The 57123-nt window shown below is 67.2% G+C and carries 56 protein-coding genes (2 of these 56 cut by a window edge); 14 read left to right on the top strand and 42 right to left on the bottom strand.

Annotated features, from left to right (window positions below):
• The 3 genes from RS85_RS06445 to rpsA form a co-directional block, all read right to left on the bottom strand.
• Positions 1-975, bottom strand: the 5' portion of a protein-coding gene (locus RS85_RS06445) for an aliphatic sulfonate ABC transporter substrate-binding protein (protein ID WP_046012612.1). It extends 78 nt beyond the left edge of the window; the window shows 975 of its 1053 coding nt (coding positions 1-975); the start codon lies at positions 973-975; its stop codon lies off the left edge, out of view.
• Positions 972-1823 carry an ABC transporter ATP-binding protein gene (locus RS85_RS06440; RefSeq protein ID WP_046012611.1) on the bottom strand — a complete coding sequence of 284 codons (852 nt, stop codon included), beginning with the start codon at positions 1821-1823 and terminating at the stop codon, positions 972-974. Before RS85_RS06440 ends, RS85_RS06445 begins: the two co-directional genes overlap by 4 nt.
• A gap of 147 nt (positions 1824-1970) precedes the next feature.
• Positions 1971-3425, bottom strand: a complete 1455-nt coding sequence (gene rpsA, locus RS85_RS06435) for a 30S ribosomal protein S1 (protein ID WP_046012610.1) — start codon at positions 3423-3425, stop codon at positions 1971-1973.
• A gap of 239 nt (positions 3426-3664) precedes the next feature.
• Here rpsA and RS85_RS06430 point away from each other — a divergent pair, with 239 nt between their 5' ends.
• The 3 genes from RS85_RS06430 (at position 3665) to RS85_RS06420 (ending at position 5957) form a co-directional block, all read left to right on the top strand.
• Entirely contained in the window at positions 3665-4204 is a 540-nt protein-coding gene (locus tag RS85_RS06430) for a hypothetical protein (protein WP_046012609.1), read from the top strand.
• A gap of 269 nt (positions 4205-4473) precedes the next feature.
• Entirely contained in the window at positions 4474-4983 is a 510-nt protein-coding gene (locus tag RS85_RS06425) for a hypothetical protein (protein WP_152642347.1), read from the top strand.
• Positions 4984-5012: 29 nt separating this feature from the next.
• Positions 5013-5957, top strand: coding sequence for a 5'-3' exonuclease (locus tag RS85_RS06420; protein WP_046012667.1), 945 nt, complete (start codon positions 5013-5015; stop codon positions 5955-5957).
• 18 nt (positions 5958-5975) lie between these two features.
• Here RS85_RS06420 and RS85_RS06415 read toward each other — a convergent pair whose 3' ends face one another.
• Positions 5976-6962 (bottom strand): PHP domain-containing protein, encoded by a 987-nt coding sequence (locus tag RS85_RS06415; protein WP_200894796.1) that lies wholly within the window; start codon positions 6960-6962, stop codon positions 5976-5978.
• A 2-nt stretch (positions 6963-6964) separates the two neighbouring features.
• Positions 6965-8035, bottom strand: a complete 1071-nt coding sequence (trpD, locus tag RS85_RS06410) for an anthranilate phosphoribosyltransferase (RefSeq protein WP_046012607.1) — start codon at positions 8033-8035, stop codon at positions 6965-6967.
• 192 nt (positions 8036-8227) lie between these two features.
• Here trpD and ctaE point away from each other — a divergent pair, with 192 nt between their 5' ends.
• The 6 genes from ctaE (at position 8228) to RS85_RS06380 (ending at position 13670) form a co-directional block, all read left to right on the top strand.
• Complete coding sequence (ctaE, locus tag RS85_RS06405; protein WP_152642346.1) at positions 8228-8881, top strand: aa3-type cytochrome oxidase subunit III; 654 nt, start codon at positions 8228-8230, stop codon at positions 8879-8881.
• A 20-nt stretch (positions 8882-8901) separates the two neighbouring features.
• Entirely contained in the window at positions 8902-9702 is an 801-nt protein-coding gene (gene qcrC, locus RS85_RS06400; RefSeq protein ID WP_046012606.1) for a cytochrome bc1 complex diheme cytochrome c subunit, read from the top strand.
• A gap of 36 nt (positions 9703-9738) precedes the next feature.
• On the top strand, positions 9739-10815 hold the full coding sequence (gene qcrA / locus RS85_RS06395) for a cytochrome bc1 complex Rieske iron-sulfur subunit (protein ID WP_046012605.1): 1077 nt from the start codon (positions 9739-9741) through the stop codon (positions 10813-10815).
• Positions 10812-12626, top strand: coding sequence for a cytochrome bc1 complex cytochrome b subunit (gene qcrB, locus RS85_RS06390; RefSeq protein ID WP_046012604.1), 1815 nt, complete (start codon positions 10812-10814; stop codon positions 12624-12626). The genes qcrA and qcrB overlap by 4 nt, the downstream gene beginning before the upstream one ends.
• An 81-nt stretch (positions 12627-12707) precedes the next feature.
• Positions 12708-13115, top strand: coding sequence for a RidA family protein (locus tag RS85_RS06385; RefSeq protein WP_046012603.1), 408 nt, complete (start codon positions 12708-12710; stop codon positions 13113-13115).
• A gap of 135 nt (positions 13116-13250) precedes the next feature.
• Positions 13251-13670, top strand: a complete 420-nt coding sequence (locus tag RS85_RS06380; RefSeq protein ID WP_046012602.1) for a rhodanese-like domain-containing protein — start codon at positions 13251-13253, stop codon at positions 13668-13670.
• 68 nt (positions 13671-13738) lie between these two features.
• On the opposite strand, the gene RS85_RS06375 is transcribed toward RS85_RS06380, so the two are convergent.
• The 5 genes from RS85_RS06375 to RS85_RS06355 form a co-directional block, all read right to left on the bottom strand.
• On the bottom strand, positions 13739-14173 hold the full coding sequence (locus RS85_RS06375) for a cytochrome c oxidase subunit 4 (RefSeq protein WP_046012601.1): 435 nt from the start codon (positions 14171-14173) through the stop codon (positions 13739-13741).
• 3 nt (positions 14174-14176) lie between these two features.
• Complete coding sequence (ctaD, locus tag RS85_RS06370; RefSeq protein WP_046012600.1) at positions 14177-15910, bottom strand: aa3-type cytochrome oxidase subunit I; 1734 nt, start codon at positions 15908-15910, stop codon at positions 14177-14179.
• Between the two features lie 3 nt (positions 15911-15913).
• Positions 15914-16810, bottom strand: coding sequence for an aa3-type cytochrome oxidase subunit II (ctaC, locus tag RS85_RS06365; RefSeq protein ID WP_046012599.1), 897 nt, complete (start codon positions 16808-16810; stop codon positions 15914-15916).
• A gap of 97 nt (positions 16811-16907) precedes the next feature.
• On the bottom strand, positions 16908-17276 hold the full coding sequence (gene erpA, locus RS85_RS06360) for an iron-sulfur cluster insertion protein ErpA (RefSeq protein ID WP_046012598.1): 369 nt from the start codon (positions 17274-17276) through the stop codon (positions 16908-16910).
• Positions 17277-17347: 71 nt separating this feature from the next.
• Entirely contained in the window at positions 17348-18769 is a 1422-nt protein-coding gene (locus RS85_RS06355) for a dipeptidase (RefSeq protein ID WP_046012597.1), read from the bottom strand.
• 46 nt (positions 18770-18815) lie between these two features.
• On the opposite strand from RS85_RS06355, the gene RS85_RS06350 reads away from it, so the two are divergent.
• Complete coding sequence (locus RS85_RS06350; protein WP_046012596.1) at positions 18816-19388, top strand: DUF3043 domain-containing protein; 573 nt, start codon at positions 18816-18818, stop codon at positions 19386-19388.
• On the opposite strand, the gene RS85_RS06345 is transcribed toward RS85_RS06350, so the two are convergent.
• From RS85_RS06345 to RS85_RS06205, 29 genes are all read right to left on the bottom strand, one after another.
• Positions 19363-20400 (bottom strand): quinone-dependent dihydroorotate dehydrogenase, encoded by a 1038-nt coding sequence (locus RS85_RS06345; protein WP_046012595.1) that lies wholly within the window; start codon positions 20398-20400, stop codon positions 19363-19365. The genes RS85_RS06350 and RS85_RS06345 overlap by 26 nt on opposite strands.
• Positions 20401-20410: 10 nt before the next feature.
• Positions 20411-20881 (bottom strand): transcriptional regulator NrdR, encoded by a 471-nt coding sequence (gene nrdR / locus RS85_RS06340; protein WP_046012594.1) that lies wholly within the window; start codon positions 20879-20881, stop codon positions 20411-20413.
• A 10-nt stretch (positions 20882-20891) separates the two neighbouring features.
• Positions 20892-22196: a histidinol dehydrogenase gene (hisD, locus tag RS85_RS06335; protein WP_046012593.1), complete on the bottom strand. Its 1305-nt coding sequence runs from the start codon at positions 22194-22196 to the stop codon at positions 20892-20894.
• Between the two features lies 1 nt (position 22197).
• The gene (locus RS85_RS06330) at positions 22198-23424 is read right to left on the bottom strand and encodes a hypothetical protein (protein ID WP_046012592.1); all 1227 of its coding nucleotides are present in this window, start codon (positions 23422-23424) and stop codon (positions 22198-22200) included.
• Positions 23425-23495: 71 nt separating this feature from the next.
• Positions 23496-27014: a DNA polymerase III subunit alpha gene (gene dnaE, locus RS85_RS06325; protein ID WP_046012591.1), complete on the bottom strand. Its 3519-nt coding sequence runs from the start codon at positions 27012-27014 to the stop codon at positions 23496-23498.
• An 89-nt stretch (positions 27015-27103) separates the two neighbouring features.
• The gene (locus RS85_RS06320; protein ID WP_152642345.1) at positions 27104-28048 is read right to left on the bottom strand and encodes a hypothetical protein; all 945 of its coding nucleotides are present in this window, start codon (positions 28046-28048) and stop codon (positions 27104-27106) included.
• A 115-nt stretch (positions 28049-28163) separates the two neighbouring features.
• Positions 28164-28769 carry an RNA polymerase sigma factor gene (locus RS85_RS06315; RefSeq protein WP_052703449.1) on the bottom strand — a complete coding sequence of 202 codons (606 nt, stop codon included), beginning with the start codon at positions 28767-28769 and terminating at the stop codon, positions 28164-28166.
• Positions 28770-28810: 41 nt separating this feature from the next.
• Positions 28811-29743, bottom strand: a complete 933-nt coding sequence (locus RS85_RS06310) for a hypothetical protein (protein WP_152642344.1) — start codon at positions 29741-29743, stop codon at positions 28811-28813.
• Between the two features lie 158 nt (positions 29744-29901).
• Complete coding sequence (locus RS85_RS06305) at positions 29902-30510, bottom strand: RNA polymerase sigma factor (RefSeq protein WP_046012587.1); 609 nt, start codon at positions 30508-30510, stop codon at positions 29902-29904.
• A gap of 31 nt (positions 30511-30541) precedes the next feature.
• A complete protein-coding gene (locus tag RS85_RS06300; RefSeq protein WP_046012586.1) occupies positions 30542-31141 on the bottom strand; it encodes a GNAT family N-acetyltransferase in 600 nt (199 codons plus the stop codon).
• A gap of 70 nt (positions 31142-31211) precedes the next feature.
• Positions 31212-32132: an RluA family pseudouridine synthase gene (locus RS85_RS06295; RefSeq protein ID WP_046012585.1), complete on the bottom strand. Its 921-nt coding sequence runs from the start codon at positions 32130-32132 to the stop codon at positions 31212-31214.
• 2 nt (positions 32133-32134) lie between these two features.
• Complete coding sequence (lspA, locus tag RS85_RS06290; RefSeq protein WP_046012584.1) at positions 32135-32803, bottom strand: signal peptidase II; 669 nt, start codon at positions 32801-32803, stop codon at positions 32135-32137.
• A gap of 9 nt (positions 32804-32812) precedes the next feature.
• The gene (locus RS85_RS06285) at positions 32813-33427 is read right to left on the bottom strand and encodes a DivIVA domain-containing protein (RefSeq protein WP_046012583.1); all 615 of its coding nucleotides are present in this window, start codon (positions 33425-33427) and stop codon (positions 32813-32815) included.
• Between the two features lie 152 nt (positions 33428-33579).
• Positions 33580-33876, bottom strand: a complete 297-nt coding sequence (locus tag RS85_RS06280) for a YggT family protein (RefSeq protein WP_046012582.1) — start codon at positions 33874-33876, stop codon at positions 33580-33582.
• Positions 33877-33879: 3 nt separating this feature from the next.
• Positions 33880-34353 carry a cell division protein SepF gene (locus tag RS85_RS06275; RefSeq protein WP_046012581.1) on the bottom strand — a complete coding sequence of 158 codons (474 nt, stop codon included), beginning with the start codon at positions 34351-34353 and terminating at the stop codon, positions 33880-33882.
• A 42-nt stretch (positions 34354-34395) separates the two neighbouring features.
• Positions 34396-35106: a YggS family pyridoxal phosphate-dependent enzyme gene (locus RS85_RS06270; protein ID WP_200894795.1), complete on the bottom strand. Its 711-nt coding sequence runs from the start codon at positions 35104-35106 to the stop codon at positions 34396-34398.
• Entirely contained in the window at positions 35103-36248 is a 1146-nt protein-coding gene (gene ftsZ / locus RS85_RS06265) for a cell division protein FtsZ (protein WP_046012580.1), read from the bottom strand. Before ftsZ ends, RS85_RS06270 begins: the two co-directional genes overlap by 4 nt.
• A 182-nt stretch (positions 36249-36430) precedes the next feature.
• Complete coding sequence (locus RS85_RS06260) at positions 36431-37366, bottom strand: FtsQ-type POTRA domain-containing protein (RefSeq protein ID WP_046012579.1); 936 nt, start codon at positions 37364-37366, stop codon at positions 36431-36433.
• A gap of 2 nt (positions 37367-37368) precedes the next feature.
• Positions 37369-38769, bottom strand: coding sequence for a UDP-N-acetylmuramate--L-alanine ligase (gene murC, locus RS85_RS06255; protein ID WP_046012578.1), 1401 nt, complete (start codon positions 38767-38769; stop codon positions 37369-37371).
• A 39-nt stretch (positions 38770-38808) separates the two neighbouring features.
• Positions 38809-39885: a UDP-N-acetylglucosamine--N-acetylmuramyl-(pentapeptide) pyrophosphoryl-undecaprenol N-acetylglucosamine transferase gene (locus RS85_RS06250; RefSeq protein WP_046012577.1), complete on the bottom strand. Its 1077-nt coding sequence runs from the start codon at positions 39883-39885 to the stop codon at positions 38809-38811.
• On the bottom strand, positions 39882-41087 hold the full coding sequence (gene ftsW / locus RS85_RS06245; protein ID WP_046012576.1) for a putative lipid II flippase FtsW: 1206 nt from the start codon (positions 41085-41087) through the stop codon (positions 39882-39884). Before ftsW ends, RS85_RS06250 begins: the two co-directional genes overlap by 4 nt.
• Positions 41056-42591: a UDP-N-acetylmuramoyl-L-alanine--D-glutamate ligase gene (gene murD, locus RS85_RS06240; RefSeq protein ID WP_046012575.1), complete on the bottom strand. Its 1536-nt coding sequence runs from the start codon at positions 42589-42591 to the stop codon at positions 41056-41058. The genes ftsW and murD overlap by 32 nt, the downstream gene beginning before the upstream one ends.
• Positions 42581-43687, bottom strand: coding sequence for a phospho-N-acetylmuramoyl-pentapeptide-transferase (gene mraY, locus RS85_RS06235; protein ID WP_046012574.1), 1107 nt, complete (start codon positions 43685-43687; stop codon positions 42581-42583). Before mraY ends, murD begins: the two co-directional genes overlap by 11 nt.
• Complete coding sequence (locus RS85_RS06230; protein WP_046012573.1) at positions 43684-45096, bottom strand: UDP-N-acetylmuramoyl-tripeptide--D-alanyl-D-alanine ligase; 1413 nt, start codon at positions 45094-45096, stop codon at positions 43684-43686. The genes mraY and RS85_RS06230 overlap by 4 nt, the downstream gene beginning before the upstream one ends.
• 27 nt (positions 45097-45123) lie before the next feature.
• A complete protein-coding gene (locus tag RS85_RS06225; protein WP_046012572.1) occupies positions 45124-46893 on the bottom strand; it encodes a peptidoglycan D,D-transpeptidase FtsI family protein in 1770 nt (589 codons plus the stop codon).
• Between the two features lie 33 nt (positions 46894-46926).
• Positions 46927-47487 (bottom strand): hypothetical protein, encoded by a 561-nt coding sequence (locus RS85_RS06220; protein WP_046012571.1) that lies wholly within the window; start codon positions 47485-47487, stop codon positions 46927-46929.
• Positions 47484-48422, bottom strand: coding sequence for a 16S rRNA (cytosine(1402)-N(4))-methyltransferase RsmH (gene rsmH, locus RS85_RS06215; protein ID WP_046012570.1), 939 nt, complete (start codon positions 48420-48422; stop codon positions 47484-47486). The genes RS85_RS06220 and rsmH overlap by 4 nt, the downstream gene beginning before the upstream one ends.
• A 102-nt stretch (positions 48423-48524) precedes the next feature.
• Positions 48525-48956 carry a division/cell wall cluster transcriptional repressor MraZ gene (mraZ, locus tag RS85_RS06210; RefSeq protein ID WP_028501511.1) on the bottom strand — a complete coding sequence of 144 codons (432 nt, stop codon included), beginning with the start codon at positions 48954-48956 and terminating at the stop codon, positions 48525-48527.
• Between the two features lie 259 nt (positions 48957-49215).
• Complete coding sequence (locus tag RS85_RS06205) at positions 49216-49590, bottom strand: DUF3040 domain-containing protein (RefSeq protein WP_046012569.1); 375 nt, start codon at positions 49588-49590, stop codon at positions 49216-49218.
• A 97-nt stretch (positions 49591-49687) separates the two neighbouring features.
• On the opposite strand from RS85_RS06205, the gene RS85_RS06200 reads away from it, so the two are divergent.
• A complete protein-coding gene (locus tag RS85_RS06200) occupies positions 49688-50776 on the top strand; it encodes a polyprenyl synthetase family protein (protein ID WP_046012664.1) in 1089 nt (362 codons plus the stop codon).
• Between the two features lie 60 nt (positions 50777-50836).
• Here RS85_RS06200 and RS85_RS06195 read toward each other — a convergent pair whose 3' ends face one another.
• Positions 50837-51196: an Rv2175c family DNA-binding protein gene (locus tag RS85_RS06195; RefSeq protein WP_442921927.1), complete on the bottom strand. Its 360-nt coding sequence runs from the start codon at positions 51194-51196 to the stop codon at positions 50837-50839.
• Positions 51197-51363: 167 nt separating this feature from the next.
• On the opposite strand from RS85_RS06195, the gene RS85_RS06190 reads away from it, so the two are divergent.
• Both RS85_RS06190 and pknB read left to right on the top strand, forming a co-directional pair.
• Complete coding sequence (locus tag RS85_RS06190; protein WP_082087520.1) at positions 51364-52497, top strand: LysM peptidoglycan-binding domain-containing protein; 1134 nt, start codon at positions 51364-51366, stop codon at positions 52495-52497.
• 78 nt (positions 52498-52575) lie between these two features.
• Complete coding sequence (gene pknB, locus RS85_RS06185; RefSeq protein WP_046012568.1) at positions 52576-54507, top strand: Stk1 family PASTA domain-containing Ser/Thr kinase; 1932 nt, start codon at positions 52576-52578, stop codon at positions 54505-54507.
• Positions 54508-54598: 91 nt separating this feature from the next.
• Here pknB and RS85_RS06180 read toward each other — a convergent pair whose 3' ends face one another.
• Both RS85_RS06180 and RS85_RS06175 read right to left on the bottom strand, forming a co-directional pair.
• Complete coding sequence (locus tag RS85_RS06180; protein WP_046012567.1) at positions 54599-55939, bottom strand: class II 3-deoxy-7-phosphoheptulonate synthase; 1341 nt, start codon at positions 55937-55939, stop codon at positions 54599-54601.
• Positions 55940-55976: 37 nt separating this feature from the next.
• The gene (locus tag RS85_RS06175; protein WP_046012661.1) at positions 55977-56675 is read right to left on the bottom strand and encodes a lysophospholipid acyltransferase family protein; all 699 of its coding nucleotides are present in this window, start codon (positions 56673-56675) and stop codon (positions 55977-55979) included.
• Positions 56676-56826: 151 nt separating this feature from the next.
• Here RS85_RS06175 and RS85_RS06170 point away from each other — a divergent pair, with 151 nt between their 5' ends.
• A protein-coding gene (locus RS85_RS06170; RefSeq protein ID WP_046012566.1) for an AMP-dependent synthetase/ligase crosses the window boundary here: on the top strand, positions 56827-57123 show its 5' end (the start). 1536 nt of this gene lie beyond the right edge of the window; 297 of the gene's 1833 nt are visible here — the first part of the coding sequence; it begins with the start codon at positions 56827-56829; its stop codon lies off the right edge, out of view.

Genomic DNA, 57123 nt, shown 5'->3' with positions numbered 1-57123 from the left:
GCCCTGCACGTCACCGGATTCGACGAGCACCGGGGCGATCTTCTCGAGCACCGCGATCTGGTCGTCTCCCGGGATGCCGCTGACGTCGAGGTTCGAGCGCTCCTCGATGACGGTGCTGGCGACGTCCGGGTCGATGCCGGCGACCTCGGCGAGCAGGGCAGCCGTCTCCTCGGGGTTCTCGAGCGCCCATTCGCGGGCCTTCTCGTACGCGTCGACGACAGCCTGAGCGAGGTCGGGGTGGTTGGTGATGAAGTCCTCGGTGGCGTTGAGGAAGCCGTAGGTGTTGAAGTCGACGTTGCGGTAGATCAGCTTGTCGCCCGACTCCGCCTCGGCCGCGGCCATGATCGGGTCGAGTCCTGCCCAGGCGGCGACCGATCCGCCGTCGAGGGCTGCGCGGCCGTCGGCGTGCTGCAGGTTCTGCACCTCGACGTCGGAGAGCGAGAGACCGCCCTCTTCGAGCGCCTGGAGCAGGAAGAAGTACGGGTCGGTGCCCTTCGTCGCCGCGATAGAGGTGCCCTTGAGGTCTTCGACCGAGGTGATGTCGCTGTCGGGCCCGACGACGATCGCCGACCACTCCGGCTGCGAGTAGATGTCGATGACCTGGATCGGTGAGCCGTTGGCGCGAGCGAGCAGGGCGGCGGAGCCTGCGGTCGAGCCGACGTCGACCGAACCGGAGCGCAGCAGCTCGTTCGCCTTGTTGGAGCCGGCGGACTGGATCCACTCGATCGCGACGTCATCGCCGAGGATCTCTTCGAGAATGCCCTGGTCGCGGATGACGAGGCTCAGCGGGTTGTAGGTGGCGAAGTCGATCGAGAGCGTGTCCGACGACCACTCCGTCGGCCCGGCGGTGCTCTCGCTCGACGGAGCATCGGCGCCGGGGTTGGCGTTCTCTCCGGCGACGCAGCCGGTGGCGACGAGCATCATCGTGCCGACGATCGCGATCGCAGGGATGATTCGGCGGGTGATGGTGCTCATCGGGTCTCCTCGGTGATGCGGTGGTGGGTGTCGACGCCGAGTCCTTCGAGGAGCTCGGCGCGCAGGTCTGCGAGACCGCGATCGGCGCGATCTCGGGGGCGGATGCCGGGCACGGCGACCGTTCGGGCGATCGACGGAGCGGTATCGGCGGGGTCGCCGGAGAGCGTACGCAGCAGCAGCACGCGATCGGCGAGGTAGAGGGCCTCCTCGACATCATGCGTGACGAGGAGGATGGTGGTCGGCTCGGCGGCGTGGATCTTCAACAGCAGATCGTGCATGCGCAGTCGAGTCAGCGCGTCGAGAGCACCGAACGGCTCGTCGAGCAGGAGCACGCCGGGGTTGCGGGCGAGCGCCCGAGCCAGGGAGGCTCGCTGCGCCATTCCGCCGGACACCTCGCGCGGACGCTGATCGGCCGCGTTCTCGAGACCGACGAGGTGGAGGAGTTCACGAACTCGATCGCGGCCTTCCCGACGCGCGGTGCCGCGGGGCAGACCGAGCTCGACGTTGTGGGCGAGGGTACGCCACGGCAGGAGCCGCGGTTCCTGGAAGGCGACAGCGGTGCGCTCGTCGACGTCGGCGACGGCGGCTCCGTCGAGGCTGATGGTGCCACGGCTGGGGGCGTCAAGGCCGCCCACGAGTCGGAGCAGTGTCGACTTGCCGCATCCGGACGGGCCGACGACGGCGACGATCTCGCCCGCGGTGATGTCGACGTCCACTCCGCGCAGCACGTCGCGTCGGCCCTGCGCGAGCGGGAACGAGCGCTCGATGCTCTCGAGCCGCACGGCCTGTGCCAGACCTGCCGATCTCGAGGCGTCGGCCGTGCGCGACGCAGGGAGGAGGGCAGTCATACCCCCATGCTGTCCGATGGCGGGGATTGTTACGAACGCCGACGTAATGTTCCGTCACGCAGGTGGATCGCGGTGTCCCCGACGCACGAAAACGGGCCGCCACGCCCTCCCGAAGGAGAGGTGACGGCCCGTTTCAGAGCGTGATGCTTACGCGTTTCCGCCCGACAGCTTCTCGCGGAGAGCCGCGAGCGCCTCGTCGTCGGCGAGGGTGCCTGCACCGGTCGCCTCGCTCGAGAAGACCTGGCCGCCGAAGTCGGCGCCGGCCTCCGCCTCGGCCTCTGCGGCCTTGGTGACCTGAGCCTTGTGGGCCTCCCAGCGAGCCTGGGCTGCAGCGTACTCCTGCTCCCATGCCTCGCGCTGGGCGTCGAAGCCTTCCTTCCACGCACCGGTCTCGGCGTCGAAGCCCTCCGGGTACTTGTACTCGCCGTTGTCGTCGTACTCCGCGACCATGCCGTAGAGGGCCGGGTCGAACTCGGTGCCGTTGGGGTCGACCGACTCGTTGGCCTGCTTCAGCGACAGCGAGATGCGGCGACGCTCGAGGTCGATGTCGATGACCTTGACGAACACCTCTTCGCCGACGGAGACGACCTGCTCGGCCAGCTCGACGTGCTTGCTGGAGAGCTCGGAGATGTGGACGAGGCCCTCGATGCCGTCTGCGACGCGAACGAACGCACCGAACGGAACGAGCTTGGTGACCTTACCCGGCGTGACCTGACCGATCGCGTGGGTACGGGCGAAGACCTGCCACGGGTCCTCCTGCGTCGCCTTGAGCGACAGGGAGACGCGCTCGCGGTCGAGGTCGACCTCGAGGATCTCGACGGTGACCTCCTGGCCGACCTCGACGACCTCGGAGGCGTGCTCGATGTGCTTCCAGGACAGCTCGGAGACGTGCACGAGGCCGTCCACGCCGCCCAGGTCGACGAATGCACCGAAGTTGACGATCGACGACACGACACCCTTGCGGACCTGACCCTTGTGCAGGTTGTTCAGGAACGTGGTGCGCGACTCCGACTGCGTCTGCTCGAGCAGCGCGCGGCGGCTCAGAACGACGTTGTTGCGGTTCTTGTCGAGCTCGAGGATCTTGGCCTCGATCTCCTGGCCGAGGTACGGCGTGAGGTCGCGGACGCGGCGCAGCTCGATGAGCGAGGCCGGCAGGAAGCCACGAAGGCCGATGTCGACGATGAGTCCACCCTTGACGACCTCGATGACCGTACCGGTGACGACGCCGTCGTTCTCCTTGATCTTCTCGACGTCTCCCCAGGCACGCTCGTACTGAGCGCGCTTCTTGGAGAGGATCAGACGGCCTTCCTTGTCCTCCTTCTGGAGAACGAGTGCCTCGACCTCGTCGCCGACCTTGACGACCTCGTTGGGGTCGACGTCGTGCTTGATGGAGAGCTCGCGCGAGGGGATGACACCCTCGGTCTTGTATCCGACGTCGAGCAGAACCTCATCGCGGTCGATCTTGACGATCGTGCCTTCGATGATGTCGCCGTCGTTGAAGAACTTCAGGGTCTTCTCGACCGCGGCCAGGAAGTCCTCAGCAGATCCGATGTCGTTGATGGCGACCTGCTTGGTGGCCGGGGCGGTCGTTGCGGTAGTCATGTAGTGGGTTGTCCTTGTTGGATGGAGTCTCAGGCTGAGAGTCAAAGGCCGCGCACGGCCGACTGCATGCATCTCAGCAGTTGGATTGTGGTGATGTCGCCACGCGGGCATGCGTAGGCACGCCACGAGTGACGACTCAGGTTATCAGAAGACCGGATGCCGGTGGAAGTCGAGTTTCGCTCGATTCGGACTGTGGATAACTTCTGCGGGCCGACGCGGCTTCGGGCTACCGTGACCAGGTGAATCCGCTCCGACCTGTCCCCCTGTCGATCGCGCTCCTCGCGGTGGTGTCTGTTGCGCTGGCGGGGTGCTCCCCCGCGCCGGAGCCGACCCCGACGCCGACGCCTGCCTTCGCGTCTGAGGAGGAGGCGTTTGCGGCTGCGGAGGAGACGTATAGGGCGTACATCGAAGCGCTCAACGCTGTCGATCCATCCGACCCCGAAACATTTGATGCGACCTACGACTATTCGAGCGGTGCCTTCCAGCGGGCGGACCGCGAGAACTTTTCGACGATGCACGCAGACGGGTACTCGATCACCGGTGATTCGAAAGTGATTGAATTCATCCCAGCCGGGGCGGCTGCGCCCTTCGAGGTTGTCAGGGCGATCGCCTGCCTCGATGTGAGCGAAGTTGTCGTCACTGATGCGGACGGTGCCTCCGCGGTGAACCCGGATCGTCCGGCTGTCTACGCGATCGAGGTCACTTTCAAGTCAGACGACAGCCAGCTATCGATAGACGCAGCTAGGCGAGCCGAGGACCACGAGTGCACACGCTCCTAGCAGCGGTTTTCGTCATCTCGGTCTCGATGTCATCGGCAAGCTCGGGAGACAGCGATGGCGGGACAGACTTCTTCACTGGCGCGGATCAAGGGACCCTCGTCGTCTCGGGCAGCCGAACGACGGGGAATCCAGATAACAGCACGTCTCCGTTCTACGATGCGGGCACAGGCCCCAGCCATCCGGTCAAGGAGTTCGACTTCGACGCATGCCTCGCCGACTGGGACAGCTACAAGGGATGCTTTCGCGCACGCACAGATGCGGACCCTGCTGTGGACGAACCGGCCATCGCAGCGGTCCCCGCGATCACCCTCACGGACCTCGCGCAGTTCGCTCCGGCGCCCGTCACCGCCTCGGGTGAGCCCGACAACCTCGGCGTCGCAGGGATGCCGACGAACTTCGTCGCCGCGGCATCCACTCATACGCAATCAGGAACGCTGTTCGCTATCCCGGTCACCGTGCGCTTCACCCCGGTCGGCTACGACTTCCGGTACGGGGACGGCGATTCCGCATCGACGACCACCGGCGGACAGACCTGGTCGGCGCTCGGCCAGGCGCAGTTCACACCCACCGCCACCAGCCACACCTATCGAGACCGCGGCACGTACGACGCGAGCGTCACCGTGCGCTACGCGGCCGAGGTAGACCTCGGGGTCGGCTGGTTCCCGGTCGAGGGTCAGCTCTCCATCGACGGTCCGACCCAGCAGATCCGCATCTTCGAGGCCCACACGGCACTTGTCGCCCGCACCTGCGTCGAGCAACCCGCAGCCCCGGGGTGCTGAACGTCGACGGTCGTCGTTACTCTGAGTCCATGCCTCGCGCCGACCGCCTCATGCTGCTCGACACCGCCAGCCTCTACTTCCGCGCGTTCTACGGTGTTCCCGACAAGGTGAAGGCACCGGACGGCTCTCCGATCAATGCGGCGCGCGGCCTGCTCGACATCATCGCCAAGCTCGTCACCCTGTACGAGCCCACGCACGTGATCGCCTGCTGGGACGACGACTGGCGTCCGCAGTGGCGCGTCGACCTCATCCCCAGCTACAAGGCGCACCGGGTCGTCGAGGTCGTCCCCGCCGGGCCCGATGTCGAAGAGGTCCCCGACCCGCTCGAGGCGCAGATCCCCTTGATCCGCGAGACGCTCACCGCCATCGGCATCCCGATCATCGGCGTCGCCGAGCACGAGGCCGACGACGTCATCGGCACGCTCGCCACGAACTCCGCGATTCCTGTCGACATCGTTACGGGAGACCGCGACCTGTTCCAGCTCGTCGACGATGCACGCGACGTACGGGTCATCTATACAGCAAAGGGTATGAGCAACCTCGAGATCGTCACCGACGCCACGGTCGTCGCGAAGTACGGCGTGCTCCCGTCTCAGTACGCCGACTTCGCCACCATGCGCGGAGACGCATCCGACGGCCTCCCCGGAGTCACCGGCGTCGGCGACAAGACCGCGGCCATCCTGCTGCAGGCTCACGCCGACCTCGAAGGCATCCGCGCCGCTGCAGAAGCCGGCGAAGGCATGAGCGCCGGCGTGCGGGCGAAGGTTCTCGCCGCATCCGCCTACCTCGACGTCGCCCCGACTGTCGTCGCCGTCGCGACGTCGCTCCCCATCACCGCCCCCGGCATCCCGCTCCGGGTGCTCGACCCCGCAGAGGCGGATGCCGCGACAGCCCTCGCCGAGAAGTGGAACCTCGGGTCGTCGATGGTCCGCGCGGTCACCGCGGTCTCGAACGCCGCCCTCGCCGCCAGCTGACTACGCGTCCGGAACGCTTCACTCCGCCCAGGACAGCAACCGCTCAAGACCCCACGTCGTGACGATCCGCGACGACGGCACGCCCGCGCGCTCCGCCCTTTCGGCGCCGTGGTCGAGAAGAGAAAGCTGACCGGGCGCGTGCGCATCAGAATCGATCGAGAAGAGGCATCCCGCCTCCAAGGCGATCGCGATCAGCTCGTCGGGCGGATCCTGGCGCTCCGGCCGAGAGTTGATCTCCACCGCGACACCGTTCTCGGCGCAGGCCGCGAAGACGGCGGCGGCATCGAACTCGGATTGCGGTCGCGTCCCTCGACTGCCCTCGACGAGCTGCCCGGTGCAGTGCCCGAGCACGTTGACCCGCGGATGCGACACCGCGGCGATCATCCGGGCCGTCATCGGTCGCCGGTCCATGCGCAGTTTGGAGTGCACCGACGCCACGACGATGTCGAGCTCCTCGAGCAGAGATTCCTCCTGGTCCAACCCGCCGTCTTCGAGGATGTCGACCTCGATCCCGGCGAGCAGCGTGAACCCGTCGCCGGATTCCGCGCGCACCAGCGGCATCTGCTCGCGCAGTCGCTCGGCCGACAGACCCCGCGCCACCCGCAGCCGCGGCGAGTGATCCGTGATCGCCTGATACTCGTGCCCCTGCGCCCGGGCGGCCGCCGCCATCACCGAGATCGACGTCGTGCCGTCGGACCAGTCGGTGTGCGCATGCAGGTCACCACGCAGCTTCGCGCGCAGTTCGGAGACGATCTCCGGCTCGACGTCTCCGCGCAGTTCGACGAGATAGTCGGGCACCTGCCCCGATTGCGCCTGTCGGATGACCGCGAAGGTCGACTCGCCGATTCCCTTCGCAGCCCGCAGCCGCGTCGGATCCGACTGCACGTCGTCGGGAAGATCCTGGAGCGTCTGCGCCGCCTGACGGAACGCCTTCGCCCGGTAGCGCGAGGCGCGCTCGCGCTCCAGCAGTGAAGCGATCTCGAGCAGGGCGTCGACGGGATCCATGGTCACTCCTTGATGGCGGCCAGTTCGCGGCTCACACCGATCCACTCGTCGAGCTTGGCGAGCGCCAGTCCCTCGTCCAGCGCGGCAGCGGCACGCTCATGTCCTTCGCGCAGCCGCTCGAGGATCGGGCGCTGCACCTGAGTCGCGTCCTGAGAGAGTTCGAACGCGACGATGCCGGCGGCGGCATTGAGCAGCACGATGTCGCGCACCGCTCCCTGCTCCCCCTCGAGCGTTCGGCGGAGCACCTCGGCGTTGTGCTGCGGCGAGCCGCCGAGCAGATCGGCGAGGTCGGCGGTCGGGATGCCGAGATCCCGAGGATCCAGGTCGTGCTCATGGATGTCACCGCGAGTGACCTCCCAGATGCGACTGTGCCCCGTGGTGGTGAGTTCGTCGAGCCCATCGTCTCCGCGGAACACCAGCGCGGTCGCGCCGCGGGTCCGGAAGACACCGGTGATCAGCGGCACGCGTTCGATCTGCGCGACTCCGACGGCATTGGCCTCGGCGCGAGCCGGGTTGCACAGCGGGCCGAGCATGTTGAACACCGTGGGCACGCCGAGCTGCGCGCGCACCGCGCCCGCGTGCTTGAAACCGGGGTGGAACGCGCCGGCCCACGCGAACGTGATGCCGGTGCGATCGAGGATGGATGCCACGGCGGCAGGGTCGAGAGAGAGTTCCAGGCCGAGCGCACCGAGCACGTCGGAAGAACCGGAGGCCGAGCTCGCCGCACGGTTGCCGTGCTTGACGACCGGGATGCCGGCCGCACCGATGACGATCGCTGCGGTGGTGGACACGTTCACCGTTCCGACGCGGTCGCCGCCGGTCCCCACGATGTCGAGGACGTTCGGCGACACGGGCAGCGGAACGGCCGCCTCGAGAATCGCGTCGCGGAAGCCGACGATCTCATCGATCGTCTCGCCTTTCGCGCGCAGCGCGATCAGGAAGCCCGCGAGCTGCGCCTCCGTGACGTCACCCTGCATGATCTGGCGCATCGCCCACGTCGACTCCCAGACCGAGAGGTCGCGGCGCTCCAGCAGAGAGGTGAGCACATCGGACCAGGTCAGGGAATCAGCCATGTGTGCGATCCTATCGGCGTCGAGAAAACGTGCAGATGGATCAGCACGCGCGCGCGTCGCGCGAGCATCCGCCGTTTCCCGCGTATTCACCGGGTATTCGCAGTGACTTCTTAGGGTCCCCTAAGTCCAATACGGGCGAAACTGCGCCCCCTGGTGCGAGAATCACCCCTGCGGATCGGCCATAATGGAAGGGTGACGACCTCAGCGACGTATGCCCCGGCGGCGAGAACGATCAAGCGGCCCAACCCGGTAGCTGTCGGCACCATTGTGTGGCTCGGCAGCGAGGTGATGTTCTTCGCGGGACTCTTCGCGATCTACTTCACTCTCCGCAGCACCTCTCCCGAGCTCTGGGCCGACCGCACCGAGCTCCTGAACGTTCCGTTCGCCGCCGTGAACACGGCAATCCTGGTGCTGTCGTCCTTCACCTGCCAGATGGGCGTCTTCGCCGCCGAAGACCTGCAGCCCTACAAGATCAACAAGGGCCAGAAGAACGGTGCCGGTCGTCGCCGCCTCTTCGGCTGGGGCATGGTCGAGTGGTTCTTCCTCACCTTCGCGCTCGGCGCGATCTTCGTCTCCGGGCAGGTGTGGGAGTACGCGCAGCTGGTCGCTGAGGGCATGCCCATCAGCGCCGACTCCTACGCTTCCGCGTTCTACCTGACGACGGGCTTCCACGCCCTGCACGTCACGGGCGGACTCGTCGCGTTCCTGCTCGTGATCGGCCGTGCGTACGCCGTCAAGAACTTCCGGCACAAGGAGGCGACCTCCTCGATCGTGGTGTCCTACTACTGGCACTTCGTCGACGTCGTCTGGATCGTGCTGTTCCTCGTTATCTACTTCCTGAAATAAGAGCGGAGCTGATCCCCGAGATGGCACGAGACAAGAAGCGCCGTTCTGGCGGCCGTCGCAGTCCGTTGGCGGCGGCCGCGCTCATCGGAGCAGGCCTCATGATCACCGGCGCTGTGTACGCCGGTGCATCCGCCGCGTTCGCGGCCACCGACACCCAGACCGTGGCGACCGAACTGACGGTCGAAGACGGCGAGAAGCTGTTCACGGCCAACTGCGCCACCTGCCACGGTCTCGACCTGCAGGGCACCGAAGCAGGCCCGAGCCTGTACGGCGTCGGCGAGCTGGCGGTCGAGTTCCAGGTCTCCACCGGCCGCATGCCGCTGCAGATGCAGGGGCCGCAGGCGCCGCAGAAGGAGCCTCAGTTCACCGAGGAGCAGATCCTCGCGATGGCCGCGTACATCCAGGCCGAGGCCCCCGGGCCGAGCTTCCCCGACGAAGAGATCCTGGACGGCGAGGGCGATGTCGCCGCCGGTGCGGAGCTCTTCCGCGTGAACTGCGCGATGTGCCACAACGTGTCTGCCGCCGGTGGCGCCCTCACCGAGGGCAAGTACGCCCCGGGCCTCAACGAGACCAGCGCGCTGCACATGTACGCCGCCATGGTCACGGGTCCGCAGAACATGCCGGTCTTCGGCGACATGAACCTGACCGACGAGGACAAGCGCGACATCATCTCGGCACTGCTCTTCCAGCAGCAGGCCGTGCCGGTCGGCGGTTTCACGCTCGGCAACCTCGGACCTGTCTCCGAGGGACTGTTCGTGTGGATCTTCGGTATCGGCGCGCTGGTCGCCATCACCGTATGGATCACGGCGAAGTCCAACTGACGCTTATTCATCGAAGAGGAACGTACGAGGAGCACCATGGCACACGACGACGACTCGCAGGCTCTTGACAGGGCCTACCAGCCCTCTCCAGGGCTGGGTGTCGCAGTCAGCGATCCCGTGCAGAACCCGGGGCTTCCGCCGCACCGCGCGCGGATGACCGACAAGGATCCTCGCGCTGAGAAGAACGCGGCTCGCACGGTCTACACCCTGTTCTACCTGTCGCTCGCCGGCAGCATCTGGGCGGTCGCCGCGTACATGCTGTTCCCGATCGAGAGCGGCGCGCTCATCGACATCCGGCAGAACAACCTTTTCATCGGCCTCGGCATCGCGCTCGCTCTGCTCGCCCTCGGAATCGGTGCGATTCACTGGTCCAAGGCTCTGATGTCCGACAAGGAGCACATCGAGTACCGGCACCCCACGCGCGGCAAGGACTCGACCCGCGAGGCGGCCGTCCAGGCGTTCGCCGAAGCCAACGAGGAGTCCGGCTTCGGACGCCGGTCCATGATCCGCAACTCGCTGTTCGCAGCCATCGTCGCATCTATCATCCCCGGGGTGACGCTGTTCCGCGGCCTGGCCCCTCACTCCACGCCGGATGACCCCACAGCGGGCGACCCGGTGGCCCTCCTCAAGCACACGATGTGGGACAAGGGCGCACGCCTGGTCCGCGACCCCGACGGCACGCCGATCCGCGCAGCGGACGTGACCCTCGGCTCTGCATTCCATGTGATCCCCGAGGAACTCGCTGAGCTGGGCCCCGAGGAGGGTTACCTCGAAGAGAAGGCCAAGGCCATCGTCCTGATGATGCGCCTGCGCCCCGAGCAACTCATCGAGGCCGACGACCGCAAGGACTGGTCCTACGACGGCATCGTCGCCTACTCCAAGGTCTGCACACACGTCGGATGCCCCGTGGCACTGTACGAGCAGCAGACTCACCACCTGCTGTGCCCGTGCCACCAGTCGCAGTTCGACGTCACGGACGCCGCCAAGGTCATCTTCGGCCCCGCGGCACGCCCGCTGCCGCAGCTGCCCATCACCGTCGATGACGAGGGCTACCTTGTCGCACGCAGCGACTTCAAGGAACCCGTCGGCCCGAGCTTCTGGGAGCGCCATTGAGCACCGCAACGCTGTCCAAAGACGACAAGGACACGAAGGCGCCTCTCGGCGGCCGTTTCGTCGGTGCCGCGTCGAACTACATCGATGAGCGCACGAGCCTGTCGGGCTTCGTCAAGGAGCTCGGTCGAAAGATCTTCCCCGACCACTGGTCCTTCATGCTCGGCGAGATCGCGCTGTGGAGCTTCGTGGTCGTGTTCCTCTCCGGGACCTTCCTGACCTTCTTCTTCCAGGCGTCGATGGTCGAGACCCACTACACGGGTGCCTACGCCCCGATGCGCGGGATCGCGATGTCGGCTGCTCTCGAGTCGTCGCTGAACATCTCGTTCGATCTGCGCGGTGGGCTGCTGGTCCGCCAGATCCACCACTGGGCTGCTCTGGTGTTCATCGCCGGCATCGGCGTGCACATGCTGCGCATCTTCTTCACCGGCGCGTTCCGCAAGCCGCGTGAGCTGAACTGGGTGATCGGCTTCGTGCTGTTCATCCTGGCGCTGGCGGAGGGCTTCACGGGCTACTCTCTTCCCGATGACCTGCTCTCGGGCAACGGTCTCCGCATCATCGACGGCATGGTCAAGGGCATCCCGCTGATCGGCACGTGGACGTCGTTCATCGTGTTCGGCGGCGAGTTCCCGGGCACCGACATCGTCGGCCGTCTGTACACGCTGCACATCCTGCTGCTGCCGCTGCTGGTCATCGGTCTGATCGTCGTGCACCTGATGCTCATGATCGTCAACAAGCACACGCAGTTCGCCGGCCCCGGCCGCACCAACGACAACGTCGTGGGCTACCCGATGATGCCGGTCTACATGTCGAAGATGGGCGGTTACCTGTTCATCGTGTTCGGCACGATCGTGCTGATCGCGACGTTCTTCCAGATCAACCCGATCTGGGCCTACGGGCCGTACGACCCCTCCCCCGTCTCCGCCGGCACGCAGCCGGACTGGTACATCGGCTTCGCCGACGGCGCCCTCCGACTCGCCCCGTCGAACCTGGATCTGGTGCTGTTCGATCGGACCTGGTCGTTCGGCATCCTGCTCCCGCTCGTGGTGCTGGGTCTGTTCATCGTGATCGTCGCCATCTACCCGTTCCTCGAGGCATGGCTCACCGGAGACAAGCGCGAGCACCACATCGCTCAGCGTCCCCGCAACGCCGCCACCCGCACCGCCATCGGCGCGGCCGGCGTCATCTTCTACGCGGTGCTCTGGGCTGCCGCATCCTCCGACCTCATCGCGACGCACTTCATGCTCACGATGGAAGGCGTCATCCACACGCTGCAGGCCCTCCTGTTCATCGGACCGATCCTCGGATACTTCGTCACCAAGCGCATCTGTCTCGCGCTCCAGAAGAAGGATCGCGAGATCGTGCTGCACGGTTACGAGTCGGGCCGCATCGTCCGTCTCCCCGGCGGCGAGTTCATCGAGGTGCACCAGCCGGTCGACAAGTACGACCGCTGGAAGCTCATCGATGTCGACGGCTACGAGCCGCTCGTGGTCCGTCCGAACGCCAAGGGCCGCATCCCGTGGACCGAGAACGTGCGCTCGTCCCTCTCGCGCTGGTTCTTCGAGGACCGCATCGCCCCGCTCACGCAGGCCGAGGTGGAAGCCGCAGATGCGCACCAGCATCACGTCGAGGTTCAGAACGAGGAGACCGAGGCAGCCGAGATCCAGGGCGCTCACGAGCGCGCCGGAGCTCCCGATGCTCCGCTGGTCGCGACCGAGACCCACGTCGAGGAGACCGCGAACACCCCGAGCACGGTGATCGCCACGGAACCCCTCAAGAAGTCGAGCAAGAAGAAGTCGGAGGAGAGCGAGTAAGCCGCACTCCCCCATCGATGAAGGCCTCGTCCGATCCGGACGGGGCCTTCTTCGTTATGACCGCTGTGAAAGGATCGGATCATGTCCTCGGTCGTACAGCTCATCCGTTCCGCTTCGCTCGCCGATGCCCCGTACGCGTATGCGGCCACCGCTCCGGCAGGCTCCCGCCTCATCTTCCTCGCCGGTTCCTGCCCGTTGAACGAAGACGGAACGACCACGGCGCCCGGCGATTACGCTGCCCAGGCCGCGCAGTGCATGCAGACCCTGACCAAGGCGCTTCGCGCGGCTGAGGCGACGCTTACCGACGTCATCAGTACGCGCGTGCTGGTCGCTTCGTCGGCACAGGCTGATCTCGTCACCGCATGGGACGTCGTGCACGCCGCGTTCGGCGCACACGATGTCCCCAGCACGCTGTTGGGGGTCACGGTTCTCGGCTACGACGACCAGCTCGTCGAGATCGAGGCTGTCGCCGCTGTCAGCGGGGCGTAGAGACAGCTCGAGACATGCGGCCGTCGGGTGCAGATGACGATCAGCCTCTGAGCTCGTCGTACCCTGGCGGGATTCCGGCGGAGATCGACGCGAATCCGCTGAATCGGCGACGATGCCGCCCCCTAGGCTGAGGTCATGATCGATCGTGTCGACTTCTTCGCCGCCAAGCTCGACTACGAGACGGATGCCAGTGACGTCCATGCCGCCTTGAAGGCCGGAGAGCAGCTCGTCGTGATCGATGTGCGCTCCGACGAAGCCTGGGCACAGGGGCGGGTCTCCGGCGCTGTACACATGCACTACAGCGAGATCGCCGCCCGTGCCTATCAAGAGATCCCTGCAGACGCCGAGGTCGTCGTCTACTGCTGGAGCCCCGGATGCAACGCCGGAGCGAAGGGAGCTCTCGAATTCGCGAAACTCGGGTACAGCGTGCGCGAGATGATCGGCGGTTTCGAGTACTGGGTCCGCGAGGGATACCCGGTCGAGGATGCCGACGGCGTGCACCGCCGCCCCGTCGACCCGCTCACCGGCATCGCGCGCATCCGCAGCCGCGCCTGATCCGACATCGCGCGCACACACGAAGAAGGCCCTCGGACGAATCCGAGGGCCTTCTTCGACACTGCTGATCAGCGCGCGAAGTGACCGCGGTAGTACTCGAAGACCCAGCCGACGATCGCGACGACGAAGATCGCGAGTCCGATCGGCAGGAGGAAGTGCCCGACGGCGAGGCCGACGACGAACACGGCGGCGGAACCGGCGAGGACGATCGGCCACCAGGACCAAGGGCTGAACTCGCCGAGCTCAGGGTCGCCGTCGTCGATATCTGCCGTCAGGATGTCTTCCGGCAGCTCACCGCCCTGGGCACCGTGCGTGCGGTCCAGGTAGAACGCGATCATGGCGCCCATGAAAGCCGCGAAGAACAGAGCGACCGTTCCGACCCACTCGATCTGGTTGACGAGCGGCAGAGTGGGGTTGGCCAGGATGTTCCAGCCCGTGTAGACGACGCCGATGAGAGCGAAGAAGGCGGTCAGGATCCACCAGAGAATGACGTTGTCGCGCATGACTTAGTGGGCCTCTCGCTCGCCGGGGGCCGTGGTGGCGAACTCGGCCGCCTCCGGGTGGTTCAGGTCGAATGCCGGGCGCTCACTGCGGATGCGCGGGATCGACGTGAAGTTGTGACGCGGCGGCGGGCAGGACGTCGCCCACTCGAGCGACGCACCGTAGCCCCACGGGTCGTTGACGGTGACCTTCGGTGCCTTGCGGGCCGTGATCCAGACATTCAGGAAGAACGGGAGCATCGAGGCACCGAGGATGATCGCCCCGATGGTGGAGACCTGGTTCTGCCAGGTCCAGCCGTCGGCAGCCGAGTAGTCGGCGTAGCGACGCACCATGCCGTCGACGCCCAGCCAGTGCTGAATGAGGAACGTCATGTGGAAGCCGATGAACAGCATCCAGAAGTGCACGTAGCCGAGACGCTCGTTCAGCATGCGGCCCGTCCACTTCGGCCACCAGAAGTAGAACCCGGCGAACATGGCGAAGACGACGGTTCCGAAGACGACGTAGTGGAAGTGCGCGACCACGAAGTACGAGTCGGACAGGGCGAAGTCCAGCGGCGGGGCCGCGAGGATGACACCGGTCAGACCTCCGAAGACGAAGGAGACGAGGAAGCCGAGAGCGAAGACCATCGGCGTCTCGAAGGTCACCGATCCTCGCCAGAGCGTGCCGATCCAGTTGAAGATCTTCACACCCGTCGGCACGGCGATGAGCATCGTCATCACTGCGAAGAACGGCAGCAGCACCGAGCCAGTCACGTACATGTGGTGAGCCCACACCGCGACGGAGAGTGCGGCGATCGCGATGGTCGCGTACACCAGGGTCTTGTACCCGAAGATCGGCTTGCGGCTGAACACCGGGAAGATCTCCGACACGATGCCGAAGAACGGCAGCGCGATGATGTAGACCTCAGGGTGTCCGAAGAACCAGAACAGGTGCTGCCAGAGCAGGACGCCGCCGTTCTGCGGGTCGTAGATGTGCGCACCGAGGATGCGGTCGGCGGCGGCGGCGAAGATCGCCGCAGCGAGGACCGGGAAGGCCATCAGCACGAGCAGGCTCGTGATGAGCGTGTTCCACGAGAAGATCGGCATCCGCCACATGGTCATGCCGGGGGCACGCATCGTGATGATCGTCGTGATGAAGTTCACCGCACCGAGGATCGTTCCGAAACCGGAGATTCCGAGACCGACCATCCACAGGTTCCCGCCCGCTCCGGGCGTGAACGACGCGCTGGCGAGCGGCTGATACGCGAACCAGCCGAACGACGCCGCCCCCTGCGGGGTGAGGAAGCCGGCGACCGCGATGGTCGAGCCGAACAGGAACAGCCAGAAAGCGAAGGCGTTCAGTCGTGGGAACGCGACATCGGGAGCACCGATCTGCAGGGGCAGGATGGCGTTGGCGAAGCCGGCGAAGAGCGGCGTCGCGAACATGAGCAGCATGATCGTGCCGTGCATCGTGAACAGCTGGTTGTACTGCTCCTTCGTCGGGACGATCTGCATTCCCGGCGCGAACAGCTCGGCGCGGATGACCAGTGCCATCACGCCACCGAGGAGGAAGAACAGCACGGACGCGATCAGATACATGTACCCGATGGTCTTGTGGTCCGTGGAGGTGATCCACTTGACGACGATGTTGCCCTTCTGCTCCACGCGCGAGGTGCTCATCAGAGCGGCCTGGCGGGCGGGCAGAGCAGTGGGTCGGGAGCGGGGGGCCTCATCGGTGCGGGGGGCTTCAGTTGTCGACATGGCTTACTCCTCTCCTTCCTCGGAGTCGTCCTCGGGGGTGGTGCCGGGGTAGTTCTGCAGACGGTCGTACGCGTCCGAGATGTCTCCCGTGTTGCCCTGCTCATCGAGCGACGCGAGATAGGCGTCGTACTCGTCCTGCTCGACGACCTTGACGTTGAAGAGCATCATCGAGTGGTACTCGCCGCAGAGCTCGGCGCACTTGCCGGCGTACTCGCCGACGCGCGTCGGGATGAAGGACCAGGAGTTGTCCTTGCCGATGAACATGTCCTTCTTGTACAAGAAGTCGATGATCCAGAAGGAGTGGATGACGTCGCGCGACTGCAGGTCGATCGTGACCTTCTTGTCGACCGGCAGGACCAGAGTCGGCAGCTGCGACTGGTCGATGTTGCCCTCGGCGTCGGGCTGGGCCTGGATGCCCATCGTCCAGACGGTGTCGTCATCGGACTCGGCGTCGTACTGGAAGTCCCATGCCCACTGCTTCGCGATCGCGGTGATCTCGACGTCGGGGTCGTCCCACTTCGTCTCGATCTCGTTCTGGTCGCGGGCCGTGAAGAAGAACATTCCCAGCACCAGGATGAGCGGCACGATCGTGTAGAAGATCTCGATCGGCATGTTGTAGCGCATCTGGACCGGCAGGCCGGTCTGGCCCTTGCGGCGGCGGTACGCGATCGCCGCCCAGGCCATGAGGCTCCAGGTGATGACGCCGACCGCGAGGAGGACGATCCACGAGTTGACCCAGAGGCCGGAGACTCGCTCGGTCTGGTTGGTGGCCGCGGGCTCACCCTCGATGAAGCCGGGAAGGTAGCCGTTCAACTCGGTGGTGGTACATCCCGCCAGGACCACGGCTGCCGCCACTCCCAGGGGGAGAGCGACCCAACGAAGGCGGTGTTTCGAGGGCACGATGCACCTTTCAGATTGCGGACAGGGCACACCCCAAGTCTAGGGCAACCTCACACCTGATTCATGCCAAGCACGCAGCTTGGCGGGGTCTTTCGGATCAGTGGAAGCTGTCGCCGCAGGCGCAGCTGCCTGCCGCGTTGGGGTTGTCGATCGTGAAGCCCTGCTCGGAGATCGTGTCCTTGAAATCGATGGATGCACCGTCGAGATACGGGACGCTCATGTTGTCGACGATGACCTCCACGCCGTCGAAGTCGACGGTCACGTCGTCTTCCAGGAAACGCTCGTCGAAGTAGAGCTGGTAGATCAGGCCGGAGCATCCGCCAGGCTGGACGGCGACGCGCAGACGGAGGTCGTCGCGACCCTCCTGCTCGAGCAGGTTCTTCACCTTGACGGCAGCGGCGTCGGTGAGGCTGATGCCGTGCGCCTGGGTGGTGGTCTCAGCGGAAGTCAGTGTGGTGTCGCTCATGTCGCTCCTTGTCACGGGGCCGCAGGGGCACGGCGTTCCCGCCAATTCTACCGCCGGTCGGACCGGAAGGGTCAGACCTCGCGCGCGTTCATCCGGGTGAGGAGCAGCGCCTCCGTGGCGACCGCGTGCCGGAAGGTGTCGAGATGAAGCGACTCGTTCGGGCTGTGTGCGCGGGAATGCGGGTCCTCCACCCCCGTGACCAGGATCTCGGCGGCTGGGAACTCGCGCACGAGGTCGGCGATGAAGGGGATGGATCCGCCGACTCCGAGATCGACCGGATCGACCCCGTATGCGTCCCGCATCGCGTCACGGGTCAGCGAGACCGCCCATCCGCTCGTGTCCACCAGGAAGCCGTTGCCGAGGTCGACGTCGGAGAAGGTGAGGTCCGCGCCGAACGGCGCGTGCGCGCGGAGGTGGGCTTCGAGGGCCGCGTACGCGTCTTCCCCCGTCTGGCCCGGCGCAACGCGCGCGCTGATCACGACCGTCACCTCGGGGAGGAGGGTGTTGGATGCCGCGGCCACGCTCGTGGCGTCGATGCCGATGACGGTGATCGACGGCTTGTTCCAGATGCGGCTGAGGATGGTGCCGTTCCCGATCGGCGTGGTGCAGGGAAGCAAGCCCGCCTCGTCGCGGAGCGTCTCCTCGGAGTACTCGGGAGTCGGGGCATCGCGCTCGGTCATCCCCTCGACCGCGACCGAGCCGTCGTCGTTCCACAGCGTCGAGAGCAACCGGATGGTCGTCATCATGGCGTCGGGCGCCGCTCCCCCGAACATGCCGGAGTGCGAGGCGTGGTCGAGCGTGCGCACGCGCAGCGTGAACCGAGCATTGCCTCGCAGCGAGACCGTGAGGCCCGGAGTCACCGAGTCCCAGTTGCCCGAGTCGGCGACGACGATGGCGTCGGCGCGCAGTGCTTCCTTGTTGTCGGACAGGAACTGCGCGAAGGAGCGGGAGCCGTACTCCTCCTCCCCCTCGATGAACATGGCGATGCCCAGATCGAGGTCGTCGCCGAGTGCGTCGCTGACGGCACGGATAGACGCGATGTGCGCCATGATCCCGGCCTTGTCGTCTGCCGCGCCGCGGCCGTACAGACGCCCGTCGCGCACCGTCGGCTCGAACGGCGGCGTCTCCCACAGTGCGTCGTCGCCGGGAGGCTGCACGTCGTGGTGCGCGTAGAGAAGGATCGTGGGCTTGCCGTTGCGGGCGGCGCGGGTGGCCAGCACCGCTGGCTGCCCATGCTCATCGGTGCCGGGAATCAGGGCTCGGAGCACGCGCACCTCGTCGAACACCCCGGTACCGCGGGCGAGCGACGCGACGGCATCCGCACTGCGCTCCAGCTGCGTCTGATCGAAAGCCGGCCAGGCCATGCCCGGAATGCGGACGAGGTGACCGAGATCAGACAGCGAGGAAGGGATGCCGATCGCCACCGCCTCGAGGACCGCCGCCTCGGACTCGCTGGACGATGTCGACGGGCCGGGGTGAGCAGAAGAGTTCATGCGAGTAATCTTAAGGTGATCCACCTTCAGCGAACCGAGGAATCTCGTGGCCACTACCCCTGTCTCCCCTTCGACGAACGACGACGCCTCCCAGACGCCAGCCGTCGGCAAGGGCCGTGCGACGCCGACCCGCGCGGAGCAGGAGGCGGCCCGCCGCCGTCCCCTGGTCGCGAACACCAAGGAGGCAAAGGCGGCCGCCCGCGCCGAGCTCAATGAGCGTCGGGCGCGCGCACAGGCCGGAATGGCGGCCGGCGAGGAGAAGTATCTCCCCGTTCGCGACCGCGGCCCGCAGCGCCGTTGGGTGCGCGACTACGTGGATGCCGGCTGGCACCCCGCAGAGTTCGTGATGGCCGTCATGGTCCTGGTCATCCTCGCGTCGCTGATCCCCGCCAACCTCGCGATCTCCTTCTACGCCTACATCGTGATGATGGGCTACCTCGTCATCGCGATCGGCGGCATGATCCTGCTCGGCTTCCGCGTGAAGCGCAAGGTCGCCGCCAAGTTCGGCGCGGAGCGCATGGAGAAGGGCCTCGGCTGGTACGCCGGGATGCGCGCCCTGCAGATGCGATTCATGCGTCTGCCGAAGCCGCAGGTCAAGCGCGGACAGTACCCCGACTGATCAGTCCGCGGTTGAGTTCGCGGCCCCAGAACGGGCCGCGGTAGAGGAACGCCGTGTATCCCTGCACGAGGGTCGCACCGGCATCCAGACGCTCCTGCACGTCGGAAGGGGTCTCGACTCCACCGACGGCGATGACGCAGAACTCAGCGGGCACCGCGGCGCGCACGATGCGGAGCACCTCGAGAGAACGCTGCTTCAGCGGCGCGCCTGACAGCCCGCCGGCGCCTGCGGCCTCGACCGCCGCGTCGTCGGTGAGCAGACCGTCGCGGCTGATCGTGGTGTTGTGCGCGATGATGCCGGCGAGTCCCTCCTCGACGGCCATCCGCGAGATCGCGGCGAGCTCCTCGTCGGGAAGGTCGGGTGCGATCTTCACGAGCAGGGGCGTCGTGCCGGATGCCTCACGGACGGCGCGCAGCAGCGGTGCCAGGGTCTCGACGGCCTGCAGTCCGCGGAGCCCGGGTGTGTTCGGGGACGACACGTTCACGGCGAGGTAGTCGGCGAGCGGCGCGAGCCTGGTCGCCGAGGCGACGTAGTCGGCAGTGGCATCCTCGACCTCGACCACGCGGCTCTTGCCGATGTTGACGCCGACCACCGTGTCGGGTGCGCCACGGCGCAGCTTCGCGAGACGCCGCGCCACGGCATCCGCTCCCTGATTGTTGAAGCCCATCCGGTTGATGACGGCCCGGTCGGCGATGAGACGGAACAGCCGCGGCTTCGGGTTCCCCTCCTGCGGGATCGAGGTCACGGTGCCCACCTCGACGTGACCGAAGCCGAGCGCGGCAAGACCGCGGACGCCGACGGCGTTCTTATCGAAGCCGGCGGCGATGCCGAAGGGCGACGGGAACGTGAGTCCGAGAGCCTCGACCCGGAGGGACGGGTCGGGGCGCGTCAACGCACGGGTCGCCATCGAGAACGGCGGTGTCCCGAGGACGCGGATCACCGCCATGCCGGCGTGATGGGCGAACTCGGGATCGAAGCGCGAGAGGACAGCGCGGAAAAGCAGCGGATACATCCCTGCAAGATTACCGGTCTGCGGACTCCTGCTTCGAGTGGTCGGCGCGAAGATCTGTGATGGCGGACTCGAAGTCCTCGAGCGAGTCGAACGCCTGGTAGACGCTGGCGAAACGGAGGAAGGCGACCTCGTCGAGTTCGCGCAGCGGCCCGAGGATCGCGAGGCCGATCTCGTTCGTGTCGAGTTGCGAGACGCCGGTCTGCCGTACCGCCTCCTCCACCCGCTGAGCGAGGATCGCCAGGTCGGCCTCGGTCACGGGCCGACCCTGGCAGGCCTTGCGCACGCCGGAGATGACCTTCTCCCGGCTGAACGGCTCCATGACGCCGGACCGCTTGATGACGTTGAGGCTCGCCGTCTCGGTGGTCGTGAACCGGCCGCCGCACTCCGGGCACTGACGGCGGCGCCGGATGGAGAGCCCGTCATCGCTGGTGCGCGAATCGATCACGCGCGAATCAGGGTGACGACAGAAGGGGCAGTGCATTTGACCGATCCTACGCCGTGAAGCGCGCCTCGATCGCCTCGCCGTGGGCTGGCAGCACCTCGGCGTTGGCGAGCGCCACGACCCCTTCGCGCACCGCGGCGAGAGCGGCTCGATCGTAGGAGATGACCTGCTGCGGGCGGAGGAATGTGTAGGCCCCGAGTCCGGGAGCGTAGCGTGCCTGTCCCCCGGTCGGCAGCACGTGGTTGCTGCCCGCCATGTAGTCGCCGAGGCTCACCGGGGTCTGATCGCCGACGAAGACCGCGCCGGCGCTCGTGAAGACGGATGCCGCTTCTTCGGCGTCCGCGAGGTGCAGCTCGAGGTGCTCGGGCGCGTAGGCATTGCTGAAGGCTGCGGCCATCGCACGGTCGTCGACGAGGACGATGGCGGACTGCGGTCCGTCGATTGCGACGCGCACGCGCTCACTGTGCCTGGTGGTCGCGGCGAGCCTGTCGACCTCTTCGACGACGCGACCGACGAGCTCGGGGGCATCGGTGACCAGCACCGCGGACGCCTGCTCGTCGTGCTCGGCCTGGCTGATGAGGTCGGCGGCGATCAGACGAGGATCGGCATCCGCGTCGGCCACGATGAGGATCTCTGTGGCGCCGGCCTCCGAGTCCGTGCCGACGACGCCGGCGACGGCGCGCTTGGCGGAGGCGACGAAGTTGTTGCCCGGCCCCGACACGACATCGACCGGGTCGAGCCCGATCGATGGCACTCCGTGCGCGAAGGCGCCGATCGCGCCGGCGCCACCCATGGCGTAGACCTCGGTGATGCCGAGCAGCCCGGCCGCCGCGAGGATCGTCGGGTGGATGCGGCCGTCCTGATCCGCCTGCGGCGGCGAGGCGAGCGCGATGTGCTCGACGCCGGCGACCTGTGCCGGTACGACGTTCATGATCACACTCGACGGGTACACCGCCTTGCCGCCGGGGATGTAGACACCGACGCGCTGCACCGGCTGCCAGCGTTGGAGGATCCGCGCCCCTGGTCCGATCTGGGTGGTCTGCGGGTCGGGGACCTGGGCTTCCGAGCCCTGGCGCACGCGGACGATCGCCTCTTCGAGGGCGGCGCGCACGATCGGATCGACCGAGGCGAGAGCCTGGCCGATGTGCTCGGCCGGTACGCGGACCGCGTGCCCGGCGACCCGGTCGAACTGCTCAGCCTGCTCACGGAGAGCGGCCTCGCCGCGCTCGCGCACGTCGTCGACGATGCGGGTCGCCGTGTCGAGTGCCTCCGCGCGCGCCTGGGTGGCGCGGGGCACGGCCGCGAGCATGTCACTGGGCGAAAGCTCGCGCCCCCGCAGGTCGATCGTTCGCATGTCAGCCTTTCGTGATGTCGAAGATCTCGTGAAGGTACCCGATGCGGCCGTCGTCATGGCGGATGACGTAGGCCCCTCCCCTGTCTTCGATCACGAGTGCCCAGGCGTTCGGCCCGATGCGGAACAGCGGCTCGCCACGCTCGTCGTGCACGTCGCGCTCGGAGGGCGCGAGGATCCAGAACGGCTGAACGGCGGGCACGGGTGTCTCACGCGGGTTCGTGGCGTCGAGGTCGGAATCGAACTCGGTCTCGCGCTCAGCGTCGGACTCTGAGGCCCGCAGATCGGACACGTGCTCGCCCGTCTCGATGCGTGCGGCCGTTCCGAGCAGCGACTCGATGCTGCCGGTGTCCGACACGATCTCGGGCTCCTCGCCGCGGGACCGCCGCGAGTATGCGGGCACGTACTCCTCGTCGGCCGTGACCTGCTCGGTGCCCGTGCCTCCCCCGGAGGCGTGGGAGGCGAGCGGAACCTGGGCGGCGAGGTCGAGGCGCGCGATCTCGTCGGTCGCCTGCGGACCGGACGCCTCACGATCGAAGTCGGCGGCGTCCGGCAGCACGGCCGTCTCCGCGTAGGTGGCCCCGACGCCGGGCTCCGACGCCGGCGCCGCTGCCTCTGCGTGGTCAGCGGCTTCGGAACGCTCCGGTCGCTCTGGGCGCGGACGCTCGATCACCGGACGCACCGGGTTCGCGTGGCGATGAGCCAGGGTGACGAGGCGACCGTGGAAGTCTTCCTTGAGCCCCGGGATGATGGGAGCGAAGACCGTGAGCGCGACCAGCGCCAGCGACGCGAGCAGCATCACGATGCCGTTCCACGGCAGGCCCCAGAACCCGCCGTCGATCAGGGTGGAGACGGAGAGCCACAGCGTGCCGAGCCAGACGGTTGCGGAGACGGAGAACGCGACGGACGCGAACTGGTCGATGCCGAGCGAGCCGACGCGGCGGATCCCGTCCGGCGAGAAGCGCCGCAGCACCAGCAGGAACACCGCGACAGTCGGCACGCCGATCGGCAGGATCCACTGGATCCCGATGCCCCAAAGGGAGAGTCCGCTGTTGAGGGGGAAGAAGGAGACGACGAAGGCCACCAGCCAGACGCCCACGATGAGGAGCTCGCGCAGGGTGAAGCCGAGGATGCCGAGCTGCGGGGTCACATCTTCGTCGTAGAGAACGCCGTCCTCCTCGCTGAAGGTCGCGTCCTCGGCATCCGGCTGTTCGGGCAGATCCGTGCTCATGGTCGTCCTTTCGTCACGGTTCTCGTCGGAGGCGTGCGTCTAGCCCTCCGACGGCTCACGATCCTACCTGCTCACCCCAGACAGGCGGGACCGAGCAGTGACTTGAGGTCACCGAAGAGGTCCGCCGACACCTTGACGGGCATCGGCACCTCGAAGACTTTGGCGCTGCCTCCGCGGTGCACGCGGAGCAGGACCTCGGTGTCGCCGTTATGCCGTCGCAGGATCTCGGCCAGCTCGTTCATGACGCGCTCCGTGGCTCGCTGCTCGGCGAGGACGAGTGACAACGGGCCGGCGGCGTCGAACGAGCCGACGTCCGGGGCGAACGCCGACTGCGCGTGGAGGTTCAACCCGTCGTCCCGCCGGGAGACGCGTCCTCGGACCGCCAGGATCGAGTCCTGCTGCAGGATGTGCTGGAACTCGATGTAGGTCTTGCCCATGAACATCACGGTGACCTCACCGTTGAAGTCCTCGACCGTGATCATGCCGTAGGGGTTGCCGCTGGCCTTGGCGACGCGGTGCTGCACGCTGGTCACGAGGCCGGCGACCGTGACCTGGTCTCCGTCCTGCATGTCCTCGGAGTTGTTCAGGTCGTGGATGGAGATCGACGCGTGCTTGGCGAGGGGGACCTCGAGGCCGGCCAGCGGGTGATCCGACACGTAGAGGCCGAGCATCTCCCGCTCGAACGCGAGCTTGTCCTTCTTGATCCACTCCGGTCGCGCGGGGACTTTGGCCGGTGCGACCTCTTCGGTGCCGTCGTAGAGGCTGTCGAAGTCGAATCCGATCGCTCCCTGCGCCTCGTTCCGCTTGCGATCCACCGCGGCTTCGACGGCATCCTCGTGCACCTCCATCAGGGCCCGGCGCGAGTCTCCCATCGAGTCGAAGGCGCCGGCCTTGATGAGGGATTCGACCGTGCGCTTGTTCGAGACGTGCAGCGGCACCTTATCGAGGAAGTGGTGGAACGAGTCGAACCGCCCGTCCTTGCGCGCCTTCACAATGCCGTCGACGACGTTGCTTCCGACGTTTCGGACGGCGCCGAGGCCGAAGCGGATGTCGTCGCCGATGGCCGCGAAGTAGTTGATCGACTCGGAGACATCGGGCGGCAGCACCTTGATGCCCATGCGGCGGCACTCGTTCAGGTACAGCGCCATCTTGTCTTTGGAGTCGCCGACGCTGGTGAGGAGCGCGGCCATGTACTCGGCCGGATAGTGGGCCTTGAGGTACGCGGTCCAGTAGGAGACGACGCCGTACGCCGCCGAGTGCGCTTTGTTGAAGGCATAGTCGGAGAACGGGAGCAGGATCTCCCAGATCGCGTTGACCGCGCCGTCGGAGTAGCCGTTGGCGTGCATGCCGGCCTGGAAGCCCTCGAACTGCTTGTCCAGCTCGGACTTCTTCTTCTTACCCATCGCACGACGGAGGATGTCGGCCTGACCGAGCGAGAATCCGGCGACGCGCTGCGCGATCGCCATCACCTGCTCCTGGTAGATGATCAGGCCATACGACTCGTCGAGGATGTCGGCGAGCGTCTCCTCGAACTCGGGGTGGATCGGCGTGATCGGCTGCGCGCCGTTCTTGCGGAGCGCATAGTTCGTGTGGGAGTTGGCACCCATGGGGCCCGGGCGGTACAGGGCGATGAGCGCCGAGATGTCACCGAAGTTGTCGGGCTTCATGAGGCGCATGAGGGAGCGCATCGGGCCGCCGTCGAGCTGGAACACGCCGAGAGATTCGCCGCGGCCCAGCAGGTCGTAGGCGCCGCGGTCGTCGAGAGGGAGATGCTCGAGGTCGAGCTCCTCGCCACGGTTCATGCGGATGTTGTCGAGCGCGTCCGAGATGATCGTGAGGTTGCGCAGCCCCAGGAAGTCCATCTTGATCAGGCCGAGCGACTCGCACGACGGGTAGTCGAACTGCGTGACGATCTGGCCGTCCTGCTCACGGCGCATGATGGGGATGATGTCGAGCAGCGGCTCCGACGACATGATGACGCCGGCGGCGTGGACACCCCACTGGCGCTTCAGTCCCTCGAGACCGAGGGCGCGGTCGAACACCGTCTTCGCCTCGGGATCGGTGTCGATGAGGGCGCGGAACTCGCTCGCCTCCTTGTACCGCTGATGCGAGGAGTCGAACATTCCGTCGAGGGGCATGTCCTTGCCCATCACGGGCGGCGGCATCGCCTTGGTGAGCCGCTCGCCCATGCTGAACGGGAAGCCCAGCACGCGGCCGGCATCCTTGAGCGCCTGCTTGGACTTGATGGTGCCGTAGGTGACGATCTGCGCGACGCGCTCCGAGCCGTACTTCTGGGTCACGTACTCGATGACCTCGCCACGACGCCGGTCATCGAAGTCGACGTCGAAGTCGGGCATCGACACGCGATCGGGGTTGAGGAAGCGCTCGAAGATGAGGCCGTGCTCGAGCGGGTCGAGGTCGGTGATGCGCATGGCGTACGCGACCATCGATCCCGCACCGGAGCCACGCCCCGGGCCGACGCGGATGCCGTTGTCCTTGGCCCAGTTGATGAAGTCGGCGACGACGAGGAAGTAGCCGGGGAACCCCATCTGCAGGATGATGCCGGTCTCGTACTCGGCCTGCTTGCGCACCTTGTCGGGAATGCCGTTCGGGTAGCGGTATTGGAGGCCGACCTCGACCTCTTTGATGAGCCAGCTGTCCTCGGTCTCCCCATCGGGGACGGGGAACCGGGGCATGTAGTTGGCCGCAGTGTTGAACTCGACCTCGCAGCGCTCCGCGATCAGCAGCGTGTTGTCACAGGCCTCTGGGTGGTCGCGGAACAGCTGCCGCATCTCGGCGGCCGTCTTGATGTAGTACCCGTCGCCGTCGAACTTGAAGCGGTTGGGGTCGTCGAGCGTCGAACCCGACTGTACGCAGAGCAGCGCCTCGTGCGCATCGGCCTCGTGCTGGTGGGTGTAATGCGAGTCATTGGTGCCGACCAGCGGGATGTTGAGGTCCTTCGCGAGTCGCAGCAGATCGGTCATCACGCGGCGCTCGATCGACAGCCCGTGATCCATGATCTCGGCGAAGTAGTTCTCCCTGCCGAACAGGTCCTGGTACTCGGCCGCCGCCGCGCGGGCGGCGTCGTACTGGCCTAGCCGCAGACGGGTCTGGATCTCGCCCGACGGACATCCGGTGGTCGCGATCAGTCCCTGGGAGTAAGTCTGCAACAGCTCGCGGTCCATGCGCGGCTTGAAGTAGTAGCCCTCCATGCTCGAGCGGGAGCTGAGCCGGAAGAGGTTGTGCATCCCCTCGGTGGTCTCGCTCCACATCGTCATGTGCGTGTACGCACCGGAACCCGAGACGTCGTCGCTCTTCTGGTCGGGAGAGCCCCACTGCACGCGGGACTTGTCGCTGCGGTGTGTGCCCGGGGTGACGTAGGCCTCGAGTCCGATGATCGGTTTCACACCCGCCGCGTTGGCCGCCTTGTAGAACTCGAAGGCGGCGAAAGTGTTTCCGTGATCGGTCACAGCGATGGCCGGCATCCCGTAATCGGCGGCCGCCTGGGTCATCGCCGCGATCTTCGCCGCACCGTCGAGCATCGAGTATTCGCTGTGCACATGGAGGTGGGCGAAGGAGTCGGATGCCATGCCTTCGAGTCTACTTTCGGCATCCGACGTCGGGCGCCGAAGAGCCCCGGCACCAGGATCGGTGCCGGGGCAGATGACGTGGGTACGGACTACGGCGCGTCCATGATCGTGGTCTCGATCCTCACGCGGATGTCCGGAACTCCGGCGGGAACGAGCCCCCCATCGTCCTTGACGTACTTCTGCGTGTACTCCGTCACCCATCCCGTGTTCATGTCGATCGAGATGGTCTCCCTTCGCGCGTCTATCTGATCGAAATCCACGGCGTACGTGACGATCGAACCGCTTGTGGAATCGATTGCCGCCCGACCCGAGACCTTGAGAGCCTCGATGTACGCCACGCGCATGTCAGCCGGTGCGTAGTTCGAGTGGAGGACGCTCAGAATCTCCATCATCACCGAGTCCTCCCGACTGTCTCCCGCCTCAGAGAAGAAGTCGTACCAGTAGTCCAGAAGCGCCTGTGGGTCGCGGGGCTGCTGATCGTAGTACGTCGGGCCGCCGATTGAGGGCAGATCTCCGTACTCCAGTCCGCCGGTGGATCGAAGCTCGGTGACACCTGGGCTGTATGGCACCATGGTGTCCCAGGTCATTCTCACCACCTCGTTGTCCTGACCGAAGATCTGGAGGCGCTCGCTCTGAGGGCCGTATCTGCTCACCCACTCACCGGCGCGATCACCAGGGACGTCGGTTGTGCTGTAGCTCCGCATCAACGCCGCCGAGATGGGCGGATTCGATACTGACGCGGGATAGCTGTAGACATCGGCGTAACCGGTGCGGTATACGATCCGTTCCGCTGTCCCTGTGATGCGCAGCATCTGCCCCGCCTGCGGGGTCGTTCCGGGGAATGGCTCCGTGATCGTTGTGCCGGACGTCGGTGAAGGCTTCGGAATCGTCTGGCCGGGCTCACGAGGATCGGCGGTAGGTACCGGAATCGCTTCCACCTGCGGAGTCGGAGCAGGTGCCGTGAGCTGACCGACGACCACGACCCCCGCCGTCACCGCAGCCACTCCCGCGACCGCTCCCGCGATCAGGAACATCGGCCGCTTCGTCAGGCGCTTGCGCTCCGCGAGCCGGCTGTCGTCGATTCCCTGCAGCAGCCGGATGCGGGAACCGATGATCCGGTCCTCTGTCAGGCTCGTTCCCGCGTTGACTTCACGCACGCGCTCGAAAACGTCCATCGACCGCTCCTTCCTTCTCGTTCACGACTTTTTCTCGGATGATCGCTCTGGCCGGGTCCAGCCGAGTCCGCACGCGGTTCATCCGTGATCGGACCGTCCCGACCGGAACCCCGAGGGCGACCGCGACCTCTTCATAGGTCAGATCGCCCCAGGCGTAGAGCAGGAGCGTCTCTCGATCCTTCTTCGACAGGGCGGCGATGCGCGGGGCCAGCTCGCGGGTCGAGATCTCCGCATCGAGACGAGCGATCGTCGCCTCCAGGTCGCCCTGGGAGATGTGCTCCTCGCGGTGCGCGGACTCGACGCTCGACCGGAAGTGCTTGGCCTCCTTGGCACGGTGTTTCCGGATCAGCCGGGAGGCGATCCCATACAACCAGGGAAGCGCCGAATCCCACGACGTATCGAACGACTTCCGTCGCGCGAACGCGACCAGGAACGTCTCGCTGAGGATGTCCTCGCCCGCATCGGGGCCGAGACGGCGGGCGGCGTACCCGCCCACCGTCCTGGCGTGCCGATCGAACAGTTCGGCGAAGGCTCGGGGTTGCCCGAGCGACCGCTGAATGATCTCGCTGTCTGTGCTCACGCTATGTATTGCTCCAGAACGCGCGGATGGTTCAAAATTCGTCATGGAGCATCATCGACGACTGTGACCGTCTGCGAGACCAGGTGGTTGGGCACGCCGTCCGGCACAATCGTCCCGCCAGAGCCGAGCGTGAAGGAGCTGCTCGTGACGAGCGCTGTGCTGGTGTCGATCGAGATCGAGTCCCAGCGTTCGTTCGCAGCGTACGTCGGGAACGAGAGCGTGACCACATTGCCGACTGTGCCGAGAACGACGCCGTTCGGCATCATGCTGAGAGCCTGGTACATCGCAGGCCGCAGGTCGGCCGGCGCCGCGTTGAGTTGCAACTCCTGAATGAGGAACCCCACCACCATGGCATCGCTGTCAGGGCCCGCGGTTGCTCCTGAGTAGTCCCGAATCCAGTCGATGAGCGCGGCAGGATCGCGTGGCAGCTGCGCATAGTGCGCATCCGACCCGAACGGAACGTCGGTCACATTCGGCAGCCCGCCCTCATAGCGTCGAATGATGGGATCGGTCATCCCGCTGAACTGCTCCAGCCAAGCTTGCGACTGCACGCCAGCCTCCTCGCCGAAGAGGTCGACGATCTGTCGGTCCGGGCGGAACACCTCAACCCATTCGTCAGATCGATTCGCGGGGATGTAGGTGGTGTACGAGGACGTCACCGTCCAGCCGGCCGTCGCTTCGGCGCGCGAAGGATTGAGGTCGCCAGGCGCATAGAGAACAAGCTGTTGCGATTGGTGGTCGATCATGAGGTACTGCCCCGGCCCCGCAACAGGGGCCGGGTATGACGCGGTCGTGTTCGCGGCTCCGGACAGAACCGACTGCACCGTCAACGGCTCGACCGTCGGTTCCGGGCTGGGTTCCGCCGAGGGCTTCGGCGCCACCGTCGGGATGGCTTCTATGCCTCCGCCCGTCATCGGCGCCGTGAGATTGCCGACAACGAGGACTCCTGCCGTCACCGCTGCAGCCGCGCCCACCAGACCGACCGTGATGATCCACGGACGTCGTGCAGCACGCGATCGCGCCGGGCGCTTCTCCGCGTGGATCTCTGTCAGTAGTCGCGCACGCGCCGCCGAGATGTTCTCGTCGGCTCCGTCGATCTCCGGACGCGTCTCCTGCACCTTCTCGAAAACGTTCATCGGACTCTCCCTGCTGAGTGATCTGACTGCATCTGCATCTGTGTCTGTGTCTTCGCCAGAGCCTGAGCCCGGCGCACCGGGTCCAAGCGCTTTCGCACGCGGTTCAACCGTGAACGGACCGTCCCGACCGGGACCCCGAGCGCTGCGGCCACCTCCTCGTAGGTCAGACCCTGCCAGGCGTAGAGCAGAAGGGTTTCGCGATCCTTCGGCGCGAGTGCGGCGATGCGCGCCCGCAGCCCTTGGACCTCACGTTCCGCGTCGAGCCTGATCATCGCGTCGTCGACCCCACCCTCCGAGGAGTGCTCCTCACCCGTGACCGCGGCCGCGAACGAACGCCAGTGCTTCGCCTCCACCGCGCGATGCCGACGAATCAGTCGCGACGCGATGCCGAGCAGCCAGGGCACGGCTGACTCGACGCCGACGTCGTAGTCCGCGCGACGCCGGAAGGCGACGAGGAACGTCTCGCTCAGGACGTCCTCCGCGGTATGCCGCCCGACCCGATACGACGCGAAGGCGTTCACCACGCGCGAATGTCGATCGAAAAGCTCGGCGAAGGCTGGCGGATGGTCCAAAGATCGTCGAATGATCTCGCTGTCTGTGCTCACGCTGTGTATTGTCCGTGCGCAGGCAAAGGGTTCACGTTTTCTTCGGCAACTTCGTCGTATCCGTGAGATCCAGACGCATCAGAACCCTCGGAAAGCCGTCCAGGACTGATCCCGTGTCGGACGCCTTGGTGAACCCGGCGTTCTCGAACAGACTCCGGGTTCCGACGTAGGCCATCGTGAGGTTCACCTTCGCCCCACCGTTGTCGACCGGGTATCCCTCGATCGCCGGCGCCCGGCGCTCTCGCGCGTAAGCGACCGCCCCTTCGATCAGGGCATGCGAGATGCCCTGCTTGCGGTATCCCGGCCGCACACGGAAACACCAGAGGGACCAGACATCGAGGTCGTCCACCTGCGGGATGAGCCGATTGCGGACGAAACTCGTCTCTCTCCGCGGATGCAGCGCGGCCCAGCCGATCGGCTCGTCATCGAGGTACGCGATGACACCCGGCGGCGGATCCTGATGGCAGAGCTCGCGCACCCGATCGGTCCGCGCCGGACCCTTCAGGGCGACGTTCTCCTTGTTGCCGATCCGGTAGCTGAGGCAGAAGCAGACGTTCGACGTCGGGTTCTTCGGACCGACCAGCGTCGCCACGTCGTCGAACTCGATCGCCGGCCGCACCTCGATGCTCATGCGCCCAGTGTGGCGCACACCGGAGACATCGTCGCGCTTCGACAGGCTCAGCGACCCAAGCCCGCCCGGGCTATTCGCCGCGCAACACGGCGAGGGCGTGCTGGAAGTCCGCCGGGTACGGCGACTCGAACTGCACCCACTCCCCCGTCGCGGGGTGCGCGAACGCGAGCTGATGCGCGTGCAGCCACTGGCGGGTCAGACCGAGGCGGGCGGACAGCGTGGGATCGGAACCGTAGAGCGGATCGCCGACGCACGGATGCCGGTGTGCCGCCATGTGCACGCGGATCTGATGCGTGCGGCCGGTCTCAAGGTGGATCTCGAGCAAGGAGGCACCCGGGAAAGCCTCGAGCGTCTCGTAATGCGTCACCGAGGGCTTGCCGTCGGGCACGACCGCGAACTTCCAGGAATGGTTGGGGTGCCGTCCGATCGGGGCTTCGATCGTCCCCGTGAGCGGATCAGGGTGTCCCTGCACCACCGCGTGATAGATCTTCTCGACCGTGCGCTCCTTGAACGCGTGCTTGAGCGCCGTGTACGCGCTCTCCGTCTTGGCGACGACCATGAGCCCGCTCGTCCCGACGTCGAGGCGATGGACCACGCCCTGACGCTCGGCCGCCCCGCTCGTCGCGATCCGGAAACCGGCGGCGGCGAGGGCCCCGATGACAGTCGGCCCCTCCCATCCTACGGAGGGATGAGCGGCGACGCCGGAAGGCTTGTCGACCACGATGATGTCGTCATCGTCGTACACGATGCCGAGGTCGGGCACGGCGATCGGAACGATCCTCGGCGGCTCCTTGGGCTGCCACTCGACCTCGAGCCAGGCGCCGCCACGCAGGCGGTCGGACTTGTCGAGAGTCACTCCGTCGAGCTGCACGCCCCCGGCCGATGCCACATCGGCGGCGAAAGTGCGCGAGAAGCCGAGCATTCGCGCGAGGGCGGCATCGACGCGCTCGCCGTCCATGCCATCCGGGACGGGAAGGGACCGTGACTCCACGATCAGCGACCGCTCGAGGGGGACGGCGTCTCGTCTGTGGGCGCCACGCCTGCGCCGTCGTCCGCAGCATTCGTCGTCACGACATCGCGCTCCGACTCCTCTGCCGCGATCGCGACGGCTTCGGCATCCTCGTCCGTCTCGACGACCGCATGCTGATGGTCCCGCTCACGGGTGCCGTCGAAACGGAGGCCGAGCACAACGAGCAGCGCGACCGAGATCATGCCCGTCACGATGAAGATGTCGGCGACGTTGAAGATCGCGGGCATCATCCAGGGCATGGAGATCATGTCGACGACGTGGCCGTTGCCGAAGCCCGGCTCGCGGAAGAGGCGATCGGTCAGATTGCCGAGAACGCCACCCAGCAGCACGCCGAGAACGACAGCCCACCACCGAGAGCGCAGGTTGAACGCCTTCCAGATGATGATGACGGCGACGACGCTCAGAGCGATGGTGAAGATCCAGGTGACTCCGCTGCCGAGCGAGAAGGCCGCGCCGGAGTTGCGGATGAAGTACAGCTGAAGGAACTCACCGAGAACGGGAACCACCTCGTGTAGAGGGAGATTCTCGACAGTGAGGTGCTTCACAAACTGATCGGCGGCCAGCACGACCGCTGCGAGAATCGCAACGATCGCACCGGCCGCCGACCGACGAAGGGGACGGCGTCCTGACAAGAGGGCGCCTTACAGACCGATCGCGGAGACCGGCGTGGAGTCCGTCGAAGCCGACTTCTCGTCGAGGTCGCGGAGCTGACCCTCGATGTAGCCGCGCAGCTGCGAGCGGTAGTCGCGCTCGAAGTTGCGGAGCTCTGTGATCCGGGCCTCGAGCGTGTTGCGCTCGCGCTCCAGGCGCGCCGCCTCTTCGCGCTGCTTGGCCTCGGCCTCCGTGCGGATGCGGTTGACCTCGTTCTCGGCATCGGCGATGAGCTGATTGCGCTTCGCCTCACCCTCGGCGACGTGCTCGTCGTGCAGACGCTGTGCGAGCTCGATGATGCCGGCGGTCGCCGTGGCGGATCCGGAGGGAGCAGGCTCCGCCGGGGCTTCGGCGACCGGCGCAGCAGGCGCCTCGGTGACGACCGGCGCCGCAGGGGCAGCAGCGGTGGTCTCGGCGGCCTCTGGGGCTGCGCCAGACTCGTAAGCGGCCAGCTTGGCCTTCAGCTCGACGTTCTCTTCGAGGGCCTTGCGCCACTCGATGACGATCTCGTCGAGGAAGTCGTCCACCTCGTCAGGGTCGAAGCCGTCCTTGAAGCGGACGTGCTGGAACTGCTTGGTGACGACGTCATCCGGGGTAAGTGCCATGATGGCTCCTCTTTCGATGAGTTCGGTTGCCAGTTTCGATGATGGCATGGTCGTGATGTGGCGCGAACCCGGGGCGCGCACCTCCGTGCCAGCATAGTCCCCGCGCGTTTGCGTCGCGATGTCGCGACACCCCCAGCGCGAGAAGTCGCGGGTCAGATGAAGAGCCCGACGATGTTCATCAGGACGAGCACGATGAGCATCGTGAGGGCGAACCCGAAGTCCAGCGACAGCGAGCCGATCCGCAACGGCGGGATGATCCGCCGGAAGAACCGGATCGGCGGATCTGTGACCGTGTAGGCGGCCTCAGCGACGACGAGGCCGAAGCCCTTCGGACGCCATTCCCGGTTGAACATGGGGATGTAGTCGAGGATCAGCCGCGCGAAGAGCACGAAGACGTAGAGCAGGAGCGCCAGATGGACGATCCTGGCGACGACGGAGACCAGCTCCACGGGCTACGACTGGTCGAAGCCCGCAGACTCGGCGTCTGCGTGCGCGATTCCTCCGTGCCCGGACACCGCGATGTTCTCCGGCGACAGCAGGAACACCTTCGATGTCACGCGCTCGATGCGTCCGTAGAGGCCGAGCGAGAGGCCGCTGGCGAAATCGATCAGACGACGCGCGTCGGCGTCGCTCATCTGGGAGAGGTTGATGATCACCGGGACGCCCTCGCGGAAGCTCTCCGCGATCAGCTGGGCGTCGCGGTACTGCTTCGGGTGCACCGTGAGGATCTCGTTCACCGTGCCGGCAGCCGGCTGGCGAACGGCGACGGGGCGTCGCAGCGGCGTGACGGGAGCCGGCGCCGGCTCTTCGCGTTCACGGTCGCGATCGCGGTGGGCGCGGGCCGGGGCCTGCGTCTCCTCCTCGTAGACCTCTTCCTCGTCGGCGAGGCCGAGATACACCATGGTCTTCTTCAGCGGGTTACCCATCGTGTCCTCCGGTTCGAACGTTTGGGGTGGTCTTTTCACAGGTTAACCCCGCTCGGGTCGGGGGCCGGTGATTGCGGAGCCGATCCGCAGGTGTGTCGCGCCCGCGGCGATCGCCTCGGCGAAGTCGCCGGTCATGCCTGCGGAGATCCAGGTGGCCGAAGGCGCGACCGTGCGCAACTCGTCGGCGATGCCGCGCAGACGCGCGAAAGCGGAGGCGGGTTCTTCGTCGAGTGGTGCGACCGCCATCACGCCGCGCAGTCGGAGGGACGGCAGAGAGAGGACGTGCTCGGCGAGGGCGGGTGCCTCAGCAGGCGCCACGCCGCCTCTCCCGGCATCGTCGGTGAGGTTGACCTGCACGAGCACGTCGAGCATGTCGTCGCCTTCCGCGGCGCGGTGCAGGGCGTCGGCGAACCGGCTGCGGTCGACCGAGTGGACCACGTCGGCGCTCCGCCGGATCGCAGCGGCCTTGTTCGTCTGCCCCTGGCCTATGAAATGCCAGCGGACATCCAGTGCGTTCAGCTCGGCCTCCTTGGCGGAGAGCTCCTGCTGCCGGTTCTCCCCCACCTCCCGCACGCCGAGAGCGTGCAACTGCGTCACGAGAGAGGCCGGATGGAACTTGGTGACGACGATCCGCGTCAACTCCGCAGGGTCGCGGCCCGCCTGGCGCGCGGCATCGGCGATACGCTCATCGATCGCCGACAGCCGCGCGGCCAGCGCGGACTGCTGCTGCGCCTCGTCCGGCCCCTGCGTCACTTCAGGAATTCGGGGATGTCGATATCATCATCCGCGAACGCCGGCTCGATGCTGGTGGCCGGGACGCGCTGCTGCACGGGCTCCGGCCGAGAGCTCTCGCTCTTCGTCGGCTCGGCCGCATCGGAGAGGTTGACCTCGGGCAGCATCGCAGCCGCCGGCCGCGACACGACCATCGGGTCGAGACGAAGCGATGGCTCGCCGCCGTCGAAGCCGGCGGCGATGACGGTCACGCGCACTTCGTCGCCGAGCGTGTCGTCGATGACGGTACCGAAGATGATGTTGGCCTCGGGGTGAGCCGCTTCCTTGACCAGATCGGCGGCGTCGTGGATCTCGAAGATGCCCAGGTTGGACCCGCCCTGGATCGAGAGCAGCACGCCGTGCGCGCCTTCGATGCTCGCCTCGAGGAGCGGCGACTCGACCGCCAGTTCTGCGGCCTTGATGGCGCGGTCGGCGCCGCGCGCGGACCCGATTCCCATGAGCGCGGAGCCCGCACCCTGCATGACCGACTTGACGTCGGCGAAGTCGAGGTTGATCAGGCCCGGAGTCGTGATCAGGTCGGTGATGCCCTGCACACCGGCGAGGAGCACCTGGTCGGCGGTCGCGAAGGCCTCGATCATCGAGATGCCGCGGTCGCTGATCTCGAGCAGGCGGTCGTTCGGCACCACGATGAGGGTGTCGACCTCTTCCTTGAGCTTCGCGACGCCGGCCTCCGCCTGGCTCTGACGGCGGCGGCCCTCGAAGGAGAACGGCTTGGTGACGACACCGATCGTGAGAGCGCCGATCGACTTCGCGATGCGCGCGACCACGGGGGCGCCCCCGGTTCCGGTTCCACCGCCTTCACCCGCGGTGACGAAGACCATGTCGGCGCCGGTCAGCGCCTGCTCGATCTCCTCGGCGTGGTCCTCCGCCGCGCGGCGACCCACCTCGGGGTCAGCGCCGGCGCCGAGGCCGCGGGTCAGTTCGCGTCCCACGTCGAGCTTGACGTCGGCGTCGCTCATCAGCAACGCCTGCGCGTCGGTGTTCACGGCGATGAACTCGACTCCGCGGAGGCCGAGGTCGATCATGCGGTTCACGGCGTTGACGCCGCCACCGCCGACGCCGACGACCTTGATCACGGCGAGGTAGTTCTGGTTCTGGCTCATGGCCGGCCTCCGATTAGTCGAGCCTTGCGTTCGTTGTCGAGAAAGTGTGGGGGTGAACCTTAAACCTCAACTAGAGGTGTAAAGTATTTCCCGGTATTGCGTTCCCTGAATCGAAGGTAAGCGCCGCATGCCCGCGCGCCCGCAGCGACACGGGCGTGTCGCGCCATTCCCGTCGAAACCCGTCAGCCGATGACGGCGACTTCGGGCGAAGTGACGTCGATCGACGTCGCTCCAGGGTTCAAGCCCATCGCCCGAGACAGCGCGATCGCCTTCAGCCCGGATTCCTCCGCACTTCCCCACACGACGGTCAGACCGGTGCTGAGCGTGAGGGTCACGTCGTCCGCCGTCGTCGCGGTGACACCGGTGAGCGCCGCACGGACGTCGGCGGGCAGCGCGCGCACGACGAGGCCGGCGCTCTCGAACGCCGTCGAATCCACGCCGCCCTCCGCGTCGATCAGCGGCTGGCCGTCGGGCTGGTCCGAGGTCGTGGCGAGTGCCACACCCGCGGCATCCACCAGCGTGTAACCGGCATCCGATCGGATGACGCCGACGGGCGTGCGCTCGACGATGCGCACCGTGAGGTCGTGCGGCGGCCGCGCCTCGAGAGCGTAGGTCTCGATGAGCGGGAAGGCGAGCAGAGCGGCCTTGACCTCACTCGTGTCCACCAGCGCCAGCGGCGTGCCGAGCTGGTCCGCGAGGGCGGCTTCGATCGCCGTGGCGTCGAGACTGGTCGCACCGGCCACCGTGATCTTCTCGACGGCGAAGAGCGGGCTGTACGCCGCAGCGACGCTTCCCCCGATCAGGAGGATGACGGCACCGATGCTGCTGAGCCATACGATCCTCCGCCGCCGGGAGCGCTGAGTGAACCTGCGGATCTCGGCGCGCAGAGCCCCGCGCCGGGCGCGCGCGGCCCGCCAGACGTCGCGCGTCGACGTCGGCTGCGCGGTCTCGTCGCCTGCCGGCTCCGACGCCGCGGCGGGGCCGGCAACGACCTCGGTGACGTCTACAGGCTCGCCATCCGCTCGTTCTCCTCGCCGAGGGGGGGTCGTCCGCTCCGGCGCGGCATCCTTCTGCCCCTTGCCCTCCGGGGCGGTCGGAAGAGGTGCGGGACGGCGCACGACTACGCCTCGTCGGTCCGGCGGAGCGACTCCAGCACCTGCGGGATGATCTGATACACGTTGCCGCACCCGAGGGTGACGACGAAGTCGCCGTCCTGCGCGACGGTCGCGGTGTAGTCGGCCGCCTGCTGCCAGTCCGGCACATAGTGCACGTGCTGCTGGTCGCGGAACGCGTCGCTGACCAATTCTCCGGTGACGCCGGGCACCGGGTCCTCGCGGGCGCCGTAGACGTCGAGCATCACGGTGTGGTCCGCGAACTCCTCGAGCACATCGGCGAACTCCTGGTACATGTGCTGCGTGCGCGAGTACGTGTGCGGCTGCTGGATCGCGATGATCCGGCCCGAGCCGGCGATGCTGCGCATGGCCTCGAGAGCGGCGCGGACCTCGGTCGGGTGATGGGAGTAGTCGTCGTACACCGTGACGCCGCGCTCCACACCGTGCTGCTCCAGTCGGCGGACGGTGCCCGCGAAACCCTCGACCGCGCGCACCGCTTCGGCCAGGGGGTGACCGAGGGCCCGCAGGACCGCGACGGCGCCGGCCGCGTTGATCGCGTTGTGCACGCCGGGTACCGCCAGCTGCATGCGCACGCTCTCGCCGCCGTGGGTCAGGGTGGCAGCGACCGGTCCGGCGGCCACGATGTCGGTCACCCGCAGATCGGCATCCTCGGCCTGTCCGAAGGTGATGACGTTGTTATGAGTGAGGCCCGCGCCGACACGCAGAGCGCCGGGGTCGTCGCTCGAGATCACGACCGCCTCGGAAGCGGCGTCCGCGAACCGCACGAACGCCTCGTGGAACGCCTCGTCCGAACCGTAGTGGTCCAGGTGGTCGGGGTCGACGTTGGTGATGAGGGCGACCGCGGTGTCGTAGAGCAGGAAGGTCCCGTCGGATTCGTCGGCCTCGATCACGAACAGGTCGCCCGTGCCCGTCGCACTGGAGGTGCCGAGCTGCTCGATCACGCCGCCGTTCACGAAGTGCGGATCGGCGCCGAGCTCACGAAGGGCCGTCACGATCATGCCCGTGGACGTCGTCTTGCCGTGGGCACCGGCCACGGACACGAGTCGGCGTGACCCGATCAGCCAGTGCAGCGCCTGCGAGCGGTGGATGACGTGCAGCCCGCGCTCCTTCGCCGTCACGAACTCGGGGTTCTCCGGCCAGATGGCTCCGGTGTGCACGACGGTGTCGGCGTCGCCGAGGTACGACGCGTCGTGGCCGACGTGAACCGTCGCCCCGGCGGCGGCGAGAGCGCGCAGGTTGTCGCTGTCGGCGCGATCGGTGCCGGAGACGCGGATGCCGGCGTCGAGGAACATCCTCGCGAGGCCGCTCATGCCGGAACCACCGACGCCGATGAAGTGCGCGGAGGTGATCGTCTCGGGGATCGGGAGGGAGAGGTCGGGTCTGATCATGTCGGTCTCAGTCTACTTTTGCTCGGGCGTCTCGACGGCTCAGGCAGCGCCGAGTGCGCGGTCGATCAGGGCGATCACGTTCTCGGTGCCGGTGCGGGTGCCGACCTTCTGCGCGGCCTCGGCCATCTGCTTCACGCGCTCGCGGTCACCGAGCAACGGCAGGACGAACCGTCGTACGGCGTCACCGTCGAAAGTCGCGTCGTCCAGCAGCTGCGCCGCACCGGCGGTCACCGCCGACGCAGCGTTGAGCCGCTGCTCGCCGTTGCCCACCGAGTACGGCACGTAGAGCGCGGGGATGCCGAGCGCGCTGATCTCGCTGACCGTCGCCGAGCCGGAGCGGGAGACGATCAGGTCGGCGAGGGCGAAGGCGAGATCCATCCGGTCGACGTAACGCCGCATGGCGTAGCCGGGCACCTCGGGATCGACCATGTCGCTGCGCTCGCCCGTCACGTGCAGCAGCTGCCAGCCCGCGGCGAGGATGTCGCCCCAGGAGTCTGCCATCGCCTCGTTGAGCCGCTGCGCGCCGAGGGATCCGCCGAAGACGAGCAGGACAGGTCGGTCAGCATCCAGCCCGAAGTGGGCCGCGGCCTCGGCGCGGGTCGCCGTCCGGTCGAGGGCGATCACCTCGCGTCGCAGCGGCATACCGACGACCTCGCTGCCGCGGAGAGGGGTGCCGGCGAACGCCACCCCGACACCGGCAGCGCCGCGCGCGCCCAGCACATTGGCGAGCCCCGGCTTGGCGTTGGCCTCGTGGACGACGAACGGGACGCGCTCACGGCGCGCGGCGACATACGCGGGGGCCGAGGCGTAGCCGCCGAACCCGACGACGACGTCGACGTCGTGTCGGCGGATGTGCGCCCGCACCTGCGCGATGGCACGGCGGAAACGCGAGAGGAAAGCGACCGCCTGGCGGTTCGGCCGTCGAGGGAAGGGCACCTTGTCGACGATGAGCAGCTCGTATCCGCGCTCCGGGACGAGCCGGGACTCCAGCCCTTCGGCGGTTCCGAGCACGAGGACGGATGCCGCCGCGTCGCGCTCGCGCAGCGCATCGGCGACGGCGAGCAGGGGGTTCACATGCCCGGCGGTGCCGCCGCCGGCGAGGAGGTACGAAGTCACCTGGTGACCCTACCCGCTGCGGCTGGGGCCTTCTCCTCGGCGGGCAGGGTACGAGCGAACGCGAGCAGCACGCCGCAGGCGATCAGGACCGCCAGCAGCGCCGTGCCGCCCTGCGACATGAAAGGGAGGGGCACTCCCATCACGGGGAAGACGCCGATCACGACGCCGATGTTCAGCACCGCCTGACCGACGATCCAGACCGTGATGCCGCCGGCCGCGACACGGATGAAGGGGTCCGGCGTCTTCCGGATGATGTGGAATGCGCCGACGGTGAAGAACGTGAACAGGGCCAGCACCACGATGCACCCGATCAGGCCCAGCTCCTCCCCCACGATCGCGAAGATGAAGTCGTTGCCGGCGGCAGGGAGCCACCCGTATTTCTCCTGCGAGTTGCCGAGGCCGAGCCCGAACACGCCTCCGGAGGCCATGCCCCACATGCCGTGGATCGACTGGTAGCAGTCGGAGTAGTAGAGCGACATGTCGTCGCACGTCGCCGTGATGCGTCGCATCCGGTCCGGGCTGGAGAGCGCGTACCACAGAACTGCCAAGATGCCGAGGATGAGCGGGATGATGAACAATCGGAGCTTCACCCCGGAGAAGAACAGGCAACCCAGCAGCACGAGGACCAGCACCATCGCGGTACCGAGGTCCTTGCCCGCCAGCACCGTGCCGATCGCGAGGGCGCCGACCGGGATCACCGGGATGAAGACGTGATGCCAGGTGCCGAGCATGGTGCGCTTGCGCAGCAGCACGGCCGCGATCCACAGCGCGAGGGCGAGCTTGAGGAATTCGGACGGCTGAAGGGTGAAGCCGGCGATCTTGATCCAGTTCCTGTTTCCGCCGTCGGCGATGCCGAGCGGGGTGAACACGAGCATCTGGAGCGCCACGGCCCCGAACAGCGCCGGCCAGGCCATCTTCTTGAGGAAAGCGATCGGCAGACGACTGATGAGGAACATCAGCGGGATGCCGAGCAGCGCGAACACGCCCTGACGGAGCACGCCGTCCATCGGGCTCGCGCCCTCGGCGACCGCCGTCGCACTGGTCGCGGACAGCACCATGACGAGGCCGAAGAGCGTCAGCAGCAGAGCGGTGGACGCGATGAGGAGGAACTCCGTCGACACCGGGGTGAACCGGCGCCCGAGCGAGACCCTGGCTGCGAGTCCCCCGGACTCAGACCGCGGAGGGCGGGATACCTGCGTCATCGGCGCTCCCCCTGTCGATCCAGTCCCGCACCGCCTCGGCGAAGCGGTGTCCGCGATCCGTATAGCTGGAGAACTGGTCGAAGGATGCCGCCGCCGGGGCCAGCAGAACTGTGCCCTCGTCGCCGACGATCCCCGCGGCGATCTCCACGACACGGTTCATGACGAGTCCAGTCTCGCCAGCATCGACCTCGAACACCGGGACCACGGGCGCGTGTCGTCGGAATGCCGCGACGACCTCGGCGCGTTCGACCCCGATCACGACCGCGGCGCGGGCGGTCGAGCCGACGTCGGCGACGAGATCGGCGATGTCGACGCCCTTCAGATCTCCCCCGACGATCCAGACCGCGCCCGGGTATGCGCGCAGCGAGGATGCCGCCGCGTGCGGATTCGTTGCCTTCGAGTCGTCCACCCACACGACGCCTCCGTGGCGTGCGACGACCTGGATGCGGTGGGCATCGAGGTGGAAGTCCTGCAGCGCCGTGTGGATCGCCTCGGGCTCCACGCCCAGAGAGCGCGCGAGGGCACTCGCGGCGAGGATGTTCTGCACGATGTGAGGCGCGGCGAGACCTGCGCGGTCGAGATCGGCGACGGTCGTCAGCTCGAGTGCGCTGCGCGAGCGGTCATCGAGGAAGGCACGGTCCACGACCAGCCCTTCCACGATGCCGAGGTCGCTCGGGCCGGGGATGCCGAGGTCGAAGCCGATGGCGCGGGCCCCCTCGACCACCTCCGCCTCCTCGACCATCAGCCGCGTCGCGGCATCCGCCTTGTTGTAGACGCACGCGACTCGGGTGTTGCGATAGACGACCGCCTTCGCATCCCGGTAGGCCGCAGCGCTCCCGTGCCAGACGAGGTGATCGTCGGCGAGGTTGAGGCAGACCGAGGCATACGGATACAGCTCGCCCTCGGTCCGCGACTGACCGAGGTACCAGAGCTGGTGGCTGGAGAGCTCGACCACGAGCACGTCGAATCCGCTCGGGTCGCGCACCGCGTCGAGCACCGGCACGCCGATGTTCCCGCACGGGGCGGCTCGACGCCCGCCCGCGACGAGCAGCGATGCCGTCAGCTGCGTCGTCGTGGTCTTGCCGTTCGTGCCGGTGATGAGCACCCAGTCGGCGGGGGTGCCGTCGGCGCGGAGCTCCTTGTCGCGGACGCGCCAGGCGAGCTCGATGTCTCCCCAGATCGGGATTCCGGCTTCCTGCGCCCAGCGGATGAGCGGATGCGACGGCGAGAAGCCCGGCGAGGCGATCACGACCTCGGGAGCGAAGTCCACGAGCGCAGACGGAACCTCGGCCAGTGAAGTCAGCTCGAGTCTCGCGCCGATCACCGGCAGCAGTCGCTCGTACTCCTCCTCCGCCGATTCGCTGAGGACGAGCACCTCGGCTCCGAGCTCGGAGAGGGTGTCGGCCACCGAGAAGCCGGTCATCGACAGGCCGAGCACCGCTGCCCGCAGCCCCTGCCAGTCCGCGTTCCAGCTGGTCAGGGTGCGCAGCCGATCAGCCGACACGCGTCAGCCATTCCACGTAGAACAGGCCGACGGCGGAAACCGCGAGAAGACCGGCGATGATCCACATCCGCACAACGATCGTGATCTCGGACCAGCCGCGCATCTCCAGGTGATGATGGAAAGGACTCATCAGGAAGAGCCGCTTGCCGCGCGTGATCTTGAAGTAGGCGCGCTGCAGGATCACGGAGCCGGAGGAGAGCACGAACACACCCGCGATCACGAGGAGCAGCAGCTCGGTGCGGGTGAGGATCGCCATCGCGGTGATCACACCGCCGATCGCCATCGATCCGACGTCGCCCATGAAGACCTTGGCCTTCGGCGCGTTCCACCAGAGGAAGCCGACCAGTCCGGCCGCGAACGAAGCCGCGATGATGGCGAGGTTGAACGGATCCCGTACCTCATAGCATCCGCCGAGCGCACCCGGATCGCCGCCGATACAGGGCTGCTTGAACTGCCAGAACGCGATGAGGCTGTACGCGGCGACGACGATGACTCCGGCGCCTGCGGCGAGGCCGTCGAGTCCGTCGGTGAGGTTCACGCTGTTCGACGTCGCGACGCCGATGATCGCGATCCACGTAAGATACAGGACCCAGCCGAGGATGACACCGAAAGCGAAGAGGTCGAGCCAGGTGATGTCACGGAACAGCGAGATCGACGCGCTGGCCGGCGTCTGTCCGAACTTGTTCGGGAAGTTGAGCGCGACGATGCCGAACGGGATGATGACGAGCAGCTGTCCGATGATCTTCCGCCACCCGGACAACCCCAGGCTGCGCTGGCTGCGCACCTTCATGTAGTCGTCGATGAAGCCGACCGCGCCGAATCCGACCATCAGCCAGATCACCAGCAACGCCGACAGCGCGGGCACCTCACCGCTGACGAACACCCCGGTGAAGTATCCGACGATGGAGCCGGCGATGAAGATGACGCCGCCCATCGTGGGGGTGCCGCGCTTCGCCTCGTGGTTGGGGTTCTCGATGGCCTCGGGGGTGCGGATGACCTGCCCCCATCCCCACTTCCGGAAGAGCCGAAGGAAGACGGGAGTCAGGAACAGGGTGAAGGCGAGCGAGATCGCCGCCGCCATGATGAGAGACCTCACGAGAACAATTCTCCCAGACGATCGCCGAGATGCCGGAGGCCCACGGAATTGGATGACTTCACGAGCACGCGATCTCCGTCGCGCAACTCGGAGCGGAGGTACTCGAAGGCGGCGTCCTGATCGGGCAGATGCACGGCCTCGCTGTCCCAGGATCCCTCGCCGACGGCCGAGAGATAGAGGCGCCTCGCCTCGGGACCGACGACCACGATCCGCTGGATGTTCAGCCGCACGGCGAGGAGGCCGATCCGGTCGTGCTCCTCGCCCGCGGACTCGCCCAGTTCGCTCATCGCTCCGAGCACCGCGACCGTGCGCTCCTCGGGGCCGGTGATCTGCGCGAGCGTCCGGAGCGCCGCGGCCATCGAATCGGGGCTGGCGTTGTAGGCGTCGTTGATGATGCGCACGCGATCGTTGCCCATCGGCTGCATCCGCCAGCGCTCGGCGATCTCGACGGTCTCGAGACGCGCGACGGCGTCCGCGAGGCGTACGCCGAGCACGCCGGCCGCGGCGATCGCCGCCAGTGCGTTCGTGATGAGGTGCGCGCCGAGGACGCGCAGGCGCAGCGGGATGCGCTCGTCCCCGGCCTCGATCTCGCAGGTCGTCCCGGATGCCGTCACGACGAGGTCGTGTGCGCGTACGTCGGCGGCGGTGCCCTGCCCGAAGCCGACGACGCGCATTCCGCGCGAGGTCGCGATCTCCTGCATCGCGGCGACGCGGGAATCGTCGATGTTGAGCACGGCGGTACCCGAGGCCTTCGCGGCGACGACCAGCTCGGACTTCGCCTTCGCGGTCTCTTCGATGCCGCCGAAGCCCCCTGCATGGGCCATGCCCACCATCAGCACGACCGCGATGTCGGGCTCGACGAGACCCGCGAGGCGGGCGATGCTGCCCGGCGCCGCGGCGCCGAACTCGCTGACGAGGAATCGCGTGCCGTAGGTCACGCGCAGCATGGTGACCGGGGCTCCCACCTCGTTGTTGAAGGACTTCACCGGCGCAATGGTCTCGCCCTCGTCGGCGAGGATGCGCGCGAGGAAGTTCTTCGTGGTGGTCTTGCCGTTCGAGCCGGTGATGCCGACGACGCGGAGATCGCCCCTCGAGCGGACGCGCGCGACGACCTCCCGAGCCAGGTCACCGAGGGCAGCCACAGCGCCGGGCACGATGATCTGTGAGATCGGAGCATCCACGACGTGCTCGACGATCGCGAGCGCGGCACCGGCTTCCCGGGCGGCGGCGACGAATCGGTGTCCGTCCGTCTCCGCTCCGGGCTTCGCCACGAAGATCGATCCGGGGCCCATCGTGCGCGAGTCCGTGTCGACGAGGCCCTCGACGACCGTCTCCGCCGTGTCCTCTCCGGCGACGCGCAGTTCACCACCGACTGCGGCGGCGATCTCAGCGAGCGTCAGGGCGATCATGTCATCTCCAGGCGCGGCTCTCGCCGTCTATCCGAATTTGGGAAGCAGCTCGTCCATGGGGATGGTGGACGGCATCACGCGATATGACTTCATCACCTGCGTCACTGCCTTCTGGAAGGCGGATGCGGTGGCCGCGGACGATACAACCTTAGTCGGCTCGTCGAGGGTGACCACGATCACGTACTGCGGGTCGTCCACCGGCGCGAAGCCCACCATGCTGGTGTAGTAGACGCCGTTCTTGTAGCCGCCGTTGCCGTCGGGGACCTGTGCCGTACCGGTCTTGCTGGTCACCCGGTAGCCGGGAACCTGGATGCGGTCGGCGTTGCCGCCCTGGACGGCGACGTTCTCCAGCATCCGCGTCAACTCGGCGGCCGTCTTCTCGGCGACGACCTGCTCGTGAGCCGGTGCATCCGGTGTGACGACGCTGCCGTCTGCACCCGTGCACGACTCGATCAGCGAGAGATCGATCTTCTCGCCGCCGTTGGCGATCGCCTGGTACGCGCCGGCGAGCTGCGGCGCGGTCACTGTGAAGTACTGGCCGAAGGTCGTCGTGTAGAGCGACTGGTTGTCCCATTTGCTCACCGGGTGGAGGATGCCGCCGACCTCGGCCGGGAAGCCGAGCGTCTTCTCGCCGACACCGAACCTCTGCAGGTAGTCGTAGCGCACCTCGGGGCTGACCGTCGTGCCGAACTTCGACAGCGCCACGTTGGAGGAGTCGATCAAGCCCCCTGCGAGCGTGTAGTTGTATGCGGGGTGGTTGAACGAGTCGTTGATGACGGCGCCGTTCGGGAAGGTCTCGCGAGACGAGGCGCTCACAGTGCTCAGCGGGGTCAAGCCCGCGCCCTCGATCGCCGCCGCGGCCGTGATGGCCTTGAAGGTGGACCCCGGTTCGAAGTCTTTGAGGAAGATCTGGCTGTACCGCGTCTCCGGGGTCGAGGAGTTCAGGTCGTTCGGGTCCATCGCCGGCCACTCGGCGGCGGCGCGAATCTTCCCTGTCTTGACCTCGACGACCGTGACGGTGCCTCCCTTGGCGCCCTGCTCCTGCGCCTCCTCGGCGATCATCTGCTGCAGGTACCAGTTCAGGTCGCTGTTGATGGTGAGCTGCACGCTCCCGCCGTTCACGGCGTCCACGGTGCGCTCGCTCCCCGGGATCACGACACCGTCCTTGCCCTTGCGGTAGGACACCTCACCGTTGACCGGCGCGAGGCATTCCTGCTCGAGCTTCTCGATGCCGGCTTGAGCTTCGCCGGAGCTGTCGAGGAAGCCGAGGACATTGCCGGCGACGGCACCGTTCGGGTAGACCCGCGTCTCCCGGGACGGCATGGACAGGTAGGACGAAAGACCGAGGTCTCGGAGCGCGATGTACTGTTCGGTCGTCAGGCCCTTCTTCAGTTCCGCGTATTGGCTGTCCGGGTTCTGGGCGAGAGCGTCCGAGACGATCTTGCGCACCTCTTCGCCGGTCTGTCCGGTGATGGCAGCAATCTTCTCCGAGGCCTCCGCCCAGGGCAGTTTCGGGTCCTGCTCCTCGAGGAGCATGATGACCCGAGGGCTGAGCTGCGCGTCGTAGACCAGGATGCTGGAGGCGAGAACGGTACCGTTCGCATCGACGATCGACCCGCGTCGGCCTTGGATCTCGGAGCCTTCACCCATGAGCTTCAGGGAGTCCGAGACATGTTCATCAGCCCTCACGACCTGGATGTCGACCAGACGGACCACGAAGGTCGCCAGCACCGTGAGGATGACGGCGAGCGCGACGACCGTGCGTCGCCTCGGGCCGCGAGTGGCTCTTGTCGTCATGCGATCTCTCCGTTCGATCCGTGTGGTCGAGGCTCAGCGGGTCGTCGGGCTGGGAAGCCCGTCGGTGATCGCGGGCGGAAGCTCCTGCGTGGTCGGTGCGGCGGTGCCGTCCTCCACGACCGGTGTCTCGGGCGGCGTGACCGCGATCAGCGCGTTGCCGACAGCGCCGGCGCTGCGGGGATCGACCGTCGACGTCCCGGCGGCGCCCGTCCCCGTGCCGAACACCGCGCCGTCACTGAGACGCAGGTAGGACGGCGATCCGGCGACCACCATTCCGAGTCCCGCTGCACCCGTCGCCAGCGCCTGCGGGGAGCTCAGCCCCGTCAGCTCCTCCTGGAGGGCGTGCGTCCGAAGGTTCAGGTCGCGCTGCTGCGAGGAGAGTTCGGCCAGCGCAAACGAGTCCTGGGTGATCGCCAGTGACAGCGCGATCTGCGCGGCTCCGATCGCGAGGGCTCCACCGAGGGCGATCAGCGCGTAGGCGAGCTTCGGCTTGCGGCGTACGGCCGGGCTGGTGACCGGCTGCAGCCGCCGTTGCGGCGCTCGCGTCGGAGCGGCGGGCTGTACGGGCTTGCGTACGGTGGCGTTCAGGCTCATGCGCTCTCTCGCAACTTCTCTGCGGCGCGCAGGCGCACCGGGATCGCTCGCGGGTTTCGTGCCCGCTCGTCATCGTCGGCGAGCTCCGCGCCCTTCGTCAGGATGCGGAACCGCGGAGCATGTTCGGGGAGCTCGACCGGCAGCCCGGCTGGGGCGGTGGAGGCGGATGCCGCGGCGAACGCCTGCTTGACGAGGCGATCCTCGAGAGACTGGTACGACATGACCACGATGCGACCGTTGACACTCAGCGCGTCCATCGCGGAAGGGATCGCGTCGGCGAGGACATTGAGCTCAGTGTTGACCTCGATGCGCAGCGCCTGGAAGACCCGCTTCGCAGGATGCCCGGCGCGCTGGGCCGCCGCGGGGGTCGCGGCCTGGAGGATCTCCACGAGTTCACCCGAGCGGGTGATCGGCGTCTTCTGCCGCGCCTCGATGATGAAGCGCGCATATCGGCCTGCCAGTTTCTCCTCGCCGTAGCGCTCGAAGATGCGGCGCAGGTTGCCCTCGCTGTACGTGGCGATGACGTCGGCGGCGGTGACGCCGTCGGTCTGGTCCATCCGCATGTCGAGAGGAGCGTCCTTCGAATACGCGAAACCGCGATCCGCCTCGTCGAGCTGCAGGGACGAGACACCGAGATCGAAGAGGATGCCGGCAGCGCCCTGGGCGTGGAGACCGATCTCGTCGTAGACGGTGTGGACGAGCGTGATGCGGTCACGGAACCGGGCCAGCCGCTCCCCCGCGATGCGCAGCGCGTCCGTGTCACGGTCGAGTCCGACCAGCCGGATATGCGGGAACCTCTCGAGAAGTGCCTCTGAGTGGCCGCCCATTCCGAGGGTGGCGTCGACGAGGACCGCACCGTCGTTCTGGAGGGCGGGAGCGAGCAGCTCGACGCAGCGGTCGAGCAGGACGGGGGTGTGGATATCGCGGAGGTTCATGATCTTTCTCGGGGTGACCTTCGGCTCTGATCCCCCTCCGCTTCTCGACCCGGCACCGGGGAAGTGTGTCGGGGCGGGAGCGGCGGGGCATCACAGCCGTGGTCAGAAGAGTCCCGGAATCACCTCCTGCTCGAGATCGGAGTAGGTCTCCTCACCGGCGGCGAGGTAGGCGTTCCAGCTCTCGGCATCCCAGATCTCGGCGTGTGCGCCGACTCCGGTGACGATGAGCTCTTTCTGCAGTCCCGCGTACTGACGCAGGTGGACGGGGATGGTGATGCGGTTCTGGCTGTCGGGCATCTCCGCACTTGCTCCGGAGAGGAACAGTCGCATGAAGTCACGCGCCTGCTTGTTCGCGAGCGGAGCCTGACGGATCCGCTCGTGCATCGCCTCGAACTCGGCCGTGCTGAAGACGTAGAGGCAGCGTTCCTGACCGCGGGTGACGACGATGCCGCCGCCGAGGTCTTCGCGGAACTTCGCAGGAAGGATGACCCGTCCTTTGTCGTCCAGTTTCGGAGAATGCGTTCCCAGCAACATCGGCCATCACCCCCTCTTCGTCCGGCCAACTTCGAGGTGTGCCCCACTTTACTCCACTTTCCTCCACAAACCTACGATCAATCCGCCGACTGCCGGCGCGGAGTGCGCAGAGAACACGAAGAAACCGCGGAAATCCGCGGTGAACAAAGGTGGAGCAGGAGTGGAGGGCCGCAGCGGCGAGGGGCGGACGTCGAGTGTTAACGCAGTGAAGCCCGGATGCTCAGCATCCGGGCTTCAGGGAAGGGTGGTCGAGGTAGGGTCAGTGACCGTCTTGGCGGCGGTCCCAGCGATCGTTCATACGATCCATGAACGAGGCCGAACTCGGCTGCTTCGGGGTGGAACGCTCACGCGGCGGAACGGTCGTCGATCGACGCACGGGAGTCACGGCGACCATGACTCCGGCGAGCATGGCCGCGAAGCCCACGACGCCGACCACGATGCCCCAGACGTCACCGATGATGACTCCGGCCACGAGGCCGCCGACTCCCGCGAGGAGCAGCAACGCGCCGTAGACGAGGTTGCGGTAGCTCAGTGTGCGATCGCCGCTCGGCGCGCTCACGACGTCGGCGTCGTTGTGGAGGAGATGGCGCTCCATCTCGTCGAGCAGACGCTGCTCCTGTTCGGAGAGTGGCATTTCGTCCCCCTCGGGTATTGTCCTTTCCAATATACGCGCGACCGGGCGTCGGAGGCTAGCCGATCGAGCCCTCATTGCTTTACGTATGCTGGGAGTCGTGCCGTCCCCTTCACCCGTGCCCGACGAGGTCGCCGCTCGACTGGATCTCTTCCTCTCTTCCACGCGCACCGAGTCTCAGGGCTACGGACTCGAGGCCGCCGCATTCCTCGAGGCCGCCGCCGCGACGCTCACGGGCGGCAAGCGCCTCCGCGCGCGCTTCTGCCACGCCGGCTGGCGAGCCGTCGCCCGGTTCCGCGACCGCGACGCCGTCGAGGCCGATGCACTCTGGGACACGTGCGCGGCGCTGGAGATCTTCCAGTCCGCGGCGCTGGTCCACGACGATCTGATCGACAACTCCGACACCCGCCGGGGTCGGCCTGCCGCGCACCGAGCCCTCGAGACATCGCACCGGGATGCCGGGTGGTCGGGTGACGCGGAGTCCTTCGGCCGCGCCGCGGCCGTTCTCCTCGGCGACCTGCTCGTCGCGTGGAGCGACGATCTGTTGGAGTCCGCACTGGATCAGCATGACAATGCGCGGGCGGTGCGGGCGGAGTACGCCAGGATGCGGCGCGACGTCACGACCGGGCAGTTCCTCGACATCGCGGAGGAGTCGGCATGGAGCGTGAACGACGGGACGCTCCATGCCGAACGTGCCCTGCGCGTGGTCTCCCTCAAGTCCGCCCGATACAGCATCGAGCAGCCGCTCGTGCTGGGCGGCGCTCTGGCCGGCGCCGCGGAGGACCAGATGGCAGCGCTGCGGAACTTCGGACATCCGATCGGCATGGCGTTCCAGCTGCGCGATGACGTGTTGGGAGTCTTCGGCGATGCCTCCGTCACCGGAAAGCCCGCGGGCGACGATCTGCGCGAGGGCAAGCGGACAGTGCTCGTCGCGCTCACGCGTGAAGCCCTCGACCCCTCCGCCCGCAACTTGCTGGATGAGATGCTCGGCGACCCCGAGCTGACGGCCCAGCAGGTGTCGTTCCTGCAGGCGACGATCGCCGGGTCCGGCGCTCTGGAGCGCGTCGAAGCGATGATCTCCGACTACGCGCGCAAAGCCGACCGCGCGCTCTCGGGAGCACGCCTGGACAATGCTTCCGTCGGCGAGCTGCGCGATCTGGCACGTGCAGCCACGATGCGCTCGTCCTGAGACGGCGGTCCTGCTACTGCGCACGTCCTGGACGGGAGCACGCCTGCGCCGGAATTCCGGTCAGGCGAGCGTGCGAGCGAGTCGGCGGACCGCGCTCTTGTGACCGGCGAGGAGTGCGGCGATCGGCGAACGTCCGAGGCTCTCCTCCTCCTCGAACAGCCAGTCGATGAGCTCGTCGTCGGTGAAGCCGGCATCCTGCAGCACGATGATCGTGCCGCGCAGGGAACTGAGCGGCTGCCCGTCCACGACGAAGGCCGCCGGAACCGCGAAGACGCCGGTGCGTCGAGAGCCGACGAGGTAGTGCTCATCGATCAGGCGGCGCACTCGACCCAGCGGCAGGTCCAGCGCCTCGACGAGGTCGGGCATGGTCAGCCACTCGACGGCAGGGGTTTCCACAACGTTCTCAGACACGCTGCCCACTATCTCACCTCCGATCGGATGCCGCATGTCGGCACTCCAGTCACATCCTTCACTTCTGTCACTCCAGTTGACTTCCGTTTACTTCCGTGTCAACGTGAGGTGCTCGAAAAGGGGGACCCTTGGGACTCGACAACGCCACGCGTCGCACGCGATATCTTCAGCTCGGCATGCCCGCCGCCGTGATCGGCGCGCTGGCCGGAACGCTCCTGACCGCACCGGCGGAGGCGGCGACCGCGCCGAATGCCGTCGAGCGTCAACGTTCGACGCCGCTCCGCCTCGTGCCCGCCCAGGTTCCACCGGCGAACTACGCGGTGCAGCCCGGTGACACCATCTCGGCGATCGCCTCGCGCTTCGGTCTCCGCACGGCCGACGTGCTGGTCTGGAACGGCCTCTCCTGGCGCTCGGTCATCTATCCCGGCCAGACTCTGATCCTTCAGGCACCCATCGTCGCGGCCGCTACGTCCGCGGCAGCACCGGCCGCCCCTGCGGCGACCGTGCATGCCGTGGTCGCCGGCGACACGATCTATGCGATCGCGCAGAAGTACGGGACCACCGTCGACGCGGTATTCGCCGCGAACGGCCTGACCCGCGCCTCGGTGATCTACCCGGGGCAGACTCTCGCGGTGTCCGGCGCAGCCACCCCGGTCGCGGTCGCCCCGGCGGCAGCACCCGTGACCGCCGTCGCCCCGGCCGTCACCGCGACCCACACCGTCGTCGCCGGAGACACTCTCTTCGGGATCGCGCAGAAGTACGGGACCACGACCCCAGCGCTCTTCGCTCTGAACGGTCTCGATGCGTCGTCGATCATCTACCCCGGCCAGACCATCGGCGTACAGGGCGCGGTGGCGGCACCGGCAGCAGCACCTGCGGCGGCGCCCGCTGCCGCGACATCGACGCTCGACGCGGAGCAGGCCGCGAATGCGGCGCTCATCATCCGCATCGGGCGCGAGCTGGGCGTCTCGGACCGCGCAATCGCGATCGCTCTGGCCACGGGCATGGTCGAGTCCGGTCTGCGCAATCTCGACTGGGGCGACCGCGACTCGCTCGGCATCTTCCAGCAGCGTCCGAGCACGGGCTGGGGGGCTCCGGAACAGATCATGGACGCGGATCGCAGCACGCGCGTGTTCTACGGCGGTCCGAGTGACCCGAACGGGCACATGACGCGCGGCCTCCTCGACATCCCCGGCTGGGAGAGCATGGCGTTCACCGACGCGGCTCAGGCCGTGCAGATCTCCGCCTATCCCGACAAGTACGGCCAGTGGGAAGCACAGGCGTACAGCTGGCTCGCGCTCCACGGCTGAGCCGCACGAGGAAAACCCACAGCCCTCAGGGGTGCGCCGTTCCCCTCTCTTTCAGGCAGTCCTCCATAGAATTCTGACGTGACGACCAATCATCAGGCCGACCCCCTCATCGGGCGGCTTGTCGACGGTCGCTACCGCGTGCGGGCCCGGATCGCCCGCGGCGGCATGGCCACGGTCTACGTGGCCACCGACCTCCGCCTCGAACGCCGCATCGCGCTCAAGGTCATGCACGCGCACCTCAGCGACGATTCGGCCTTCCAGAGCCGCTTCATCCAGGAGGCACGGGCCGCCGCCCGCCTCGCGGACCCGCACGTGGTCAATGTCTTCGATCAGGGCCAGGACGGTGAGCTCGCCTACCTGGTCATGGAGTATCTGCCGGGCATCACGCTGCGCGAGCTGTTGCGCGAGCAGAAGAGGCTCACGATCCCGCAGACCATCACGATCATGGATGCGATCCTCGCCGGGCTCTCCGCCGCGCACCGCGCCGGGATCGTGCACCGTGATGTGAAGCCCGAGAACGTACTCCTCGCTGAGGACGGCCGGATCAAGATCGGCGATTTCGGACTCGCCAGAGCGACGACCGCGAACACTGCGACCGGGCAGCAGCTGCTCGGGACGATCGCGTATCTCGCGCCGGAGCTCGTGACCCGCGGCACAGCCGATGCGCGCAGTGACATCTACGCGCTCGGCATCATGCTCTACGAGATGCTCGTCGGGGAACAGCCGTACAAGGGCGAGCAGCCCATGCAGATCGCCTTCCAGCACGCCACCGAATCGGTCCCCCGACCGAGCGTCCGCAACCCCGGCGTTCCCGATCCACTCGACGAGCTCGTGCTCTGGGCGACCGAGAAGTCGCCGGACGAGCGCCCCGACGACGCCCAGCAGATGCTTGACCGTCTGCGCGAGATCGAGCGCGAGCTCGGCATAGCACCCGCGGTCGCCGCAGCGACGATGTCGCAGCGCAGCCAAGGCGACTCGGGCGATCTGACCAAGGTGATGCCGAGCACGATCGTGATCGCGGACCCGACGGGACCCGCCCCGCAGACGATCGACAACGCGACGATCCTGCGTCGCCGCGCGTCGCGTCGTCGTGCCCGCGGAGCATTCCTGCTCGCATTCGTGCTGCTGCTGGCGGTCCTCGCCGGAGGCGTCGGTTGGTGGTTCGGTTCGGGACCGGGGTCGCTGATCGCGGTGCCCGACGTCGCAGGGTCGACGTACGACCAGGCGGCCGAAACCCTTACTGCCGAGGGTCTCGCCCCGGTCCGCGGTGAGGAGTACTCGATCGACGTCGAGAGGGATGTGGCCATCCGCACCGACCCTCAGGCCGGCGACCGGCTCGACAAGGGCGCGGAGGTGACCGTCCTGATCTCCCTCGGACCACGGCCGCACACCGTCGAAGCACTCAACGGCAAGACCGAGGACGAGGCCCGTGCGTACCTCGACTCCCTGAATGTCACCGTCGCGGACGAGAAGCTCGAACTGTTCTCGGATGCCGCGGCAGGCGTCGTGATCAATGCCTACGTCGCACCTCGCGCGGGTGGCGACAAGTACGAATGCGGCGGCGGATGCGAACTGTTCGAGGCGGACACCGTCGACTTCTTCGTGTCGCTGGGACAGCTGCCCGACGTCACCGACACCTCGGTGCAGCAGGCGACCCAGGCGCTGACCGACAAGGGACTCAACGTCGCGGATGAGCGCATCGAGCAGTACAGCGACTCGATCGCCGAGGGGCGCGTCATCGGCTTCGCGGACCGCGCCCAAGAGGGCAACTGGCGCCCGGGTGACGAGGTTCGACTGATCGTCTCGATCGGGCCCGAGCCCATCGAGATCCCCGACGTGTCCGGCATCTCCATCCGGGACGCCGTGGCGAGACTGCAGGATGCCGGGTTCAAGCCGGTAACCGCCGCGCCGGAACTCGTCTGGGACATCTTCACCGCGACGCGCACCGATCCGGAGGCCGGGCAGGCGCGCGTGCGGGGAAGCGAAGTTCGCGTGTTCGCCGCCGGGTGATCGCCCTCGTCGTGATACGCCTCACCGCGCCCGACAACGCAGAACCCGCCCTCCCGATCGACGGTGAGGGCGGGTTCTCCATTCCCGATGCTCAGCGCTTCTCGAGCTCCTCTGCGACGAGGAAGGCGAGTTCGAGCGACTGCATATGGTTCAGGCGCGGGTCGCACAGGCTCTCGTAGCGCGTCGCGAGAGCGGCCTCGTCGATCTGCTCCGAACCTCCGAGGCACTCCGTGACATCGTCTCCGGTGAGCTCTACGTGGATGCCGCCGGGGAACGTGCCCACGGCGCGGTGCGCCTCGAAGAAGCCGCGCACCTCGTCGACGACGTCATCGAATCGACGCGTCTTGTAGCCGGTCGGCGTCGTGATGCCGTTCCCGTGCATGGGATCGGTGACCCAGAGCGGCTGCGCCCCCGAATCGCGCACGGCCTCGAGCAGCGGCGGCAGAGCATCGCGGATCTTGCCGGCGCCCATACGCGTGATGAACGTCAGCCGCCCGGGCTCGCGCTCCGGGTCGAGCTTGTCGATCAATGCGAGGGCTGTGTCGGGCGAGGTCGTCGGCCCGAGCTTGACGCCGATGGGATTGCGGATCTTCGAGAAGTAGTCGACGTGCGCCCCGTCGAGATCGCGCGTGCGCTCGCCGATCCAGAGGAAGTGGGCGGAGGTGTTGTACGGAGTGTCTGTCCGCGAATCGATGCGAGTCATCGGGCGCTCGTAGTCCATCAGCAGGCCCTCGTGGCCCGTGAAGAACTCGACTCGCTTCAGTTCGTCGAAATCGGCGCCCGCGGCCTCCATGAACTTGATGGCGCGGTCGATCTCCGCCGCCATGCGCTCGTAACGCTGATTGGCCGGGTTCTGTGCGAAGCCCTTGTTCCACGAGTGCACCTCGCGGAGATCGGCGAAGCCACCCTGCGTGAAGGCGCGGATGAGGTTCAGGGTGGAGACCGCCGTGTGGTAGCCCTGCAGCAGCCGGCCGGGATCGGCCCGACGGGAGCCCTCGGTGAAGTCGTAGCCGTTGACGATGTCGCCTCGGTAGGCGGGCAGCGTGACGTCGCCGCGCGTCTCCGAGTCGCTCGATCGCGGCTTGGCGAACTGCCCGGCCATGCGCCCCATCTTCACGATGGGCATGGACGCTCCGTAGGTGAGCACGACGGCCATCTGCAGCACCGTCTTGATGCGATTGCGGATCTGCTCGGCGGTCGCTCCGGCGAAGGTCTCGGCGCAGTCGCCCCCCTGGAGCAGGAATGCCTGCCCGGATGCCGCACGCGCCAGACGCTCGCGGAGGTTGTCGACCTCTCCGGCGAAGACCAGCGGGGGAAGCGAGGCGATCTGCCGGGAGACGTCGGCGACGCGGTCCGCGTCGGGCCACTGCGGCTGCTGCTTGATGGGAAGCGAGCGCCATGCATCAAGGGCGTCGATGTGGTGCGGGAGCATGCCTCAAGCCTAGTGGTCGGCGTGCAGCCGAGACGCTCTAGGAGGCCTGTGTGACGCGGGAGGGTAGACGGTCCTTGACGGTAGACGCATAGACGTCTTCGTACTCCTGCTGACCCAGACGATGAAGGGCCACCATGATCTCGTCGGTGACCGAGCGGAGGATGTACCGGTCGTTCTCCATCCCGGCGTAGCGGGAGAAGTCGAGCGGCTCCCCGATGACGATTCCGACACGCATGACGCGCGGGACACGGCGGCCGATCGGCATGGCCGTGTCGGTGTCGACCATGATCACGGGCACCACCGGCACCTTGGCCTCGAGCGCCATCCGCGCGATGCCGGTACGCCCGCGATAGAGCTTGCCGTCGGGGCTGCGCGTGCCCTCGGGGTAGATCCCGAGGAGGTCTCCCCCGCCGAGCACCTGGAGCCCGGTGTTCAACGACGCCTCGGAGGCCTTGCCACCGGAGCGATCGATAGGGATCTGCCCGGTCGCCTTCATGAAGAACTTGGTGGCGACGCCCTTGATGCCTCGGCCCGTGAAGTAATCGCTCTTGGCGAGGAACGACATCGGACGGTCGATCACCAGCGGCAGGAAGATGGAATCGGCGAAGGAGAGATGGTTGCTCGCGAGGATCGCGGCACCGTTCGTGGGCACGTTGCTGCGACCCACGATCCAGGGGCGGAAGATCGCCTTGACCACGGGGCCGATCACGACGTACTTCATCAGCCAGTAGAACATCGAGGTGAAGTCTAGCGCCGCGCTCGGCATCCGCTCCGGCGTTCTTCACCCGGACGCCCGGATCGCGACTGAGTTTCACCCGAGCTGCGACGCGGTGTCATGCTCTAGACTCAAGTCATACACCTGCCCGACCGGTACCGAAGGAGCTGCCGTGGTCCAGTTTGAAGTCCCCGCGATCGTCCCCGCTGACCCCGACGCGAACGTCTCGGACCTGCTCTTCCAGCGCGTCGCTGCGACACCCGATCGCGCCCTCTTCTCCGTTCCGGCGGGCGACGGCTGGCGCGACATCTCCGCCGCCGACTTCCAGACGGCCGTGGTCGCCTTGGCGAAGGGCTTCGCCGCCGCCGGCATCCAGCCCGGCGAGAAGGTCGGCTTCCTCGCCCGCACTACGTACGAGTGGACTCTCGTCGACTTCGCGCTCTTCTACGCCGGCGCCGTCATGGTGCCG

The organism is Microbacterium sp. SA39, assembly GCF_000967865.1.
GTDB lineage: Bacteria > Actinomycetota > Actinomycetes > Actinomycetales > Microbacteriaceae > Microbacterium.
The sequence above is the reverse complement of the archived record's forward strand: the minus strand, read 5'-3'. Positions and strand labels throughout refer to the sequence as shown.

Bases quoted from the DNA above. Each gene is read 5' to 3' on its own strand.
- RS85_RS06345 (WP_046012595.1), bottom strand. From the start codon at position 20,400: ATGTATCCGCTGCTTTTCCGCGCTGTCCTCTCGCGCTTCGATCCCGAG.
- RS85_RS06190 (WP_082087520.1), top strand. From the start codon at position 51,364: ATGCCCGCCGCCGTGATCGGCGCGCTGGCCGGAACGCTCCTGACCGCA.
- dnaE (WP_046012591.1), bottom strand. From the start codon at position 27,014: ATGGCATCCGACTCCTTCGCCCACCTCCATGTGCACAGCGAATACTCG.
- RS85_RS06355 (WP_046012597.1), bottom strand. From the start codon at position 18,769: ATGAACTCTTCTGCTCACCCCGGCCCGTCGACATCGTCCAGCGAGTCC.
- RS85_RS06275 (WP_046012581.1), bottom strand. From the start codon at position 34,353: ATGGGTAACCCGCTGAAGAAGACCATGGTGTATCTCGGCCTCGCCGAC.
- qcrA (WP_046012605.1), top strand. From the start codon at position 9,739: ATGGCACACGACGACGACTCGCAGGCTCTTGACAGGGCCTACCAGCCC.
- RS85_RS06375 (WP_046012601.1), bottom strand. From the start codon at position 14,173: ATGCGCGACAACGTCATTCTCTGGTGGATCCTGACCGCCTTCTTCGCT.
- RS85_RS06330 (WP_046012592.1), bottom strand. From the start codon at position 23,424: ATGAGCACGGATCTGCCCGAACAGCCGGATGCCGAGGACGCGACCTTC.
- RS85_RS06205 (WP_046012569.1), bottom strand. From the start codon at position 49,590: ATGCCACTCTCCGAACAGGAGCAGCGTCTGCTCGACGAGATGGAGCGC.
- nrdR (WP_046012594.1), bottom strand. From the start codon at position 20,881: ATGCACTGCCCCTTCTGTCGTCACCCTGATTCGCGCGTGATCGATTCG.
- trpD (WP_046012607.1), bottom strand. From the start codon at position 8,035: ATGGCTGATTCCCTGACCTGGTCCGATGTGCTCACCTCTCTGCTGGAG.
- RS85_RS06320 (WP_152642345.1), bottom strand. From the start codon at position 28,048: ATGTTCCTGATCGCGGGAGCGGTCGCGGGAGTGGCTGCGGTGACGGCG.
- RS85_RS06380 (WP_046012602.1), top strand. From the start codon at position 13,251: ATGATCGATCGTGTCGACTTCTTCGCCGCCAAGCTCGACTACGAGACG.
- RS85_RS06440 (WP_046012611.1), bottom strand. From the start codon at position 1,823: ATGACTGCCCTCCTCCCTGCGTCGCGCACGGCCGACGCCTCGAGATCG.
- mraZ (WP_028501511.1), bottom strand. From the start codon at position 48,956: ATGTTGCTGGGAACGCATTCTCCGAAACTGGACGACAAAGGACGGGTC.
- RS85_RS06285 (WP_046012583.1), bottom strand. From the start codon at position 33,427: ATGGCACTTACCCCGGATGACGTCGTCACCAAGCAGTTCCAGCACGTC.
- ctaD (WP_046012600.1), bottom strand. From the start codon at position 15,910: ATGTCGACAACTGAAGCCCCCCGCACCGATGAGGCCCCCCGCTCCCGA.
- RS85_RS06300 (WP_046012586.1), bottom strand. From the start codon at position 31,141: ATGAGCATCGAGGTGCGGCCGGCGATCGAGTTCGACGACGTGGCGACG.
- RS85_RS06180 (WP_046012567.1), bottom strand. From the start codon at position 55,939: ATGCTCCCGCACCACATCGACGCCCTTGATGCATGGCGCTCGCTTCCC.
- RS85_RS06385 (WP_046012603.1), top strand. From the start codon at position 12,708: ATGTCCTCGGTCGTACAGCTCATCCGTTCCGCTTCGCTCGCCGATGCC.
- RS85_RS06175 (WP_046012661.1), bottom strand. From the start codon at position 56,675: ATGTTCTACTGGCTGATGAAGTACGTCGTGATCGGCCCCGTGGTCAAG.
- qcrC (WP_046012606.1), top strand. From the start codon at position 8,902: ATGGCACGAGACAAGAAGCGCCGTTCTGGCGGCCGTCGCAGTCCGTTG.
- hisD (WP_046012593.1), bottom strand. From the start codon at position 22,196: ATGCGAACGATCGACCTGCGGGGGCGCGAGCTTTCGCCCAGTGACATG.
- rpsA (WP_046012610.1), bottom strand. From the start codon at position 3,425: ATGACTACCGCAACGACCGCCCCGGCCACCAAGCAGGTCGCCATCAAC.
- RS85_RS06415 (WP_200894796.1), bottom strand. From the start codon at position 6,962: ATGGATCCCGTCGACGCCCTGCTCGAGATCGCTTCACTGCTGGAGCGC.
- RS85_RS06230 (WP_046012573.1), bottom strand. From the start codon at position 45,096: ATGATCGCCCTGACGCTCGCTGAGATCGCCGCCGCAGTCGGTGGTGAA.
- murC (WP_046012578.1), bottom strand. From the start codon at position 38,769: ATGATCAGACCCGACCTCTCCCTCCCGATCCCCGAGACGATCACCTCC.
- ftsZ (WP_046012580.1), bottom strand. From the start codon at position 36,248: ATGAGCCAGAACCAGAACTACCTCGCCGTGATCAAGGTCGTCGGCGTC.
- rsmH (WP_046012570.1), bottom strand. From the start codon at position 48,422: ATGAACCTCCGCGATATCCACACCCCCGTCCTGCTCGACCGCTGCGTC.
- erpA (WP_046012598.1), bottom strand. From the start codon at position 17,276: ATGAGCGACACCACACTGACTTCCGCTGAGACCACCACCCAGGCGCAC.
- RS85_RS06220 (WP_046012571.1), bottom strand. From the start codon at position 47,487: ATGAGCCTGAACGCCACCGTACGCAAGCCCGTACAGCCCGCCGCTCCG.
- RS85_RS06225 (WP_046012572.1), bottom strand. From the start codon at position 46,893: ATGACGACAAGAGCCACTCGCGGCCCGAGGCGACGCACGGTCGTCGCG.
- ftsW (WP_046012576.1), bottom strand. From the start codon at position 41,087: ATGACGCAGGTATCCCGCCCTCCGCGGTCTGAGTCCGGGGGACTCGCA.
- RS85_RS06420 (WP_046012667.1), top strand. From the start codon at position 5,013: ATGCCTCGCGCCGACCGCCTCATGCTGCTCGACACCGCCAGCCTCTAC.